Annotated in this window: 43 protein-coding genes and 7 pseudogenes (1 of these 50 running past the window's edge); 26 read left to right on the top strand and 24 right to left on the bottom strand. The window is 69.8% G+C overall.

Translation table 11 applies throughout. The features are described from left to right. From ACWIGU_RS23775 to ACWIGU_RS23760, 4 genes are all read right to left on the bottom strand, one after another. Positions 1–17: the 5' end (the start) of an APC family permease gene (locus ACWIGU_RS23775; protein ID WP_454404010.1), read on the bottom strand. The gene continues 1222 nt to the left of window position 1, outside the view; only the first 17 of its 1239 coding nucleotides appear in the window; its start codon is at positions 15–17; the stop codon falls past the left edge of the window. 482 nt (positions 18–499) lie between these two features. Continuing rightward, a complete protein-coding gene (locus ACWIGU_RS23770) occupies positions 500–1201 on the bottom strand; it encodes a GntR family transcriptional regulator (protein WP_454403709.1) in 702 nt (233 codons plus the stop codon). Positions 1202–1238: 37 nt separating this feature from the next. After that, entirely contained in the window at positions 1239–2009 is a 771-nt protein-coding gene (locus ACWIGU_RS23765; protein ID WP_454403708.1) for a maleate cis-trans isomerase family protein, read from the bottom strand. 146 nt (positions 2010–2155) lie between these two features. Next, positions 2156–3043, bottom strand: coding sequence for a maleate cis-trans isomerase family protein (locus tag ACWIGU_RS23760; protein ID WP_454403707.1), 888 nt, complete (start codon positions 3041–3043; stop codon positions 2156–2158). Positions 3044–3580: 537 nt separating this feature from the next. Here ACWIGU_RS23760 and ACWIGU_RS23755 point away from each other — a divergent pair. Next, positions 3581–4531 carry a D-2-hydroxyacid dehydrogenase gene (locus tag ACWIGU_RS23755; RefSeq protein WP_454404009.1) on the top strand — a complete coding sequence of 317 codons (951 nt, stop codon included), beginning with the start codon at positions 3581–3583 and terminating at the stop codon, positions 4529–4531. Further along, entirely contained in the window at positions 4528–5973 is a 1446-nt protein-coding gene (locus ACWIGU_RS23750; RefSeq protein WP_454403706.1) for an amidase, read from the top strand. Before ACWIGU_RS23755 ends, ACWIGU_RS23750 begins: the two co-directional genes overlap by 4 nt. 123 nt (positions 5974–6096) lie before the next feature. Here the strand turns inward: ACWIGU_RS23750 and ACWIGU_RS23745 are convergent, their stop codons facing one another. Both ACWIGU_RS23745 and ACWIGU_RS23740 read right to left on the bottom strand, forming a co-directional pair. Beyond that, the gene (locus ACWIGU_RS23745; protein ID WP_454403705.1) at positions 6097–6615 is read right to left on the bottom strand and encodes a DUF3830 family protein; all 519 of its coding nucleotides are present in this window, start codon (positions 6613–6615) and stop codon (positions 6097–6099) included. A 63-nt stretch (positions 6616–6678) separates the two neighbouring features. Beyond that, a complete protein-coding gene (locus ACWIGU_RS23740; RefSeq protein WP_454403704.1) occupies positions 6679–8163 on the bottom strand; it encodes an NAD-dependent succinate-semialdehyde dehydrogenase in 1485 nt (494 codons plus the stop codon). 220 nt (positions 8164–8383) lie between these two features. Here ACWIGU_RS23740 and ACWIGU_RS23735 point away from each other — a divergent pair, with 220 nt between their 5' ends. Together ACWIGU_RS23735 and ACWIGU_RS23730 are read left to right on the top strand one after the other, a co-directional pair. Continuing rightward, positions 8384–9655 carry an aspartate aminotransferase family protein gene (locus ACWIGU_RS23735; protein WP_454403703.1) on the top strand — a complete coding sequence of 424 codons (1272 nt, stop codon included), beginning with the start codon at positions 8384–8386 and terminating at the stop codon, positions 9653–9655. Positions 9656–9857: 202 nt separating this feature from the next. Continuing rightward, positions 9858–12809 (top strand): FAD-binding and (Fe-S)-binding domain-containing protein, encoded by a 2952-nt coding sequence (locus tag ACWIGU_RS23730; protein WP_454403702.1) that lies wholly within the window; start codon positions 9858–9860, stop codon positions 12807–12809. A gap of 125 nt (positions 12810–12934) precedes the next feature. Here the strand turns inward: ACWIGU_RS23730 and ACWIGU_RS23725 are convergent, their stop codons facing one another. Then, on the bottom strand, positions 12935–13939 hold the full coding sequence (locus tag ACWIGU_RS23725) for an NADP-dependent oxidoreductase (protein WP_454403701.1): 1005 nt from the start codon (positions 13937–13939) through the stop codon (positions 12935–12937). 101 nt (positions 13940–14040) lie between these two features. Here ACWIGU_RS23725 and ACWIGU_RS23720 point away from each other — a divergent pair, with 101 nt between their 5' ends. Next, positions 14041–14955 (top strand): LysR family transcriptional regulator, encoded by a 915-nt coding sequence (locus ACWIGU_RS23720; RefSeq protein ID WP_454403700.1) that lies wholly within the window; start codon positions 14041–14043, stop codon positions 14953–14955. Here the strand turns inward: ACWIGU_RS23720 and ACWIGU_RS23715 are convergent. Then, positions 14936–15697, bottom strand: coding sequence for a class I SAM-dependent DNA methyltransferase (locus ACWIGU_RS23715; RefSeq protein ID WP_454403699.1), 762 nt, complete (start codon positions 15695–15697; stop codon positions 14936–14938). The two genes, ACWIGU_RS23720 and ACWIGU_RS23715, sit on opposite strands and share 20 nt — an antisense overlap. Before the next feature lie 168 nt (positions 15698–15865). Between ACWIGU_RS23715 and ACWIGU_RS23710 the strand changes: the two are divergent. Beyond that, a pseudogene (locus tag ACWIGU_RS23710) lies at positions 15866–16087 on the top strand (GntR family transcriptional regulator); the annotation flags it as partial. Between the two features lie 133 nt (positions 16088–16220). Here the strand turns inward: ACWIGU_RS23710 and ACWIGU_RS23705 are convergent. Continuing rightward, on the bottom strand, positions 16221–16781 hold the full coding sequence (locus ACWIGU_RS23705; protein WP_454403698.1) for an ATP-binding protein: 561 nt from the start codon (positions 16779–16781) through the stop codon (positions 16221–16223). Between the two features lie 191 nt (positions 16782–16972). On the opposite strand from ACWIGU_RS23705, the gene ACWIGU_RS23700 reads away from it, so the two are divergent. Next, positions 16973–17572, top strand: coding sequence for a TetR/AcrR family transcriptional regulator (locus ACWIGU_RS23700; RefSeq protein ID WP_454403697.1), 600 nt, complete (start codon positions 16973–16975; stop codon positions 17570–17572). A 165-nt stretch (positions 17573–17737) separates the two neighbouring features. Here the strand turns inward: ACWIGU_RS23700 and ACWIGU_RS23695 are convergent. Beyond that, positions 17738–18010 (bottom strand): annotated as a pseudogene (locus ACWIGU_RS23695) (transposase family protein); the annotation flags it as partial. Positions 18011–18336: 326 nt separating this feature from the next. Beyond that, positions 18337–19746: an alpha/beta hydrolase family protein gene (locus tag ACWIGU_RS23690; protein ID WP_454403696.1), complete on the bottom strand. Its 1410-nt coding sequence runs from the start codon at positions 19744–19746 to the stop codon at positions 18337–18339. Positions 19747–20318: 572 nt separating this feature from the next. Here ACWIGU_RS23690 and snpA point away from each other — a divergent pair. Then, positions 20319–21002, top strand: a complete 684-nt coding sequence (gene snpA / locus ACWIGU_RS23685) for a snapalysin (RefSeq protein WP_454403695.1) — start codon at positions 20319–20321, stop codon at positions 21000–21002. A 434-nt stretch (positions 21003–21436) separates the two neighbouring features. Here snpA and ACWIGU_RS23680 read toward each other — a convergent pair whose 3' ends face one another. Next, on the bottom strand, positions 21437–22945 hold the full coding sequence (locus tag ACWIGU_RS23680; RefSeq protein ID WP_454404008.1) for a sulfatase-like hydrolase/transferase: 1509 nt from the start codon (positions 22943–22945) through the stop codon (positions 21437–21439). 428 nt (positions 22946–23373) lie between these two features. Here ACWIGU_RS23680 and ACWIGU_RS23675 point away from each other — a divergent pair, with 428 nt between their 5' ends. The 6 genes from ACWIGU_RS23675 (at position 23374) to ACWIGU_RS23650 (ending at position 30641) form a co-directional block, all read left to right on the top strand. Next, complete coding sequence (locus tag ACWIGU_RS23675) at positions 23374–24615, top strand: ROK family protein (RefSeq protein ID WP_454403694.1); 1242 nt, start codon at positions 23374–23376, stop codon at positions 24613–24615. A gap of 19 nt (positions 24616–24634) precedes the next feature. Beyond that, positions 24635–25447, top strand: coding sequence for an ABC transporter permease (locus ACWIGU_RS23670; RefSeq protein ID WP_454403693.1), 813 nt, complete (start codon positions 24635–24637; stop codon positions 25445–25447). Next, positions 25444–26223: an ABC transporter ATP-binding protein gene (locus ACWIGU_RS23665; RefSeq protein WP_454403692.1), complete on the top strand. Its 780-nt coding sequence runs from the start codon at positions 25444–25446 to the stop codon at positions 26221–26223. Before ACWIGU_RS23670 ends, ACWIGU_RS23665 begins: the two co-directional genes overlap by 4 nt. Positions 26224–26297: 74 nt before the next feature. Continuing rightward, positions 26298–27281, top strand: coding sequence for an aliphatic sulfonate ABC transporter substrate-binding protein (locus tag ACWIGU_RS23660; protein ID WP_454403691.1), 984 nt, complete (start codon positions 26298–26300; stop codon positions 27279–27281). A gap of 263 nt (positions 27282–27544) precedes the next feature. Then, complete coding sequence (locus tag ACWIGU_RS23655; RefSeq protein WP_454403690.1) at positions 27545–29911, top strand: family 43 glycosylhydrolase; 2367 nt, start codon at positions 27545–27547, stop codon at positions 29909–29911. 409 nt (positions 29912–30320) lie between these two features. Continuing rightward, positions 30321–30641: a hypothetical protein gene (locus ACWIGU_RS23650; RefSeq protein WP_454403689.1), complete on the top strand. Its 321-nt coding sequence runs from the start codon at positions 30321–30323 to the stop codon at positions 30639–30641. A 143-nt stretch (positions 30642–30784) separates the two neighbouring features. Here the strand turns inward: ACWIGU_RS23650 and ACWIGU_RS23645 are convergent, their stop codons facing one another. Next, complete coding sequence (locus tag ACWIGU_RS23645; RefSeq protein WP_454403688.1) at positions 30785–32758, bottom strand: hypothetical protein; 1974 nt, start codon at positions 32756–32758, stop codon at positions 30785–30787. A 319-nt stretch (positions 32759–33077) separates the two neighbouring features. Here ACWIGU_RS23645 and ACWIGU_RS23640 point away from each other — a divergent pair. Then, positions 33078–33222, top strand: a pseudogene (locus ACWIGU_RS23640) (IS3 family transposase); the annotation flags it as partial. Positions 33223–33556: 334 nt separating this feature from the next. Continuing rightward, positions 33557–34354 (top strand): hypothetical protein, encoded by a 798-nt coding sequence (locus ACWIGU_RS23635; protein ID WP_454403687.1) that lies wholly within the window; start codon positions 33557–33559, stop codon positions 34352–34354. A 121-nt stretch (positions 34355–34475) separates the two neighbouring features. On the opposite strand, the gene ACWIGU_RS23630 is transcribed toward ACWIGU_RS23635, so the two are convergent. Further along, a complete protein-coding gene (locus ACWIGU_RS23630; protein ID WP_454403686.1) occupies positions 34476–35561 on the bottom strand; it encodes a barstar family protein in 1086 nt (361 codons plus the stop codon). A gap of 327 nt (positions 35562–35888) precedes the next feature. Beyond that, positions 35889–36872, bottom strand: coding sequence for a phosphotransferase family protein (locus ACWIGU_RS23625; protein ID WP_454403685.1), 984 nt, complete (start codon positions 36870–36872; stop codon positions 35889–35891). Between the two features lie 720 nt (positions 36873–37592). Here ACWIGU_RS23625 and ACWIGU_RS23620 point away from each other — a divergent pair. Beyond that, complete coding sequence (locus tag ACWIGU_RS23620) at positions 37593–38156, top strand: GNAT family N-acetyltransferase (RefSeq protein WP_454403684.1); 564 nt, start codon at positions 37593–37595, stop codon at positions 38154–38156. 88 nt (positions 38157–38244) lie between these two features. Here the strand turns inward: ACWIGU_RS23620 and ACWIGU_RS23615 are convergent. Next, a pseudogene (locus ACWIGU_RS23615) lies at positions 38245–38468 on the bottom strand (hypothetical protein); the annotation flags it as partial. Between the two features lie 124 nt (positions 38469–38592). On the opposite strand from ACWIGU_RS23615, the gene ACWIGU_RS23610 reads away from it, so the two are divergent. From ACWIGU_RS23610 to ACWIGU_RS23600, 3 genes and pseudogenes are all read left to right on the top strand, one after another. After that, positions 38593–38817, top strand: coding sequence for a hypothetical protein (locus ACWIGU_RS23610; protein WP_329580114.1), 225 nt, complete (start codon positions 38593–38595; stop codon positions 38815–38817). Between the two features lie 374 nt (positions 38818–39191). Continuing rightward, positions 39192–39305 (top strand): annotated as a pseudogene (locus ACWIGU_RS23605) (ABC transporter ATP-binding protein); the annotation flags it as partial. Positions 39306–39447: 142 nt separating this feature from the next. Continuing rightward, positions 39448–40284, top strand: a complete 837-nt coding sequence (locus ACWIGU_RS23600; RefSeq protein ID WP_454403683.1) for a M55 family metallopeptidase — start codon at positions 39448–39450, stop codon at positions 40282–40284. A 192-nt stretch (positions 40285–40476) separates the two neighbouring features. On the opposite strand, the gene ACWIGU_RS23595 is transcribed toward ACWIGU_RS23600, so the two are convergent. After that, positions 40477–41592, bottom strand: coding sequence for a PP2C family protein-serine/threonine phosphatase (locus tag ACWIGU_RS23595; RefSeq protein WP_454403682.1), 1116 nt, complete (start codon positions 41590–41592; stop codon positions 40477–40479). 146 nt (positions 41593–41738) lie between these two features. Between ACWIGU_RS23595 and ACWIGU_RS23590 the strand changes: the two genes are divergently transcribed. From ACWIGU_RS23590 to ACWIGU_RS23570, 5 genes are all read left to right on the top strand, one after another. After that, positions 41739–42380 (top strand): hypothetical protein, encoded by a 642-nt coding sequence (locus ACWIGU_RS23590; protein ID WP_454403681.1) that lies wholly within the window; start codon positions 41739–41741, stop codon positions 42378–42380. Positions 42381–42848: 468 nt separating this feature from the next. After that, the gene (locus tag ACWIGU_RS23585) at positions 42849–43037 is read left to right on the top strand and encodes a DUF6381 family protein (RefSeq protein ID WP_454403680.1); all 189 of its coding nucleotides are present in this window, start codon (positions 42849–42851) and stop codon (positions 43035–43037) included. Between the two features lie 391 nt (positions 43038–43428). Next, positions 43429–44187, top strand: a complete 759-nt coding sequence (locus ACWIGU_RS23580; RefSeq protein WP_454403679.1) for an IclR family transcriptional regulator — start codon at positions 43429–43431, stop codon at positions 44185–44187. Between the two features lie 131 nt (positions 44188–44318). Next, entirely contained in the window at positions 44319–44663 is a 345-nt protein-coding gene (locus ACWIGU_RS23575) for an STAS domain-containing protein (RefSeq protein ID WP_454403678.1), read from the top strand. Positions 44664–44809: 146 nt separating this feature from the next. Continuing rightward, on the top strand, positions 44810–45142 hold the full coding sequence (locus ACWIGU_RS23570) for a hypothetical protein (protein WP_454403677.1): 333 nt from the start codon (positions 44810–44812) through the stop codon (positions 45140–45142). Between the two features lie 433 nt (positions 45143–45575). Here ACWIGU_RS23570 and ACWIGU_RS23565 read toward each other — a convergent pair whose 3' ends face one another. The 5 genes and pseudogenes from ACWIGU_RS23565 to ACWIGU_RS23545 form a co-directional block, all read right to left on the bottom strand. Beyond that, positions 45576–45728, bottom strand: coding sequence for a hypothetical protein (locus tag ACWIGU_RS23565; RefSeq protein ID WP_454403676.1), 153 nt, complete (start codon positions 45726–45728; stop codon positions 45576–45578). A 546-nt stretch (positions 45729–46274) separates the two neighbouring features. Further along, a complete protein-coding gene (locus ACWIGU_RS23560) occupies positions 46275–46484 on the bottom strand; it encodes a hypothetical protein (RefSeq protein WP_454403675.1) in 210 nt (69 codons plus the stop codon). Positions 46485–46876: 392 nt separating this feature from the next. After that, positions 46877–47181 (bottom strand): annotated as a pseudogene (locus ACWIGU_RS23555) (DNA polymerase III subunit alpha); the annotation flags it as partial. A gap of 84 nt (positions 47182–47265) precedes the next feature. After that, positions 47266–48240 (bottom strand): hypothetical protein, encoded by a 975-nt coding sequence (locus tag ACWIGU_RS23550; protein WP_356284179.1) that lies wholly within the window; start codon positions 48238–48240, stop codon positions 47266–47268. Positions 48241–48382: 142 nt separating this feature from the next. Further along, positions 48383–48568, bottom strand: a pseudogene (locus ACWIGU_RS23545) (hypothetical protein); the annotation flags it as partial. A gap of 574 nt (positions 48569–49142) precedes the next feature. Here ACWIGU_RS23545 and ACWIGU_RS23540 point away from each other — a divergent pair. Continuing rightward, the gene (locus tag ACWIGU_RS23540; protein WP_454403674.1) at positions 49143–50357 is read left to right on the top strand and encodes a cytochrome P450; all 1215 of its coding nucleotides are present in this window, start codon (positions 49143–49145) and stop codon (positions 50355–50357) included. Positions 50358–50426: 69 nt separating this feature from the next. Here the strand turns inward: ACWIGU_RS23540 and ACWIGU_RS23535 are convergent, their stop codons facing one another. Together ACWIGU_RS23535 and ACWIGU_RS23530 are read right to left on the bottom strand one after the other, a co-directional pair. Continuing rightward, positions 50427–53534, bottom strand: coding sequence for a type I polyketide synthase (locus ACWIGU_RS23535; RefSeq protein ID WP_454403673.1), 3108 nt, complete (start codon positions 53532–53534; stop codon positions 50427–50429). A gap of 33 nt (positions 53535–53567) precedes the next feature. Further along, on the bottom strand, positions 53568–57671 hold a 4104-nt coding region (locus tag ACWIGU_RS23530), incomplete at its 5' end, for an SDR family NAD(P)-dependent oxidoreductase (RefSeq protein ID WP_454403672.1).

Here is a 57671-nt window from a genome sequence, read left to right as displayed (position 1 = left end):
TGGAGTTCGTCCGGCATCCCGGCTGCTTGTGGAGGCGTGCCGCTCAACGTTGTCTCTCCTTGCCGGACGGTACCCGCGGACTGTTCCGCGGTCCGCGCGCACGATAAGGCAGCAACCTGAACACCGCGTGGCTCGCCCCGAGCGATCCCCGCGCTGCCCTGCGGGCCAGCTGTCCCGCTCAGGACGCGCGCACCGACCTCCCGCGGATGCAGGACGACTGGCCCGGCGTACGGCGCCCCCCCGCCGTCCAGGGAAGGACGGCGGGCCTCACGAGTGGCCGCCCCCCTCGTGCCGCCGTGCACAGTGCGCCACTGCCGGTTCCGAGGAAGCATCCGGCCGGCACTCGCGGCCGGAGCCCACCGGATTCGGCGGGCCCGCCTGAGCGGCGGCGAGCGTCGACACCAGGAAGCGCCGACTCAGTACATGCCCGATCTGCCCATCCGGGAACTCTGTGAGGAAGCCGCCTGGGATGGGGGACCCATGAGTGACTCTTCGTGTGTCAGCCTGCCGCCGCGGCCGAGGTGGCGGACTCCGGCGCCAGGTCCGGGCCCGTCAGTCGATGGACCGCGTCCTGCATGTGGTCGTCGAGCAGGGCGAGGAGCCGGGACTCATCCCCGTCGCGGAGTGCCTCGATGAGGCCCGCGTGCTCCTCGACCAAGGCGTCGGGGTCCGGGTGGTCCTCGGTGAGGGCCGACAGACACATCCGGGTCTCCACGAAGAGTGTCTGCGCGATCCGCTGCAGGCGCGGGCTGCCGGACTCCTCGACGAGGGCCTGGTGGAAGTCCATGTCGGCCGTGCTCAGGGCCGCGTAGTTGCGGCGGCGGGCCGCCGTCTCCATGGTGCGGTGCACCCTGGCGAGGCGGTCCGCCGTGCGCTGCGGATCCCCCTGCAGCACGAGGCGGCAGGCGGCGGACTCCATGACGGTGCGGGCGAGGTAGATGTCGCGGACATCGTGCTCGTCCAGCCGTGTCACGAAGACGCCGCGGTGCGGGGCGCTGACGGCGATGCCCTGCTGCACGAGGCGTTGCAGTGCCTCGCGCAGCGGCCCCCGGCTCACGCCGAGCTGGCCCGCCAGTTCGGCCTCGCCCAGCTGGGTGCCCGGGGCGAGGCTGCCGTCCATGATCGCTTCGGTGAGCTGGGTGGCGATGACGGTCGCCGCAGGCTCCCGCTTGACCGGTCGCAGGGGTTTCGCAGTGGCCATATTCAGTTCGTTTCCTCGGATCGGGGCGGCCGTCGGATCACACGGTCGCGGGGGTGGGTGAATCAGGCTGCCGGGTCAGGCGGAAGAGCGATCCGAGTCCCTCGCGCGGCTCCGTGTCGCCCGCGAGACGCAGCCCTTCCCAGGCGGTGACCTGGTTGGCCGTCAGGACGGGCTTGCCGACGGCCTCTTCGAGTTCGTCGAGCCAGGCGGCGCTGTGCAGCGCGGTGTCGGGGAGCAGGATCGCCTCGGCGTCCGGGTGGTCGTTGCTCCTGGCCAGCTCCAATACCTGTTCGCGGCCCAGCGTCCCGACCTCGGCGGCGGTGATGATGCCGCGTCCGGAGACCTGTACGACCTCGGCGCCGTGGTGCTCCAGGAACCGCACGAAGTAGCCGGCCACGTCGTCCGGGTAGGTCGCGGCGACGGCCAGGCGGCGCACGCCGAGCGCCTGCACGGCGTGGGCGAAGGCGAACGAGGTGGAGGAGGTGCGCTCCACGGGCAGACCTGCGGCCTCGGCGAGTTCGGCGACCTGCTTGCGGGCGCCCTCGGGGCCGAAGACGAAGCTGGCGCTGGTGCACGCCCAGATGACCACGTCCTGTGGCTGCGCGAGGAGCTCGCCGAGGGATGCCTTGAGGCGGTGCGTGGCACCCATCTCCAGGAGGTCGTCCACCCGGTGGGCGTCCGTGCCGATGTCCGTGTGGACGAGGGTCAGCCGGACGGCGCCGCCGATCAGCTGCTCCAGGCGCGGGTAGTCGTCCTCGGCGGAGTGGCCGGGGTAGAGGAACCCGACACGCGCCGTCTTCTCGCTCATGCTTCAGTCGTCCTTTCGTGGCGGCAGTCTACTGCGGAAACCGGCCGGCTGTAGATTGTTGACAGTCGGTCATCGGCTGTCCGTTACGTGCGAAGAGTGTGCGTACCGGCGGCCTCGTGCGTGGAAGCCGCCGGTGTGGTCGCTCGTCAGGCGAGATCAAGGCCCGTGGCCGGCTCGTCCACCGGCGTCGGCGCCGCGGGCTCGGTGGTGGCGGCGAGCGGCCCCCGCTCGACGGCGGCCGTAGCCGCGGGAGAAGGCCTCATGCCCTGCCTGCGGTACGGGGCCAGGGCGGCGCGGGCCGCGGGGTCGATCAGTGACTGGTAGTCGCCCGTCGGCTGCGCGCCCGCGTGGCGCAGAGCCGACCACATGGTGACCTGGTTGGCGGAGATCACCGGGATCCGCAGTTCGGCCTCCAGCTGCGGGAGCACGTCGTACGTGGCCAGGTTGGTGCAGCTGATGAAGAGGCAGTCGGCGTCCGTGAGGTCCGCGGACCTGGCCAGCTCCACGACGTCCCGGTAGCCGACCTGCCAGATCTCTCCGGTCAGGCCCATGTACTCACGGCCGACGACATCGATGTCCGCCTGGGCCAGGTAGTCCGCCAGGGCGTCGGTCAGCGACTGCGTGTACGGGGTGATCACGCTGACCCGGCGCGCACCCAGCTCCTGCAGTGCCTCGAGCAGGGCACCCGAGGTGGTGACGGAGGGCATGCCGCGGCCGGAGCCGCTCATGGAGGCACACATGGCCCGCTCGTAGGCGATTCCGCCGACGAAACTGCCGGAGGTGCAGGCGTACGCGAACGAGACCGGACGTACGGCGTCGAGCGCGGTGACGGCGTGCTGGAGCGTCTCGTGCTCGCTGATCAGGCGCGCCATGTCCACGCTGACCTCGACCGGCACGTACGGGGTGCGGGTCAGGTGGAGGGAGATCTCCTCGGGGGTCCAGCGCCACAGTTCGCGGTCGAGCGCGAAGTCGAACGGGGCGACCACGCCGATGCCGCGCTGCGGTACCGGTCCGCCGAAGGTCGTGATGTCCAATGCAGAGCCCCTTCATGGCTGCACGCGTACGGGATGCGGGCCGTACGCCTGAGGTGGACGTGGTGACAAGGTCGTGCCGAAGGGCGGTACGGGGTGGCCGCCCGGCCCGCGGACGGTGCGGGTTTCGGTCGGTCGGCCTCCGGGTAACCGAAGTGCGCTGTAGATTGTTGACAACGTAAAGACGCGCTGCTTAGCGTGTCAATCCCCGTAGGGGAAAGGCTCGTTTTCTGAGGTGAGCGAGCGGGTGGACGGCGGTGGGGAAAAGGGCTCCGGCATCTTCGGACACCCGTCTCATTCCATGGTGCTTCTTCGTCCGTCGTCGTGCATGCCGTGTCCGTGATCTGCTGCCGATCACACGGGGACACACCGTCGTTCACCCGCATCCCGCCCGCCATCCGTCCCCGTACGACCCGCCGTCCGCACCCTGTCCCACCGACCGTCGCCGCAGTGCCGAGCGACCGAAGGACCGCCGTGACGAAGACCGAGAATTCCCCAGCCCCCCGTGTCCTGGTGCTTGCCGACCAGCGGCCGCCCGGCATGGACGACGTGGCCGCCCACGCCGACCTCGTCTGCGTCCCCGAGGAGCGGCTCGCCGCAGAGCTGCCGCATGCCGACGCGCTGCTGGTCTGGGAGTTCGGCACCCAGGCCCTGCCCGCCGCCTGGCCGGCGCAGGGCGGCCCGCGCTGGGTGCACACCGCCAGCGCCGGAGTGGACCGGCTGATGTTCCCCGCCCTGCGCGACTCCGACGTCCTGCTGACCAACTCGCGGGGCGTCTTCGAGCAGCCCATCGCGGAGTACGTGGCCGGCCAGATCGTCGCCCTCGCCAAGGATTTCGTGGGGACGTACGACCGGCAGCGCGAGCGCGTCTGGCAGCACAGGGTCACCCAGCGGGTCTCGGGAACGCGCGCGGTCGTGGTGGGCGGCGGGCCCATCGGGCGGGCCGTCGTGCGCACCCTGCGGGCGCTCGGACTGCGGGTGGACCTGGTGGGGCGCACCCGCAGGGACGACGACCCCGAGGTCGGCACGGTGCACGCCTTCGACGAGCTCGACGCGCTGCTCGCGGTCGCCGACTGGGTGGTCTGCGCGGCGCCGCTGACGGACCGGACCGAGGACATGTTCGACGCGGCGGCGTTCGCGCGGATGAAGCGCGGCGCCCGTTTCCTGAACGTGGGGCGCGGACCGCTCGTCGTCGAGAAGGACCTGCTGGCCGCCTTGGAGGAAGGGCAGCTGGGCGGCGCCGCCCTGGACGTGTTCCGGCAGGAGCCGCTGCCCGCCGACAGCCCGCTGTGGGACGCGCCCAACCTGCTGGTGTCACCGCACATGTCGGCCGACACCGACACCTGGCTGGAGGACCTCGCCGAGGTCTTCGCCGACAACTTCGCGCGCTGGCGGTCCGGCCGCCCGCTGCGCAACGTCGTGGACAAGAAACTGGGCTACGTACCGGTCCCGGCCGGCGCCCGGACCGCATCCCAGGAGGGCCCCCGATGACCAGCACGAGCACCTCGTCTCCCCAGGAGCCGTACGCGCTGACCGCCACCGAACTGCTCACCGCGTACGAGACCGGCGAGCTGTCCCCGGTGGAGGCCGCCGTCTCCGTGCTCGACCGCATCGCTGCGGTCGACGGCAAGCTGAATGCCTTCTGCCTGGTCGACCGGGACGAGGCACTCGCCCGGGCGCGCGCGAGCGAGGAGCGGCGCGGCCGCGGCGAGCCGCTCGGACTGCTCGACGGCGTGCCGACGTCCATCAAGGACCTGCTGTACACCAAGGGCCGCCCCACGCTGCGCGGTTCGCTGAGCATCTCGGCCGACCGCGCGTGGGACGAGGACGCGCCGTGCGTGGCGCGGATGCGTGAGCAGGGCGCGGTGTTCGTCGGCAAGACGACGACCCCGGAGTTCGGCTGGAAGGGCGTCACCGACAACCCGCTGACCGGTGTGACCCGCAACCCGTGGGACCCGTCGACCACGTCGGGCGGCTCGTCGGGCGGCAGCGCCGCCGCGGTCGCCGCGGGCATGGCGCCGCTCTCGGTGGGCACGGACGGCGGCGGCTCGGTACGCATCCCGGCCGCGTTCTGCGGCATCTTCGGCATGAAGCCGACGTACGGGCGGATTCCGCTGTACCCGGCGAGCCCGTTCGGCACCCTCGCACACGCCGGGCCGATGACCCGCACCGTTGAGGACGCGGCGCTCCTGATGGACGTCGTCACCGGCTTCGACAGCCGCGACTGGTCGGCCCTCGAGGCGCCGCGCGGCAGCTACCGCGCCGCCGTCGCCGAGGCGCTCGCCCAGGGTTCCCTGAGCGGGCTGCGGATCGCGTACGCGCCGACGCTCGCGGGCGCCCCCGTGGACCCGCAGGTGGCCGAGCGCGTCGCCGCTGTGGCCCGGCTCCTTGCCGAGCTCGGCGCCGACGTGGAGGAGGCCGACCCGGGCTTCGACGACCCGGTCGAGGCCTACCACACGCTGTGGTTCTCGGGCGCGGCCAAGGTCGTCGAGAACCTGCGCCCGGAGCAGTTCGCCCAACTCGACGCGGGCCTCCAGGAGGTGTGCCGCGAGGGCGCCGCGAAGAGCGCGCTCGACTACCTGGGCGCGGTCGACACCCGGATGGCGCTCGGCGTGCAGATGGGCCGCTTCCACGAGACGTACGACCTGCTGCTGACGCCGGCCGTCCCCATCCCCGCGTTCGCGGCGGGCGTCGAGGTGCCGCCGGGCGGCGAGCACAAGCGCTGGACGGGCTGGACGCCGTTCACGTACCCGTTCAACCTGACGCAGCAGCCGGCCGCCTCGGTGCCCTGCGGTGTGACGGACGCGGGCCTGCCGGTGGGCGCCCAGCTGGTGGCGGCCCGGCACGGAGACGAGCTGGTGCTGCGCGCCTCGGCGGTCCTGCACGCCGCGCTGCGGGAGGCGGGCGCGGTGGACATCGTGCCGGTCGGCTGACACGAGGCCGCACAAAGGGGGCGGGCCCGCGATCTCATCCCGGGCCCGCCCCCATTGCGTGCTGTCCGGCCGCGCCCGGCGCTGCGCCGTCGAAGCGCCGGGCACAGCACGTGTGGTGCTGCGTCAGACGCGCTTGAACTGCAGCGACTCGCCCAGCGCGCCCGCCCGCCACAGGTCCTGCGAGGCCTCGGCGAGGCGGTCCAGGCCCTCGACGACCGTGCCCCAGACGATGCCGGGGACCCAGCCCTGGTCGCCATTGATCAGCAGGTTGTTGCGCTCGTAGAACAGGGCCAGGTCCACGACGATGTCGCGCTCGGCGTGCGCGGCCTTGGTGTCCTGCTGGCCGGCGGCGGCCTCGTAGCCGTACGAAGCCGTGCTCATCTGGGTGCTGGAGAAGGTGAAGTAGCACAGGTCGCCCGGGATGGGGGTGATCGTGGGGTTCTCCAGCGGGGGCTCCTGCGGGGCGAAGGCCGGGACGAGGGTGTAGATCTCGTTGCGCGCGTACTTCGCGTGGTAGACGTCGCTGCCCAGCGGCAGGGCGTTCCAGATCGCCTCGCAGGTGATCGGGGCGCGGTCGTCGAGCAGCTTCGCGGTGGCGGTGACGCCGCGCTTGGGCAGGGAAACCTCGATGAAGCGGTCCATGGGTGTCGCAGCTCCGGTTCGGTGGTCCGTCGATACGTGGGCGTGGGCAGGTGGCGCGTGGCGTCAGCCGAGCGGCATGGCCAGGTAGCGGGTCTCCAGGAACTCGTCGAGGCCGATGCGGCCGCCCTCGCGGCCGAGGCCGGAGGCCTTGACGCCGCCGAAGGGCGCGGCCGGGTTGGACACGACGCCCTTGTTGAGGCCGATCATGCCGGTGTCGAGCCTCTCGGAGATCCGGAAGGCGCGCTCCAGGTTCTCGGTGAACAGATAGGAGACCAGGCCGTACTCGGTGTCGTTGGCCGCGGCGATCACCTCGTCCTCGTCGGTGAAGGTGAGGATCGGGGCCACGGGGCCGAAGATCTCCTGGCTCATCAGGGCCGACTCGGGGGAGACGCCGGTGAGCACCGTGGGGGCGTAGAAGTAGCCCTCGCCCTCGGCGTGCCCGCCGCCGGTGACGACCTTCGCACCGCGCTTGACGGCGTCCGCGACCAGCTCGTCGACCTTCCCGCGGCCCGCCTCGTCGATCAGCGGGCCGACGTCGGTGCCGGTCTCGGTGCCGCGGCCCACGGTGAGCGAGCCCATGCGGGCGGCGAGCCGCTCGGCGAACTCGTCGGCGACGGACTCGTGCACGTACATGCGGTTGGCGGCGGTGCACGCCTCGCCGATGTTGCGCATCTTGGCGGCCATGGCGCCCTCGACGGCCTTGTCGAGGTCGGCGTCGGCGCACACGATGAACGGCGCGTTGCCGCCCAGCTCCAGGGAGACGCGCAGCACGTGCTGGGCGCTCTGCTCCAGGAGGAGGCGGCCGACCTGCGTGGATCCGGTGAACGACAGCTTGCGGATGACGCCGCCGCGCAGCAGCGGTTCGACGACCTCGCCGGGGCGGGAGGTGGTCAGCACGTTCAGGACGCCCTCGGGCACGCCGGCCTCGACCATGATCTCGGCGAGCTTCAGCATCGTCAGCGGCGTCTGCTCGGCGGGCTTCACGATCATCGTGCAGCCCGCCGCGATCGCCGGGCCGATCTTGCGGGTGCCCATGGCCAGCGGGAAGTTCCACGGCGTGATGAGCAGGACCGGGCCGACCGGGCGCTTCATGACGACGAAGCGGTCCTTGCCGTCGGGGGAGGTCTGGTAGCCGCCCTCGACACGGACGGCCTCCTCGGCGAACCAGCGGAAGAACTCGGCGGCGTACGCCACTTCGCCACGCGCCTCGGCCAGCGGCTTGCCCATTTCCAGAGTCATCAGGAGGGCGAGCTCCTCCTGGTGCTGCATCAGGAGCTCGAAGCCGCGGCGGAGGATCTCGCTGCGCTCGCGCGGGGCAGTGGCCGCCCACTTCTCCTGGACGGCGGCGGCCGCCTCGGCGGCGGCTCGCGCGTCCTCGGCGCCGGCGTCCGCGACGGTGCGCAGCTCACGGGCGCGCGAGGGGTCCTCGACGCCGAACGTCGCGCCGGAGGCCGCCGGGCGCCAGCTGCCGCCGATGAACAGCCCGTCGGGCACGGACGCGACGACGAACTCCTCCTGCTGTGTCTGCTGCTCGGTACCTGCGCTCACTTCGACTCCCGGCTCGATGGTTGTGCTCCCGGCCCGACTCACTCGTGGACAGCCGTGGAATTGCATGCTTGCATGAGTGTAGGTTGTTGACAATCCTACGAAGTAGCCTGATGTTGATCTCCGTAGATCCGCAGGTCCGCGACGCGGTCCGCGGCGACCCGCGAGGGGTCTTCCCTGTCCGCCATGCAGTCCCCGTAGGTCATCGAGCGAGGAGCCGTCCATGAGTGCCTTGTCCCCCGTCCTCAAGCAGGCCACGCCCGTCCTGGCCGAACGCGGCGAGGGCGTCTACCTCTACGACGCGTCGGGGCGGGCCCATCTGGACTTCACCGCGGGCATCGGCGTGACATCGACCGGCCACTGCCACCCCAAGGTCACCGCGGCCGCCCAGGAGCAGGTCGGCAAGCTGGTCCACGGCCAGTACACGACGGTGCTGCACCGGCCGCTGCTCACCCTCACCGAGCGCCTCGGCGAGGTGCTGCCCGAGGGCCTGGACTCGCTGTTCTTCGCCAACTCCGGCAGTGAGGGCGTCGAGGCGGCGATGCGCCTGGCCAAGCAGGCCACCGGCCGCCCCAACATCGTGGTCTTCCAGGGCTCGTTCCACGGCCGCACCCTCGGCGCCGCCTCCCTGACCACCTCCGCCTCCAAGGTCCGCTCCGGCTTCGGCCCGCTGATGCCGGGTGTGGCCGTCGCGCCCTTCCCGAACGCCTACTACTACGGCTGGGACGAGGCGACCGCCACCAAGTTCGCGCTGCGCGAGCTGGACCAGGTGCTGGCCACCATCAGCGCGCCCGCGGACACGGCCGCGTTCATCATCGAGCCGGTGCTCGGCGACGGCGGCTTCGTACCGGCCAACGCCGCGTTCCTGCAAGGTCTGCGCGAGCGCGCCGACCGCCATGGCATCCAGCTCATCCTGGACGAGGTGCAGGCCGGTTTCGGCCGCACCGGCAAGTTCTGGGGCCACGACCACTTCGGCGTCCGCCCCGACATCCTGGTCACCGCGAAGGGCCTGGCCAGCGGGTTCCCGCTGTCGGCGATCGCGGCCTCCGAGGCGCTCATGGCGAAGGCCTGGCCGGGCTCGCAGGGCGGCACCTACGGCGGCAACGCGGTGTCCTGCGCCGCCGCCATCGCCACCCTCGACGTCATCAAGGAGGAGAAGCTCGTCGAGAACTGCGCGGAGCGCGGCGACCAGCTGATCGCCGGACTGCGCGAGGTCGCCGCCGCCCACCCGGCGAGCGACGGCGTCGGCGGCATCGGCGACGTCCGGGGCCTCGGCCTGATGCTCGCCTCCGAGATCGTCGACGGCGAGGGCAACCCCGACGGCGCCACCGCGGGCAAGCTGCTCACGGCGGCAGCCGAGCGCGGCCTGCTGCTGCTTCCCTGCGGCGCCCACGGCAACGTGGTCCGGATGCTGCCGCCGCTCGTCGTCAACGAGAACCAGATCGACGAGGCCCTGCGCCTGTGGGGCGAGACTGTCAAGGCGGTCCTCGGCTGACCTCCCGGTAGGCCGCGGGGCGGTGCCCCTGGGATGTCCGTGACACCTGCGATACCGCCATGCCGCCCCGCCCCGTCCGCGCGCCCCGGCCGGCCCTGCCGAGCCGGGGCGCTGCCACGTCCGGGACATACGCCCCGGCCCCGGTCCGGTTTCGCACCACCGGCGTTCCGCACATCGTGAAGACCCGCCTCAAGGAGCCGCCATGTCCGCCCCCGCATCCGCCGCGCCGCGCCCCGATGTGCCCGACGAGGCGACGCTGCAGAAGCTGGAGCGTGCGCTGAGGGAGGCCGTGCCGAGCGGGGAGGTCGCCTTCGGGCGGCTCCGCCGTGCCGAGTACGCGCAGGACGCCTCCGTCTACCGGCAGGTGCCGGCCGCTGTCGTACTGCCCGCCGACACCGACGAACTGGCCGCCGCCCTGGCCGCCTGCCACGCACTGAACGTCGCGGTCACACTGCGCGGCGCCGGTACCTCGATCGCCGGGCAGGCGGTCGGTGACGGCGTCGTCATCGACACCTCGCGGCACCTGAACCGCGTCCTGGAGATCGACCCCGAGGCGCGCACCGCCACGGTCGAGCCGGGGCTGGTCCAGGCCGCGCTGCAGAAGGCGTGCAAGCCGTACGGCCTGCGTTTCGGCCCCGACCCCTCCACGCACGCCCGCTGCACCATCGGCGGCATGATCGGCAACAACGCCTGCGGCACCCACTCGGTGGCCTGGGGCCGTACCGCCGACAACATCGTCGAGCTGGAGGTTCTCACGTACGACGGCGTCCGCATGACGCTGCGCCCGCTGAGCACCGAAGAGCTGCAGCGGGTCATCGACGAGGGCGGCCGCCGCGGCGAGATCCACGAGCAGCTGCGGAACCTGCGCGACAACCATCTGGCCATGCTGCGCACCGAGTTCGGCCGCTTCCGCCGCCAGGTCTCCGGGTACAGCCTGGAGCACCTGCTGCCGGAGAACGGCTTCGACCTGCCCGCCGCCATGGTCGGCACCGAGGGCACCTGCGCCGTGGTCGTCTCCGCGACCGTGAAGCTGGTGGAGATTCCCGAGCGCCGCACCCTCATCGCGCTCGGCTTCACCGACCTGCCGTCGGCCGGTGACGCCGCCCAGCACGTCCTCAAGCACCAGCCCATCGCCTGCGAGGGCCTCGGCGGCGACCAGGTCGCCGCCCTGCGCCGCAACGTCCCCGACGCCCGCCCCGAGGAAATGCTCCCCGAGGGCGCCGGCTGGATGCTCTGCGAGTTCGGCCACTCCTCCGAGGAGTCTGACACCCCGGACCCCGAGGCCGAGCAGGCCCGCGCGCAGGCGCTCAAGGCGGACACCGGCGCGATCGACGTCCGCCTCGTCAAGGACCCGGCCGAGCAGGCCGCGCTGTGGCGCATCCGCGAGGACAGCTCCGGCCTGGCCACCCGCGCGCCCGACGGCTCGGAGGCGTGGCCCGGCTGGGAGGACTCAGCCGTGCCCGTCGAGAAGCTCGGCGACTACCTGCGCGACCTGGAGAAGCTGCTCCAGCTGCACGGCCTGCAGGGCACCCCGTACGGCCACTTCGGCGAGGGCTGCGTCCACATCCGGATCGACTTCGACCACGAGACGCCCGAAGGCGTCCAGATCTTCCGGCAGTTCATGTCGGACGCCGCCGACCTGGTCGCGAGCCACGGCGGCACGCTGTCCGGCGAGCACGGCGACGGCCAGGCCCGTGCCGAGTTCCTGCCGCAGGTCTTCAGCGAGGAGGCCATGGACGCCTTCTGCGACTTCAAGACGATCTGGGATCCGGGCAACCGCCTCAACCCCGGCATCCTCGTCCACCCCCGCCCGGCCGACGAGCGCCTGCGCATCAAGCCCGGCCACCGGCCCACCCTGCCGATGACCACCACCCTCGCGCTCGCCGAGGACGACGGCGACCTGTCCAAGGCGCTGCGCCGCTGCGTCGGCATCGCCAAGTGCCGTACGTCGTCGGGCGGCGTGATGTGCCCCAGCTACCGGGCCACCGGCGACGAGACACACTCCACGCGCGGCCGCGCCCGCGTCCTGTACGAGATGGTGCAGGGCGACGTCATCACTGACGGCTGGCAGTCCGAAGAGGTCGCCGACGCCCTCGACCTGTGCCTGTCCTGCAAGGGCTGCAAGAGCGACTGCCCGGTCGGCGTCGACATGGCTACCTACAAGGCCGAGTTCCTGCATCACCACCACAAGGGCAGGATCCGCCCGATCACGCACTACTCGCTCGGCTGGCTGCCGCTCTGGTCCCGGCTCGCCTCGTACGCACCGGGCGTGGTCAACGCGATCGGCGGCAACAAGGCCACCGCCGCGCTCCTGAAGAAGGCCGGCGGCATCGCGCCCGAGCGCCCCATCCCGCCCTTCGCGAAGCGCCGCTTCCGCACGTGGTTCCGCCGCAGCCACAAGCCCGCCGTTCCCGGGAGCCGCGGCAAGGTCCTGCTCTGGCCCGACACGTTCACCGAGTTCATGTCGCCGCAGGTCGGACAGGCCGCGGTGGAGGTACTGGAGTACGCCGGCTTCGAGGTCGTGCTGCCGCCGGACCGCCTGTGCTGCGGCCTGACCTGGCACACCACGGGCCAGCTCGACACGGCGAAGAAGGTCCTGAGCCGCACCCTCGACGCCGTCGACCCGTACCTCAAACAGGGCATGCCGCTCATCGGCTTGGAGCCCAGCTGTACCTCGCTGTTCCGCACGGACGCCACCGAGCTGTTCCCGCGCGACGAGCGTGCCGTGCGGCTCGCGAAGCAGACCATGACGCTGGCCGAACTACTCGACCAGAGGGCCCCGGACGTCGACTTCGGGCGGCTCGGCGACAAAACGGTGACCGCGATGACCCAGACCCACTGCCACCAGCACGCCACCCTCGGCAGCAAGGCCGACGACCGGGTCCTGGCCCGCGCGGGTGTGGACTCCGGCCGCCTGGACTCCGGTTGCTGCGGCCTCGCCGGCAACTTCGGTTTCGAGAAGGGCCATTACGACGTCTCGGTGGCGGTCGGCGAACAGGTCCTGCTGCCCGCACTCCGGGAGGCCCTTGAGGACACGGTGGTCCTGGCGGACGGCTACAGCTGCCGCACCCAGATCGCCCAGCTCTCGGACCGCACCCCGCGCCACCTGGCAGAGCTGCTGCGTGACGCGTTGAGGTCCCGCCGCTCCGACTGAGGATGTGCTCGGCGACCTGCTTGACGCAACGGACTGGGTGCCGCAGGGCGCCGGTGCTCTGTTCTGCACGATGACGTGCAGCCCGGCGGCGGTGCTTTGCGTGGCGGCGGGCAGGCCCCGGTCCGTCAGACGTCCGCACCTGCCGCCCGCACGATGATCTTGCCCTGGTTCTCGCCCCGCAGCATTCCCAGGAACCCGTCCACGATGCCGCCGAAGCCGTCGACCACGGTCTCATCGAGCGTGACGCCCCCACTCTGCAGGTGCGGCACGACGAACTCGTACAGCTCCTCCTGCACGTCACGATAGTTGCGGACCAGGAAGCCCTCCATGCGCAGGCTCTTCTCGACAACGTCAGGAAGGTTGCGCAGGGCGTAGGGCGTGCCGGTGCTGTTGTACTGGGCGATCGTCCCGATCCGCACGATCCGTCCGTACTCACGCAGCGAAGAGATCGCCGCTTCGAGGTGCTCGCCGCCGACGTTGTCCATGTAGAGGTCGATCCCGTCGGGCGCCGCCTTGGCGAGCAGTTCGGCCACCGGGCCCGAGTGGTAGTCGAAGACCTCGTCGTAGCCGACGTGTTCGGTCAGGTAGGCGGCCTTCGCCGCCGTGCCCGCGCTGCCGACCAGCCGTCCCGCGCCCATCAGCCGGGCGAGCCGCCCGGTGGCCGTGCCCACACCGCCGGCCGCCGCCGAGACGAACACGTCCTGCCCTTCGCGGAGTTCTGCTATGCGGGTGAGACCGACGTAGGCGGTCAGGCCGGTGCCACCGAGGATGCTCAGGTGCGCGGAGAGCGGTACGCCGTCGAAGCGGGGGACGGCACGCGCCTCTTCGGGGGTGACGACGGTGTGGGTGCGCCAGCCCTGCCGGTGGAAGACGATCTCGCCCTCGCGGAGCGCAGGATCGCGGGAGTCCACGACCCGGCCGATCGTGCGGCCCTCCAGGGGGGCGTTCAGCGCGAAGTCCCCGTCCATCATTTCGCGGTGGTAGGGGTCCACCGACCAGTACAGGTTCTCCACCAGCGCTGTTCCCGGGCCGGGTTCCGGCAGCGCGGACTCGACGAAGGCGAAGTGGTCGGAGGTGGGGAAGCCATGGGGGCGGACGGTCTGGTGCACGGTGAGCGCGGTCTCGGTCATGACGGTGACCGTACGGAGGAATGCGGAGGCTGAGGAGAGGGTTACGCTCATGGAACTGCCCGGTCCATGAAGGGCCTTCATAGAAGCAGGTGGGAGCCCCTATGACAGCCGCAGCCACCATGGCCCCCGCACGCACTGCGGCTGCCGCCACCGACCTCGCCCCGCACGAGCTCCGCATCCTCGTGGCCGTCGACCGCGAGCGCGGGTTCTCGGCGGCCGCCAAGGTCCTCGGACTGACCCAGTCCGCGGTCTCGCACTCCATACGCGGGACGGAACGCAAGGTCGGAGCGGTCCTCTTCGAGCGGGGCCGCAAGGGTGCGACGCCCACCGCGGCCGGTGCCGCCGCTGCCGCCCACGCCCGCCGGGTCCTGCGGCTCCTGGACACGCTGGTGGCAGAGGCGCGCGGCGCCGAGCGGGGCACGATCGCCGGCCCGCTGCGCATCGCCGCCTTCCGTAGTGCCGCCCTCTACTTGCTGCCGCCCGTCCTGGCGCGCCTCACCGCCCTCCACCCCGGCATCGAACCGGAGGTGAACGTCGTCCGCGAACTGGGTGCGGGCACCGCCGGCGAGGTCGCCGAGGGGCGCGCGGACGTGGGCATCGCAACGATCAGCGCCGCCTCGCCCGTGCCCGCTGGGCTCATCGGCGACGTACTCGTCGAGGAGCCCTACTCGCTGGTCCACCCGGCCGGCCACCCCGCCCCGCGCTCCCTGCCGCTGGTGGACTGGCACGAGAACTGCGGCTCCTACACTCGCCAGTGGTGGGCCGGGCAGGACTGGATTCCGAAGGCGACGGTCCTGACCGAGGACGACGGAGCGGTGCTCTCCATGGTGAGCAGGGGTCTCGGCATGGCGATCATGCCCGCGCTCTCGCTGAACGAAGCACCGGAGGGCATCGCGATCACCGATCTGGGACCTGAGCGCCCGACCCGTTCCGTGGGCTACGTCACCACCCCGGAGCTGGCCTCCAGTGTCTCCGTCCGCGCCCTGATCCGCGAGCTCAGAGCTGCCCGCCAGTGAAGCCGGGGTCGGGTTTCTCCCAGACCGAGACATGTTGACGGCTCTCGCTTGTGAAGGCTTCCCGTGTCCATCCGTCCCACCGCTCGCGCAGTCGCAACCCGGCGAGCTGAGCCATGAGGTCAAGTTCTGACGGCCACACATACCGGAAGGGAATTGATCTGTACTCGCCGCGCCCGTCGACGACCTCGATGTAGTTCGAACTCGTCGCCTGGGTAGCGACGTCGTAGATGTCGAAGGCCCATCGCGTCGGGCTCACGTGGTAGGGCACGACGTTCTGCCCAGCCGGGAGCCTTCGCAGTTCGGGGATCAGGACCTCGATGACGAAGCAGCCACCGGGTTCCAGGTGAGCCGCCGCGTTACGGAAACAGGCCACCTGCTCCGCCTGCGTCGTCAGATTCATGATCGTGTTGTAGAGCAGATATGCGACGGCGAACGTTCCGTCCACTCTCGTCGTCGCGAAGTCACCGATGGTGACGCCGATCGCGTCACCACCCGGCTTGGCGCGCAGCCGGGCGACCATCGCTCGCGACAAGTCGATGCCGTGGACCTGGACTCCGCGCTGTGCCAGCGGCAACGCGACGCGCCCCGTCCCGATGCCCAGCTCAAGAGCCCGGCCACCGTCGGCCAGGCCCGCCAGAAAGCCGACCGTCCCGTCGATGACGCCGGGCTCGAACATGTCCCCTGACGACTCGTCGTAGGCCGCCGCAACACGCTCTCCGAAGTAACCGTCCTGATCGTCCATCGCCAGACCGTACTGGCCCGGCTCGTCACGGCGCGCGTGAATTTCGCCGGCTGCCCGCTCCCGCAACGGCCGCCGGGTTGGGGAAGCACCGCCCGGGGGAGCCCGCGTGCGTAGGGCACGCGGGTTTCCCCGGGCGCCGTCAGGCCGACGGCACCATGTCCTCGAAGGTCCCGGGAGCAGATGCTGACGGTGCCGCAGGCGGCCGGCGCCTGGTCGAGCAGGCGGCTGGAGTTCACCACGATCCAGGCGGGCGCCCGCGTCGGCCGCAAGCTGCGCCTCTCACCCGCCGCGCAGGTCGTGTACGTGGCCCGCCTCCTCCACCCGCGGGGACGTCCAGCAGGCGCCGTGACACACCCCGGAGCGGCCTGCGCGGCGGGCGGCTCTGGCGATTGGCGGGCGAGGGGCGCAGTTCCGGCGGGACCGCCTCGGCGGGATGCGCCGCGTGCCCAGGCAGGCGGGCGGTCCGCCGTACCCTCCGGCGGCCCGGGACGGCGACCGCAAAGGCCCCTTCAGGCTGCCGTCATCACACTCCTCGCCCCTCTCGCAGTCCGTTGTGGTCCTCGGCCTGCAATTCGAACCAGATGGTCTTGCCGGTGGCCGTCCGAATGCTGCCCCAGGCATCCGCGAGCAGGTCGAGGAGTTCGGTGCCGCGCCCGCCTTCCGCGTCCTGGTCGACGACGTTGCGCACTGGGCCGGCGGACTCGGTGTCCTCGACCTCGCACAGCAGGCGGGAGTGGCGCACCCGCAGGTTGAGCCTGAGCGGGCCCTGCGTGTGACGCAAGGCGTTGGTGACCAGTTCGCTGACCAGGAGCTCGGCGGTGTCGACCAGCTCGTCCAGGGCCCAGTCGCCCAGTTGTGCGGTCACCAGATGCCGGGCTCGGCTCGCCGAGGTCAGTTCCCGATGCAGGGGCCAGGAGGCGTCCCAGGCGGTGGCGCGGCCACGGGGTGAGTTCAGCGGCTGCAGTGGTGCCAGCATGCGGGACCACAGAGCCCACTGCCTTGCAGCCCACGAGGGTGCGGCGGCGCGAGAGCACCGGTCTCGTCGGCGATAGGCGGCAGAGCGGCCGATGGCCTGGATGGCCATGGGGATCAGTCCCTTCTGGAACCTGCGGCGGACGGTCCGCTGGTGTACGCCGGGCGGGGTGCCAGGCCCGGTACGTGTAGCAGGTGCTACACGCAAATATACACGTAATGCCTGCTACGGTAAAGTTCTATACAAAAGACCTGAAACGGACAGCCTGAGTGTCGTCGCCCCTAACGCATCCGGGAGCCTGCATGCCTCGCCCGCCCGATCCGGCCAAGCGACGTGACCTTCTCCACCAGGTCCGTGAGTACGTGATGCGCAACGGGCTCGCGAACCTCTCCCTGCGCCCGCTGGCCAGGGCCCTTGGTACCAGCGACCGCATGCTCCTGTACTACTTCGGCACCAAGGAGCGGATGGTCGCCGAGGCGCTTTCCGTCTATGAGAGCCGGCCCCTCCTGCGCACCCGCGAGCTCCTGGAGGCCGTCGGCTCGCCCACGGACCCGGCGGGCCTGCGCCGCTTCATGGAGGAGGTGTGGCGACAGTTCAGCGCCCCCGACGTACGCGCATCACTCCCGCTCTACCTCGAGATCATGAGTGCCGGCGTGCTGCACCCGGACCGCTACGGGCCCGTCATGCGTGACATTGTCACCGCATGGACGGACCTGCTCACCTCCGTCTTCCTGAACCTTGGCATGTCCCAGGACCGGGCCCGGACGCAGGCCGCTCTCCTGACCGACGCCTGCTTCGGCCTCCTGTTCGCCCCTCTGGCGGACGGCGCCTGGGAACGGGCCGACAGCGCCTTCCGCGCCCTCCTCGACAGCCTGGAACCCGGATGGCATGTGACGGCCTGACTCTGTTCGACGTGCTGCGCCAGGATCGTGGCGTCCTCAGGCGGCGAGCATGCTGATGCCGTGTCCGGCCAGTCTGAGTCCGAATGCGATCACTCCCGGTGAGGCGATGACGACAAAGTTCTCGTAGTCGGCGGTCGAGGGCATCGATCAGGCCGTGGGCGCGGCGCTGGTGGTGTCGTGCTCGCGCGCGGGCAGACCGCCAAGCCTCAGAACGGCCAGCCGTCCGGTGCCGTGATGACCTGCACGTTGCCGCCATGGTGCTTGTGTTTCCCGGACCACCGCAGGTCGGCTCTGTCAGGGCCGGCGGCGGCCACGCGGTCGCCGCGGATCGCGGTTCCGTCCAGGTTGAGGTGGGTGTATCCGGCCGCCGCCGGCGTTCCACCGCGGTGGACAGGTAGGGCGCGTGGCGGTGAGCACGGTCAGGCCCTCGTGGAGGTAGCCGGTAGGCGGTCGGGCCGCGATACCGTCTTCACGCCAGGCAAGAGGCCATGACTAGCACGAGCACGAGCACGAGCACGAGATCACTCACCCACGCCGGCCCGGGTGACCTGTGGGTGCAAAGTCGGCGGATCTTCATCGGTGACATCCCCCCAACTTCCCCGACGCCCTCAACTCCGCTTGTGCGGCGGCGCGTTGTTGCAGCCCACTTCCCGCTGTGCGGTAGGGGGTTTGCTGGGCTGCGACGGTGACGTCTGCGTCCACACATCCGCTCCACGGCGTGAGCGTCTCGAACGCGGTGCCGAGCAGCCGCTGGAACCTGGCCGTCAGCGTCCCGGCAGCGTCTCCTGCAGCCAGTCGAAGACGACGTCGCAGTGCTGCTGCGGGGCCATCGGGGAACAGTGCAGTTGCGCGCCGGTGGCCGCGGTGAGTTTCACGTAGTCCTTGGGGGACGTCAGTTTGTCGAACATCGTCCGCGGCTGACCGGGATAGAACTGCTCGTCCTCGTAGTCAAGGACCAGGGTGGGCGCCTTGATGCGGCCCACCAGGCTCGTGGTGGTCAGTGACTCGATGCTTTTGGCGGGGGTGTAGAAGTCCGTGAAGACCTTGCCCTTGCGGGCAGCGAGCATCGCCGGGACGGAGAAGGGCTCGAAGCGTTTCTTCATCGTCGCGGCAGCGTCGGCAGGCAGCTCGGGGACGACCTCTTTGTTCCAGATGTTGTTGGTCTGCGCCTTGTTCGGGGTGAGGATCTTCCGAATCTCCGGCGGGAAGCCCAGCCACGGTTCCAGGCAGCCGGGCATCGCCACCAGGGCGGCGATGCGCTTCTCGAAGGCCGCGGCCCGGGGGGCCAGGTTGCCCGCCATGCTCAGCCCAGTCAGGGCGATCCGGTCGGCGTCCACGTCGGAACGGGCGACCAGCCAGTCGACGAGCGGCGTGACCACCGTCTCCCAACGCGGTGTGAAAACCACCCGGTCCACAAAGAGCAATTGCCCCTGGCCCGGCCCGTCGTACACGAGGGCGTTCCAGTCACGCTCCAGGGCGGCCGAAGCGCCGTAGACCCACATGTCGACGTTCTGTCCATCGCTGCCGTTCGTGAGGATCACGGTGGGGCGCTGTTTGCCGGAGTCGTCAGGCCGGAAGAACCACACCGGCAGCGGGGTCTTCCCGTACGGGATGTCCGCCATCACCGGCGCTGGGTCGCACAGATCACAGAACTTGTCCCAGGCGCCGCGCCCGGCCCTGTACAGCTGCTCCTCGCTCCCGGGGGTGTCGGAGCCGAGGACGAAGAACAGGGCCTGGGCGTAGTACTGCGCCGCCCGCAGAGCGCGCAGGCGCCTGGTCTGCCGGTCGGGCTTGCTGCCCTCGGGCGCCCCCATCAGCTGGTCGCCGAGCTTCTTGAAGGTCTCGACGTACGTCTGCGCGGAGAGGCCGGCCTTGTTGATCGTGTTCACGGCGGTGAGCACCTCGCCCACCTCGCTGCCGCCGAACCCGGCCCCGCCGAGGGCCCAGAGGCCACTGAAGTTGAACGCCGGGTCCCGGAAGAGCGTCATCACCCCGGGCGTGGCACCCGCCGACGAGTCGGTGGCCGACGCCGTGGGCCTCGGTGCGACCCCTTGTGCCGAGGTTCTGTCCGAGGAGGTGCAACCGGCGGCCAGCGCGACTCCGGCCCCACCGGCGAGCCCGGCGAGCGCGGTGCGCCGGCTCAGGTGGGATGCGTCCTGCGGTTCGTGCGTCATGCCAGCCGACCGTATGGCCCGCGCCGTCTGCACCTCCCGGCACGACACAGCTCGTTCCCCCGACTGGAACATCCCGTCGGCGACCCCGTGCCGCGACCCGGGCAGCGGGTGACTCCCTGGGGGGCGACCGGGGGCCGGTGGGGTGCGAAAAGGACAGAAGTCAATGGTTCATGACATCAGTCACAGCGCTCTGCCAATCAACCGCCATGCTTAGTAGATGCGACTTAGTGGATATCGGATTATTTGTCCGAATTGACCCTAATTGGCATCCTGTCGCGCGTCCCGTGATTCCGCCCGGCCGGTCCGCACGCCCGTTGCCCCGTGATGTAACGCTTCTGACGCCGCGACAGCTTTCGCTCCCGCCCGCCATGTGCGGACCGAACGCCCACGCACAGCCCTGGCGAGGCCCCGGGACCTACGAGGCGACGTAGTGGTGGGACCCCTTGTGGTCCCTGTCGAGCCGTTCTAAGAATGACCACTCACAAGACGTCGCCGCAGTTCGGAACCGGTGTTCACGCAGAGCCGACCACGCACCGGGCGCTCGGCGTCACCGAGCGAGTAGGAGCCCCCGTATGAAGTCGTCTCGAACAGCCGCGAGGCTCGTCGCCCTCGCCCTCGGCCTGGGTGTGGCCTCCAGCGCGCTGGGCGCGGCGGTGCCGGCGAGTGCCCAGACGGCCGCCACCCCGTCCGCTGCCGCCGGTACCTCCGTGGCGCGGTACGCCGGGTCGGTCAAGGAGGCTGCGAACAACAAGGCGTTCTTCGAGGCTGTGCGCAAATCGGTCGCCGAGAGGCGCGCCGCCCAGCCGAACGCGCAGGCGGTGACCCTCTACTACAACGCCTCCCAGGCGCCGAGCTTCCGTTCGCAGATATCGAGCGCGGCAGCGATCTGGAACAGCTCCCAGGCCAACGTCAAGCTCCAGGCGACGTCGAGTGGTGCCGACTTCTCCTACCGCGAGGGCAACGACCCGAGCGGGTCCTACGCCGACACCAACGGCCACGGCAAGGGCTACATCTTCCTCGACTACACCCAGATCCGGCAGAACGACTCGGTCCGCGTCGCCACCCACGAGACCGGGCACGTGCTGGGCCTGGAGGACGACTACAGCGGGCCGTGCAGTGAGCTGATGTCGGGCGGCGGCCCCGGCCCGTCCTGCACCAGCCGCTACCCGAACGCCACCGAGCGCTCGCGTGTCGACCAGCTGTGGGCCACCGGACCCGCGCAGGCCCCGGACTCGGGCAGGACCTGGGCACGGTGAACCACGCCCGCTGACCACTGAGCGCTGCGCCGCCGGTACGGACCGTGGCGCCGGGCCGCGGGTCCGTACGTGTGCTCGCCGGGCCGTGCGCTGCGCTCATCAGTGCCGCCCTCGCACAGCCCGCAGGTCACGGCGGTGCTGGAAGCCATCCGGGCTCCTTCCTTGTCTCGGGGCTGGCCAGCCCCGTGCCCGTCCGTTCCGGGTGCGCGGTGACAAGGCGTATACGTCGCGCGCGAATCGCGCGTATCTGTGTCGGCGTGGGATCCGCTGGGCGGTTGTCCTCCGGCTTTCGGCCGCGAGGACTGCAAGGCCCGGCATGCGGTCGAGTGCGGCATCAACCGGTTGCCGAATGGCTGTGACCTGCTGGAGTGTCGGCCCCGCATGTCACTCTGGCTGCGATCAGTCCGTGGTGTGAGGGGGCCGTCACTGCCTGCTCACCGTCGGCCCGATTTGGCGGGCTCTGTGGGCTCGGCGGGCTGCGCGGTCTCGAAAGCGGAGAGCGTGGTGTCGTAGTCGGTCTCCACGTCGTACATCGGGGTCATCCAGTGGTAGAAGTTGTCTCCGCGCTCGCGCAGCAGGTCGTACAGGCGGCGGGTCAACTCCTTGCGCACGCCCCTCAGTTCGGGGTGGTCGTAGCGGTTGTCCAGCTCGTCGGGGTCGGCCACCAGGTCGTACAGCTCGTTCTGGGACTCGGGGTTGACCACCAACTTGTGGTTGCGCGTGCGTAGCATCCGCTGTGGGTAGGGGAAGTGGTGGCCGTGGAATTCGGCCAGGTGGTGCTCGTCCCACTCGGGCCGCTCCCCACGGGCCAGCGGTACCAGACTGCGGCTGTCCACGGCCGGCTCCGTTTTGCTGCCGGCGAGGTCGAGGACGGTGGCGGTGAAGTCGGTGAGGGAGGCGAATTCCTTGCGCACCTGACCCTGGGGAGCGCCGGGAACCCGCAGGAGACCGGGGATGCGGTAGATGTCCTCGTACATGGCCGGGCCCTTGTCGTGCAGTCGGTGGGCGCCGGTGAACTCGCCGTGGTCGGCGGTGAAGCAGACCGCCGTGCGGTCCTCCAGTCCCAGTTCGCGCATCGCGTCGAGGATGCGGCCGATCTGTTCGTCGATGAGCGTGACGTAACCCCAGTAGACGGCGATCAGCTTGCGGGACTCCTCGATCGGCATGGTGTCGAAGGCCCACAGCTTGCTGTAGTTGCTCTGCACCGGGGGTTTGGCGGCGAAGGTCTCGCTCACGGAGGCCGGCATCTCGACCAGGTCCGGGTCGTACATGTCGTAGTACGCGTCCGGGAGTATGTAGGGAAGGTGCGGGCCGAAGAAGTGGGTGGCCAGGAAGAATGGCGCGCCCTCTCCGCTGCGCTCCTCCTGGGCGTAGCGGCGCATCATTTCGATGGTGCGTGTCGCCAGGTAGTACTCGAAGGTGGCCTCGGCAGGCTGGTGCAGTCTGGCGGCGAGGAGGTTGCCGGGGCTGCCGTTGGGCGTGGTGCCCCGTACCGGATCGGTGATGCGGTACTGCGGGAGGTGGTGCTCCTCCAGGTAGGCGAGGTAGTCGGGGTGGTCGACGGGGTTGTGCCAGCCGGCCAGGTCCGGGCCCTCGAATCCGTAGTCCGCGGCGGTGCGCCGGACGCCACCGTGCCACTTGCCCATCAGCCCCAGGTTGTAGCCCTCACTGCGCAGTTGCTCGGAGAAGGTGAACTGGTCGTCGGAGAGATCCTCGAGATAGCCCACGTTGCGCTCGTAGTTGGCCAGCAGTTTGTGCCGGAAAGGGGCCGCGCCGGTGAGCAGGCTGGCGCGGGCCGGGGTGCAGATCGCGGTGGGAGTGTAGAAACTGTCGAACCTCGTCCCCTCGGCTGCGAGCCGGTCGAGGTGAGGGGTGCGGACATGCGGGTTGCCGTACGTGCCCAGGGTGTCCACCCGGTGCTGGTCGGTCATCAGGAAGAGCATGTTGTGGCGCACGGAGGGCCTTTCGAATCGGTCCGGCTCGCGGGTCGGCAAGGTCAGCGGGCGCTGCCAGGGATGTCGTGACCCATGACTGTGCGTGGTGGCCCGTCGGAGGAGAGGATCATGGGAGACGCCTTCATGCGAGGGGCCTCGGGATGGCTGATGCGGCTCCGACGTGATCTCGACGTGTGTCCTGCGAGGCATGGTCTGTCCCGCCCGAGATTTATGTCAAGAGCACGGTCATAAATAGCGAGAGCGCGTACGCATGCCGTGCCGCGAGCGCCGCCGTGGCCGCCTTGGCTGCGCTCGAGCGATGCTGAAGAGTCTCCAACCAAGGGCAGCAGGGGCGGAGTTCACCCCGGAGCCGCCGCGTGTCATCCACGTACGGCTTTTTCGTTCCGAGTCATTGACGAAAATACGTCGGCGCTCACATGCTGTCCGGCATGCAGTCACACGACGGTCCGCTGACGCGGCTGCGGCAGGGACACGAGCAGTCCGTACTTGACCTTCTGCGCAAGCACGGGCCGCTCAGCCGCGCCGAGTTGGGGGCGCACAGCGGGCTCTCACGCACGACGTTGTACGACATCGTCGCCGCCCTGGTGGAGAGCGGAGCGGTCATCACGTCCACGCCTCAGCTCGAGGCACGCAAACGCGGTCGGCCAGTGGAGAAGCTCAGCCTCAACCCGGACGCCGGTGAGGCGATCGGCATCGACTTCGCCCGCCGAGCGGTACACGTCGCCGCAGTGAACCTGGCCCATGAAGTGATCGGTTCGGCGAGCAAGGCGCACGCGCCGGACCTGACGTGGACGGAGCGGGCCGATATCGCCGAGCGCCTGCTCGCCTCGCTCATCGACGCCCCCTCGGCCGACCGGGCAGGCGACAGTCCAGAGGGGAAGCGTGCGTTGCAGCTCGGTGCGCTCACCGCGATCGGTGTCGGTGTGGTCGGGCCGATCGCCGACCCCGGCAGCCAGGACGCGCATGCGCGCGGCACCGAAGGCCTGTCCGGCCTGCTGCGCGAGCGGTTCGGTGTGCCGGTTCTGCTGGACAACAACACCCGGCTCGCGGCCCTCGCCGAGGCGGTGTGGGGCGCGGCCTCCGACGCCGCGGACGTGCTGTACCTGCGGCTGTCGCACGGTGTCGGCGGTGGGCTCGTGGTCGGAGGGGCGCTGCACCGCGGGACGTATGGCATGTCCGGCGAGTTCGGGCACATCACGGTCGACGCCGGCGGCGAGCCGTGCGACTGCGGTGGCACCGGTTGTCTGGAGACGGTCGCGTCGCTGGACGCCGTGCTGCGCGGGTATCGGGCGGCCGGCGGCCGGGCCGATGACATCGCCGGGTTCCTGTCCGCCGCGGCATCGGGCGATCAGGCCGCGCTGGCGGTGCTGGAGCGCATCGGCACGGACATCGGTGCTGTGCTCGCAGCCGTCTGCAACGCGGTCGGCCCCGGAGTCATCGTCATCGGCGGCGAGCTGGTGGGGGCGGGCGCCGCTCTGCTCGAACCGGTCGAACAGGCTCTGCGTGCCCATGTGATGCCGATGGCGTGGCCCCGCGTGAACGTGCGGCGCGCCACGCTCGGCGAGGCCGGAAGCGCCCTGGGCGGCATCGCCCTCGTCCTCCACGAATCCCCTCTGCTCTCCCGCTACCCCCACCCCATCCCGCAGGAGCACGCGTGAAGTCACCGGCGAGGCATCCATGGCAGTGATCACCCCTCCCGAAAGGACCGCCGTCAAGACGGAGCGGCAGCGCGCCGTCCGCCGCTCCCGCCGTCCCCTGGTCCTCAACGTCCTCGCGCTGGCGGCCGGAGTCGTTGTCTGGGCCGTCGTGGCCGCGCTGGGTCTGGTCGAGAATCTGCCCACCCCACCGGCTGTGGTGCACAAGGCCGGCGACATGATTGCCGACGGCACCCTGGCGACCGACACCCTGGCCAGCCTGCGCCGGGTCTTCCTCGGATACGCGCTGGGCGTCGTCGTGGCTGTCCCCGTGGGCTTCCTCATGGGCTGGTACCCGACCGTGCGTGCGCTGGTCGAGCCCTACATCCAGTTCTTCCGTACCATTCCGCCGCTCGCCCTCATCCCGCTGGCGGTCGTGATGATGGGGATCGGGGAGGTGCCCAAGATCGCGGTGATCTGGCTGGCCTCCTTCATGGCCTGTGTCGTCTCCGCCTTCCAAGGTGTCGTCGACGCCGACAAGACCCTCATCAACGCCGCCCGGGTCCTGGGCGCATCGGACCGCACCATCTTCGCCAAGGTCGTGGTCCCCGCCTCCACGCCGTTCATTCTCGTCGGCATGCGGATCGGCCTGGGTGCGTCCTGGGCCACTGTTGTCGCCGCCGAACTCATCGGCGCCCAGGAAGGGTTGGGCTATCGGATGCAGAAGGCATCAACCTGGTTCGAGATGGACACGATCATGGTGTCCGTGATCACTATCGGCGTACTCGGAATGCTCATGGACCGGCTGCTGCTGCTGGCCGAGCGACGCCTCACCGGCTGGCAGGAGCGACGTTGAACAGCAAGATCAGTTTCCGGGACGTCGTCAAGACCTTCCCGCTGAAGGACACGGACTTCACCGCTCTGGGCGGTGTGTCCCTGGACATCGCCGACCGGGAGTTCGTCACCGTCGTCGGCCCCTCCGGTTGCGGCAAGAGCACGCTGATGAGCATGGCGGCGGGTCTTGAGGAGCCCACCTCAGGCAGCATTCTGGTGGACGGCAAGCCGGTGACAGGACCCGGCCCCGAACGGGGTGTGATCTTCCAGCAGTACGCACTCTTCCCCTGGCTGACCGTGCGGCAGAACGTGGAGTTCGGCCTCAAGATCGCCTCCATCCCGGCGGATGAGCGCCGACGGCGCACCGAGCAGGCCATCGACCTCGTCGGCCTGGGCGAGTTCGCCGACGCCTTGCCCAAGATGCTGTCCGGGGGAATGAAGCAGCGCTGCGCCATCGCACGCGCCTACGCGGTGAACCCGCAAGTGCTGCTGATGGACGAGCCGTTCGGTGCCCTCGACGCCCTCACCCGGGTGCAGTTGCAGGATCAGCTGCTCCAGACCTGGAGCCAGGACAAACGCACCGTCCTGTTCATCACCCACGACGTCGACGAGGCCGTCTACCTCGCCAGCCGGGTCATCGTCATGGCCGCGGGGCCCGGTCGTATCCATCGAGTCATCGACGTGGAACTGCCCTATCCCCGAACGGAAGAGATCCGCCTCTCCCCGGAGTTCCGCCGAATCCGCAACGACGTGTGGACCTCCGTCCACCACCAGGATCAACCCACCGCGGCCGCCTGATCCACCGGCACACTGCTCGCCGCACCCCACCCCTCAGACTCTTCGTGTGCGCGTCCCGAGAGGACCAACTCACCATGTCCACAAGCACGATCCGCCGCGCCCTCACGGCGATATTCTCCGTGACAGTCATGTCGCTCTCGGTGAGCGCCTGTTCCGGGGGAACGTCCGCAGACGACACGACGGTCAAGTTCGGCTATATCGGCGACTACAACGGGGCGAGCCTGCTGGCCATCGCCAAGCAGCAGGGGCTGTGGAAGAAGCAGGGTCTCACCGCGAAGACGTCGGTTTTCAACAATGGCCCCATCCAGATCCAGGCGCTCAACGCCGGCAACCTCGATTACGGCTACATCGGCCCGGGCGCCATGTGGCTGCCCGCCTCCGGCAAGGCCAAAGTCATCGCCGTCGACACGCTCACGTACGCGGACCGTGTCATCGGTCAGCCCGGCATGAAGACCATGAAGGACCTCAAGGGCAAGCGGATCGGCGTACCCGAGGGCACCTCCGGCGACATGATCCTCAACATCGCGCTGGAGAAGGCCGGAATGACCACCAAGGACATCCAGAAGATCAACATGGACCCGTCCACCGTCGTCTCCGCGTTCGCCGCAGGCAAGATCGACGGCGCCGGGATCTTCTACCCGGCCATCGCGACCATCAAGGCGAAGGTGCCGGGTCTGGAGGAGGTGGCCAGCACCGTCGACACCGGCGATTCCTTCCCCACCGCGTTCGTCGCCGGCACCAAGGTGTCGGAGAAGAAGAACGCCAAGGTGATCAAGGTGCTGCAACAGGCCAACGACTGGCGCCAGAAGCACCCCGCGGAAACGATCGCGCTCACCGCCAGGATGCTCCAGGTCACCGAGGCCCAGGCCAAGGCAGACGCCTCCCACGTAAGGACTCTGTCCACCGACGATCTGGCGGCCAAAACCAAGAGCGGTGAGGTGGACGGGTGGCTGAAGAAGCTGGGCGACTTCTTCGTCCGCAACAAGCAGTTGGACAGCAACCCCGACCCCTCCGACTACTACGACGGCGACCTCTACCAGAAGACCCACGCCGAGTAGCACGCGCCACCGGTCGGTCGGTGATTCCGTCGCCCCGGCACGCCACCGCGAGGCATGGCCGGTAGGCGTGCCGGAATCCAGGACCCCGGCCCACACGATCCGCACCGGGATGTTCCGGTGGCCATGCACCTCAGGCCCACTCACAGCGCGTTGCGCGGCGCTGGAACTCGTCGGCTCCCAGGCCACCCCGACAGCCAGACCCTGCCCGTGACAGTCTCGCACCCCATGAAGGTCCTGCACCGTGTGCAGAGGACGGAGTCCCCATGCCAGATCCGACGCCAACACGCGTAAGACCCCGGACCCGGGCCGCCGGCACCCTCGGTCTCGTGCTCCTGGCCCTGACAGCTGCTTTCCTCCCGCCGGCAGCCCCGTCGGCCTCCGCCCAGGAGCCCGCGCCTGCGGGGACGTACACCAATCCGGTCACGCAGGGTGTGGTCGACACCTTTCCGGACCCGTCGATCATCCGGGGGAAGGACGGTTCCTGGTACGCCTTCGGCACGCAGAACCCGGTGTTCCAGAGCAAGGGCGAGGACGGGGAGCGGATGCTGCCGATCCTGCGCTCGACCGACATGGTGCACTGGACGTACGCGGGTCAGGTCTTCACCCCCGACACCCAGCCGGCCTGGCACAAGGGCTCGCGGCTGTGGGCGCCGGACATCCGCTACTCGGCCGGCGCGTACCAGCTGACCTATTCCGTGCCGGACCGCAACACCGTCGGCCTCGCCACCGCTCCCACACCCACCGGCCCTTGGACGGACAAGGGGGCGGTGCTGCCGGACCCGAGCGGCTGCGCGACGGGCAATATCGACCAGGTGCAGTTCACGGACCAGGACGGCACGCCGTATCTGTACTGGGGCAGTTACGACACCATCTGCGCGGCGAAACTGAACAGCGACCGGACTCGCATCCAGGGCGCGGTCACCGAGGTCGCCAAGGGCCGCCGGACGGAAGGCGGTTACGTCGTGCGCCACGGCGGCTATTACTACCTCCTCTACTCCGACGCCGGCTGCTGCGACGGCGCGTTCAGCGGCTACCAGGTCAAGGCCGGCCGCGCGACCAGCCCGCTCGGCCCCTTCAAGGACGACGAGGGCGTCGAGCTGACCGCGCCGACCAGCAAGGGCGCGATCGTGGCAGGCGCGAACGGCAACCGCTGGATCGGCCCCGGGCACAACGCCGTCCAGACCGATCTGGCCGGACAGGACTGGCTCGTCTACCACGGCATCCCTTCCGACGACCCGGACCTCGACCGCTTCACCGGCCTCGACCGGCAGCTGTCCCGACGGCCGATGCTCATCGACCGGCTGGACTGGATCGACGGCTGGCCGGTGCTGCGGGCGGGCACGGGCCCGTCGGACGGGCCGCAGCCGGCACCGGCCGCGCAGCCGGACGCGGGAGGCACCTTCAACAACGGCTCCCTGGACGGCTGGAAAGCCGAGGGCGCGGCGACCAACGGCTGGCAGGTGGCCGACGACCGTGACGCCCAAGGCTACGCGGTCCACTCCGGAGCCGGCAGCGCGTACCTGCTGGCGCAAGGACCGGTGCCCGCGGCCGTCCGCGCGGAGGCGGACCTGAAGGTCACGTCGTCCTCAGGCGCCGCCGCCCTCACCGTCGGCTACCAGGGGCCCGGCGACTACGTCGCGGCCTGGCTGGACCGGGACCGAGGTGCACTGGTGACGGAGGCGATGGTGGCCGGGCGCAGCCGCGGCGCCCAAGTCACGGTACTGCCCGCCGGCTTCGACTGGAGTTCCTGGCACACCGTCATCGTGGAGATCCGGGGCACCGAGCTGACCGCCGAGGTCAGCGAGGACCGGCTGGGGGACGCGGTGGCCACGCAGCGACGCGACCTGCCCCCCGCGGCCGTCCGCGCCGGCAAGGTCGGCACAGCGGCCCGCGGCGGCGCCACGGCGGCCGACAATGTCAGCGCGGTGAAGCTCTACAAGCCGGTGACGAAGCGGCTGCCCGACCCCCGGCCGGGAAAGCTGCTCCCGGGCTACAGCGACGAGTTCGCCACCACCGAAGTCCCCGGAACCAGCACCGGATCACACTGGTCCTGGGTCCGCGGGCCGGCCGCCGGGACCACCATGACCGGCGGTGCCCTGTCCTGGCCGACCCAGAACGCCGAGCTGAGCGGGGGGACGAACACCGCCTCGGTGCTCACCCGGGACGCTCCCCAAGGTGACTTCATGGTGGAGACGAAGCTGCACTTCGCCCCGGACCAGCCGGCCCAGCAGGCCGGACTCGTCCTCTACGGCAACGACGACCGCTTCTTCAAGAACGTCCACTCGGTACTGCCGCTCAACAACGGCGGCGGCGCTGTGCTGAACGTCAGCGAGTTCGGGAAGGAGGGCCCGCGCCCGACCACCAGCCCGCCGACGCCGGTGGCCGCTGCCCCCATGTTCGGCGGTCCGACGGCGGACACGATGTGGCTCAGGCTCTCGTACCGCCGCGACACCGCACACAACGAGCACGAGGCCCGCGCGGCAACCAGCCGGGACGGCAAGCACTGGGTGTGGAACGGCGTATGGACGCTACCTGCCGATGGCGACCTGAAGATCGGCCTGGTGTCGATGAACAGGTCCGGGGCCCAGGCACAGTTCGACTACGTGCGCACCTACGGCCACACAAAATGATCACGCGGAATCCCGGGCCGGCTGCCGGGTCGGGATACGCACGGGTCCGCACCTGAAGGCAGGTGTCACGGGCGCCCTGCACATCGCCCACCCGGCCGAGGGGTTCCCTCTGCGTGCCGAGCCGCACGCAGAGGGGCTGCCTCGGCGACACTCTTCCGGCGCACCGTGGCGGCCCACCGGGCGACTCTGCTGCTCCTTCGGCCGGACGAGTTGTACGCCGCTGACGTGGGACCGCACCGGACGGCGTTGGGTGCGGTGCACAACCACTCGGCGACCTCGGCACTGGTCCAGCCGGAGGCCACGACTCGGTCGTGGCGGGGCGCCGTCGGCCTCACGCCGGAGCGCCGTCGCTGACCTCAGCTTCAAGGTGACCTTTCGTAAGGGACCTGAGGTCGGGCACCACGGTCCGATGATCGAGTACGCCATCCACCGAAAAGAGGAAGACGACTCGGAACCGCCGGACGTCGTGAGCTGCGGCGCCACGAAAATTGTGACCTGCACGGATCTCGGCCACGGTCTGCGCCAAGTGGTCACGCACGACACCGACAACCGCGACCCGGCACTCGCCCTGTACCAGGATGCGGGAAGCCGCCTGATCACCGTAGGCGGCTACGACGGTCCTGTGGACGTGAGCCTTCTCCGCGACGTCCTCGCCCACACTCACCGCCCGACGGACGACGAACTTCCAGGTCTCTCGCGCCCTCCCGGCTACCAGACCGATGGGCGCTGACCCGGGCGCGACGCGACGCCCAGTCCGCACCCGAGCGAACTTCGCGGTACGACAACGGCTTCTCGGGCCAGAATGTTGAGTTCTCGGCCTGAGTCCTTACCAGTGCTGCCGCGCGGATGCCCGGGATGCACGATGCCACCGGGTCAGTGCCCCTGGAGATCCGTCTCTGGTGTTGTGATCAGGAGAGTCGCCGGTCCTAGCGGTGGGGGAGGGGCGTTCAGGCTGTCGCCTACGTAGACCGTCAGGTGAGGGGAGAGGCGGATTCCGTCCGCTGCCCGACGGGTGCGCTTGCGGTCGCGGCGAGTGCCCGTGCCTGGCTTCGTGGGGCGCAGCGCTCGGCGCACGGGTTGCCAGTCTGTGGGCTTCACCGCGAGCGCGGCGGTCGCAAGTTGGCGCCAGTCCTCCGGTCGGCTCTGTTGGACGAGGTCCAGGGCGTCCAGCACTTCGGACGGGATGCCTGATGTCGGACGGCTCGGAGAGGGTGAGCCAGGGGCATCAAGGTGCGTGTAGAACGCGTTGACCGTCTCACTACTGGTGTCCAGGTACACGAGCTCGCCGGCGGGAGGCTCGACAGCCTGCACGCGGTGCTCCAGCCAGACCGCCAGGGCATCTGCCTCGACGAAAACAGTGGGCCCCTGGGCCTTGGCCATGGCAGCGCGGGTGTGGGCATAGGCATAGAACTCTGCTGGGTGACGCAGGACGTCTGCCACCATCATCAGATCCGCGAGCGTGACCAGCCAGGTCCCCTCGTCCGGCGCGGCGCCGCGTTTGCCGCCATCGGGAAGGTGGGTGGCGAACGGATCCACGCGGTCGAGCGTGACGATCACCGACACCGCGGTAGGCAGATGGTCTGGCAGGGGAAGACGGCGCTTGTACCGATCCCGGAAGTCCCTTCCACCGCCGTCGAGGTAGGCAATGGTGCGCGCGTTCTGCGTGAGGGCCTTGTCGACGAACTCACGTGCCTTCTTCTTCACCCGGTCCGGCGCCGCCCTGCGGGCCGGGTCGGTGAACCGTCCCCCCTTGGCTTCGACCGCAATCACGGCGCCAGGCATGGCCACGAGGACGTCGACGTCCGGGTTCCCGGCCTCCGGATAGATGACGCCTGCGTGGGTGTTCTCGTCCCCGAAAACTGAAGCCAGGGTGCGCTGGGCCTGCTCTTCGCAGAAGGCCTGGCGTCGTTTGTCGAACTGCCTGAGAAGCTCCGGATGAGCGAGGCAGGCGTCTGCGGCCCAGTCGAGCACCTCGTGCAGAAAGTCGCCTGGGCGAGCCCACAGGCCGCGTGTGTCTCCCAGGCCGATGATCGGGCGACGACGCAGTGTGTTGGTGTCGCTCAGTTCACGAAGGTCCGGTTGGCTGCCCAGCTGCGTCGTCAGCGACGCGACCAGGCGGGTCATTTCGTCACGAGGGGCGTTGAGGCGTTCGGCGAGCAGGCCGGGCAGGTCGTCTTCGACAGGGGCTGCCCCGAACGTCGCCACCCCAGCGGAATGCACGAGCGCCATGTGCGAGCGGTGCGCCTTGTCCGTGGAGGCCTTGAGGGCGGCGAGAACGTCCTGGAGCGCGTCCAGCGCCTGGTCCATGTGCGTGGTCCTCAAGGAGTGATACACGTCAGCCGCATCCACCGCATGGTGAAGTGCGAAACCGAGAACCTTTCGTGCCTGGCCGGCCAGTGGGGCGGTGATGCCTTGGACAATGGGTCGCAGGTGTGCTGGGTACCCCTGCATCCGGTCGAATCGCCGCTCTAGTTGCAGCATGTGCAGGACGTTCGTCTGCCGATCGGTGGTGCCGTCGCGCAGCATCCTGGCCTGGTACGCCAGAGATTCGGCCCTTCCGTACTCGCGCAGCAGCGAATCCACGTCGAACAAGGCCTGCGGGTGATAGTCGGTCCCCAGCCGGGCGAGAACGTCGTCCAGCGGCATTGCCGTAACCAGGCCTCCATAGAACTCCGTCAGCGCATCACTGCCGAACACCAGCCTGCTCGGCAGCACCGCCCGGCTCATTGCGTTGAGAACGTGCATGCTGCTGTAGATCATGAGCGGATCGGCAGTGAGGGAAGCTTTGGAGATATCTGCCAGCAACTGCGGCAGTTGCTGCTCTGCCGCCGCCATCTGCCGCCGCATCTGCTGTGCTCGATGCAGACCGGCCTTGGACGAGCCATCCGGTCGACGGTGTCGCCGAACACCGTTGCCAACAGCTGGAGCTGTCAAGGATGTTCGGGCCCCCAAGTAGGGCTCAAGCTCATGTACTGCGGCCGCGTAGTCGTTGGGCCGAGGACCTGACGTTGCCAACAGGCTTCCTTTCCACCCGCCCGGACTGCGGTCACGCCCGATGGCGCTGGCCGCAGCATAGAGCGCCAAGGGCGCAGCGATGAGCCTCGGTTCAGCGCAGTCAAGCTTGCTGCAGCGAGCGGACTGCTTGCCCGTTGGTCGCGGCCGCTCGTGGGCCACCTGTCAGGAACTCCGGACGGCGATCGTGACTTGGATCGAAAGGACCTACCACCGACGCCGACGACAGGCCTCGCTAGGCCGGTTGCCCCGCCGAATACGAAACCGTCATGACCACACCAGCCCTCCAGGCCGCGTGACCGAACCTGACCTGCCACCCAAACCTGCATCAGACCCCTTCCCTTGGGTTCTACTGGGACGCCCCACTGCCACGGCGGGTGACCAACGCCTGCAGGCTCGCGAAACGCCTCCACCCTGACGAGCATGACCAACAGCCCCGCCGGGGACCAGAGCGTGTTCTGGAGGTCGTTCCACCACGACTGCGGTGTCCTGGCGGAAAATCAAACTCCCGCTGTGACCCCCAACGCGATAGCGTCACCGCCGTGAAGTGATCTCCCCGGCCGCGCTTTCTGACGCGGCAGACGCGGACTTACTGGCAGCCGCAGTGTCGGGCTGCGGACCATCCCGCATGGAGTGATCACCACCGTGAACCACATTCCCATCGGCTTTCCCACACCTGGTGTCACGCCCGAGGCCACGCTGGCGGCTTTCGTCGCCCGGGCGAAGGCCGACCCCGACGTGGTCGGACTGGTTCTGAGCGGCTCGCAGGTGCATGTAGGCATGCCGACGTCCTGCTCAGACTTCGACGTCCATGTCGTAGTCCGGGATACGGCTTTGTCACCGATCCGGGACCTGGAAGGCTTCCGTTCCGCCCATCTCGACCTTGTCGTCATGACGCTCGGTGACTTCCGTCGGCGCGGCTTGCGCGGCGATCCACTGAGCTGGATGCGCTACGCCTACGTGCACGCCCAAGTTCTCTTCGACGGACTGGACGGCGCCATCGGCGACATCCTCGACACGAAGCGGGTCCTGAGCTCTGCCGAAGCGGATGCCGCCGTCGCCCGCTACCTGGATGCCTACGTCAACCAGACCTACCGCTCGCTCAAGAACCATCGCGACGGCAGGCCCGAGCTTGCGCACCTGGACGCTGCAGAGAGCCTTCCCTTTGCTCTCGAGGTCGTTTTCGCCCTCCACCAACGAGTGCGTCCCTACAACAAGTTCCTCCACTGGGAACTGGAGCGGCACCCCCTGAACAACGCCGAGTGGAGCGCAGGACAGCTCCTGCCCGCCATCCACGGCATCCTGGCCGACGGCACCCCTGCCTTGCAGCGATCTCTGTTCCTTCGCATCGAACGATCCGCCCGCCTGTCCGGCCACGATGAGACCCTGGACGACTGGGGTGAGGAGGCCCTGATACTGCTACGCCACTGACCCGGGCTTCCAGAGGGTGCACCAGCATCCTTCTGGGGCATCCACCCGCACCCGTTGTCGGACATTGCGGGCGCTCTAGCTGGCGGGGAGAGGCGCCGCTTCATGGGGCCCACGCGCTGGTTCAGGTGAGAGTGACGTGCATGCCGCCCCCGGCGAGGACTTCGAGGACTTCGGCGAACAGGTCGTAGCGCTGGCCGTCTGAGGTCAGGAGCTGGGACAGGTGTGCACGTGCGGTCGCGGAGCTGTGCCAGAGCAGGGCGGCTGGGGTGGTGCAGCCGAAGGTGCCGCCGAGGCAGTCGTCGAGAGCGGCCGGGCAGCCTCCGAAGTAGCCGCCCGGCCCGTTCACGGCTTCACCGAGCGCAAGGTAGAGACCTGGTTCGTCGGTGACATGGCGACCGTCGAGTTCGTAGACGTGTCCGGTGGGCCGGTCGCGGTGGGTACGCCGACAGGCTCGCTCGCGGACTAGCTCGAGCCATGCCTCGCGTTGCCGTGTGCCGAGGCCGGCCCAGGCACCAGGGGCCCTCGGCGGGCCGGTAATCCATCGCTCCCAGATGGGCCGGGCGTGTTCCGGTACCGGGGTGAACCGGCTCGCGTCGAGCTCCACGTCAATCAGATCAGTCCCGTGGGAAGAGGGGCTCCAGGCGTTGACTTTGGTCCACAGCAACCGGTCGGTGAGATGCTGGCCCTGTTCGTCCTGGATTTCCAGGGCCGCCTCCTCAAGGTCCAATGCCCGCCGGGTTCCCTGCGCCAGCACAGCCCGCAGTCGACGTGTTGTGGCGAGTCCTCGCAGGACGAGCGCGGGCGGTACCTGCTCGGGCGGCATGACCCGGGTGAACTCCCGGCAGGAGCCCAGCCACTGGTAGCCGTCGTGCACGCGGGCGACACCCCGGTACCCCTCGGGCGGGCCTTCGTAGTCGTCCAGGCCGGTGAGCACGAGGCTGTCTGTCCCGGCGTGCTGTCCCTGGCTCTCCGCGTCGGCCAGCAGCCAGGAGCCGAGTGCCTTGTCTGCAGGCACGAGCCGTACCCGGTTGCCGACCCAGCCGCGGACCTCCCGTTTCTCCGGGACCCAGCCGAAGAGTTCGTATATCCCGCGCTGGGGTTCCCCGAAAAGTCCGTCCACTGCGGCGCACGCGCCCCAGGGACGGCCGTGTTCCGTCTCCGTCAGCGCGTACCGGCTCTGTCCGCGATGACGCTCACCCTCATGCACGGTTCGAATGATGCCCGGCACCGGCTGCCACGGCGAAGCCCTTTTGCGTCTGTACGCAGCCGAGGCGCCGCAGAACTGGGCGTTGCAGGTGGTGAGAGCCGCCAACAACAGCGCTCAGCTACAGCGAGAGTTTGCGAGTGGTGCGCTTGAGTCGGCGCCTGAGCAGCTCAGTTGGCATCTGGAGCCCGTTGTCTGAACCAGCCCGGGAAACGCTCTCGTGGGGTGCTGTGCGAGCCGGCAGAGCCACCTCGTGGAGCGCCCCAAAGAACTCGCAGCGTGAGAGGTCCGCTGGTCCGGGTCTCCTGCCCGCAGGTTGTCGATCCGGATTCATGCGTAGCGGTCGAAAAGGGCTTGGAGGTATCCCTCCAGCCGCTCGGTCAGCAGGATAGGGGTCAGATCGGCACGGCCCAATTCACGCCAGGGGAGGGCGACCTTCTCGGCGTCCGGAGCGAAGGCCAACGCGTCCAGCAGCCGCCAGTAGAGATGGGCGGCGCGATCTTCGGACAGGATCCCTCCCGCCGCAACGTAGCGGTCGGCGAAGTGCATGCCCGTGGGAACCCCGTGCAGCAGAGCCAGGGCCGTCGAGCAGTGGGCCACGTCCAGGTCGGCCGGCCCCCACGAGGTCTCCACCCAGTCGACGACGCCGCTGATCTGCAGACCGTCATCGTTGCCGGTGAAGAGGACATTGCCGGGATGGAAGTCACGGTGCAGGAAGCAGGCCCGGTAATCAGGTGGATCGCGGCGGATAACGTCCACGGCCCGTTGCCACAGCTCAGGTCGCTCGGTGTCTTCGGGCGGGCTTACCCGCTCGGGAGAGGTCCACGCCTGATAGGTGCGAGGCCGGGCCCTTGCGGTCACCGGCAGCCGGTGAATACACAGTAATTGACGGGCCAACAGTTCGGCACGCTGGTCAGCCCCTTCATCACCCAGGCGCACGGTCCCGGGCAGCAGGGACATCAGCAGGGAGGGGTGGTCGCAGTACTGCGCCGTCGCGTCCACTGCCACAAGCATGGCCGCGGGCACGTCCGTGTCGCCGAGCAGGCGCAGAACCGTCGCCTCGCGGGTCAGCAGGCCCTCCGCATGTCGTACGAAGAAGGGCTTGACGAAGGACCGCAGGACCAGCGCCCGTCGCCCGCCCGGCCCGGAGATGCCCAGACGGCGCATCTCCGACGTCCAACCGCCACGCAGCCGCGCGACTTCCTCGATGCTCTCTGCTTCGGACAGCCCCTTCTCCACCCAGGCGCGCGTCGCACCCCGGCCCTGGCCCTCAAGATCGGAACCGATGCGCTCGGCCCCCTCGCCCGTAACCATGGAGGCAGGCTATCCACCTCACCTACGGACGTATCCTTGGCCACCCCACCCACAACTCTTGACAATTACTCCGAGTCTCTCCGTAAGCCGTCGGCCGCCCATCAGGCGCGAACCCGCGCGAGACTCTCGGCTCAACCACCGCACCCCACGTGGGTTCGAGGCCCTAGGCGTCAAGGAATCCGCGAACCTTGAGCGCTTCCGCGTGGGATGTCCCCGCGCACCTCGAGGCCGACGACGTCCGCGGCAGCCCGTACACCGAGCGGCGCGCCCTCCTCTCGACCTGCTCCACGACCTGCCGCCCCCGATCCAAGCAGTGCCCGCCACCGACGACCCGGAGGCGACGGAGGACTGGTACGACACGCTCCAAGCGTGTTTCCTAACCCTTCAGCCGATGCAGAGCGATCAGGGTCTTCTCTCGGCGGACGGTATTGCGCACGTCGTAGTCGTAGTGGGGCGCTCGACGTCTGTTCGGGGCGCCAGGCGGGCGTCGAGGGCCGGGTCGGTGAGGTTTGGGTGCCTGGCGGGGCAGGGCATGCGCCGGCGGAGGTTCCGAAACGTCCGCCGGATCGGCGCGGGTGTGAGTCGGTGCGGCCGACTTGCTAGCAGGTCACAGGCACGGCGGGTCCCGACGGTCTTCGGTTGCCGGGGCCAGCTCCACTGCGACCGGTTGCGCCACCAGCCACCGCTCGCGTCCACGAGCGGGCTACATAGGATCCCGGAATGGCAACCAGCAGTTACCTCTTGCAAGGGCCGCGAGTGGCCATACGTCGCGTCGCCCGCGAGGACCACGCAGAGCTCAGCGTGCTGCAACGCGAGAGCGCGGAGATGCTCCGACGCTGGTTGGGCGCTCGCGAGATGACGGTCGAGGCATTCGAAGGCTCCCTTGAGCGGTTCGAGCAGCCCACCCACAAGGGCTTCGTGATCTGCCTGCGTGACACCGGCGCGATCGTCGGCGGGGTCAACATCAACAACATCGTCCGGGGCTCCCTCCAGTGCGGGACCCTGGGTTATACGTCCTATGCCTCCACGACCGGCCGCGGCTACATGACCGAAGGGCTGGGGCTCGTGCTCCAGTTCGCCTTCGGCCAGCTGGAACTGCACCGACTGGAGGCGAACATCCAGCCGGACAACACCGCCTCGCTGAATCTCGTCAAGCGCCTGGGCTTCCAACGGGAGGGGTACTCGGCCGCCTTCCAGTTGATCAACGACGAGTGGCGGGACCACGAGCGCTGGGCCATCACCGCTGAAGCGGTTCGGAAAACGAACCACCAAATCGAGCGCTAGCACCGCAGGTGCCGTGATGCAGAGACTCAGCCATCAAGTCGCTGAGCTGCATCAACGTGAGACTGACTCCACGGCAACAGCTTCGACCCCCCAGAGAATCGAGGTCCTCCTTGTCGGCCTGCAGCATCGGGTCGTCGCCGCCCGGGGCGGGCTGTACGAGCAGCCGGTCCAGCAGTGCGGCGTTGGAAAGGGTCACGCCGCAGGGGTGCATGGGGTAGCCGCGTAGGGGACGTCCAGGCTCTCGGCGAGCTCGAACATCGGACCGTACTCCTTTGCGCGGGCGGCGAGTTCGCGTAGCTCGGCAAGCGCGGAGCGAGTCGTTCGCTGAGGGCTGCGCAGGCGTACCGGCCGTGGGCTTCGACTTCGGCCGTCCCAGCCCGGCAGCAGTCGACGGCTGCGGGCCTGGCCTCGTCGCGCCGTCTCCTACACTCACGGGATGAACAGCTACACATGCACCCAGTGCAGCACCGTCGGTCTGGTGGAGGGTTTCGTCGAGGACGCCGGCGAGCACTCGCGCGGGTATGCGCGCTGGATCGAGGGCGCGTTGGAGCGGGGGATTCTCGGTGGTGCCAAGCGGATGGGCCGGCTCCGGCGACAGATAGAGGCGTTCCGATGCCCCAAGTGCGGGCACCTCGAGCTGTTCGCCACGGGCGAGGTGTAGTTGGCCCTCGCTGTCCCGGGCTCCGCTACAGGAGGTCGGGCGCCGCCGTCATCCGAGCTTCGGAGCCGGCTGACCGCCGAGGCCCTCGGGCAGGTGGCCGACGTCGTCGCGGCCGAGCTGACCGGGCGGTGAGCGTCCTGGAGTCGCAGTGTCCTTTGCGTCGGACTCGGCTCCGCTCCCATCGGTCTGCGATCCGCGGAACCCTTGTTCATCGAGCGGGAGTTGGGCCGACCGGGGTGTCCGCCGCCGATGTGGGAGATCGGCCAGGCGGTCGGGCACGTTCACCATCGGAGACTTCACCCGGCACGGCCGCGTCTCGGCCCGCATGCTGCGTCACTACGACGCGGCCGGACCGCTGCGCCCGGCTCCCCCGGATGACTGCGGACGGCATGAACGGAGAGATCGCACTCGCCGGGAGACCGCCCAGCCCATACGACATCCCGTCCGGCTGCCGGTTCCACCCGAGGTGCACAATCGCGACGGGCGATTGCCGCAGCACCGACCCCGAGCTCACCACCGTGACAGCCGGCCACGCCTGCGCGTGCCTGCGCGTGCGGCTGAACTCGACGTCCTGTCACCCTCGTACGCGACAAGGCCCGAAGCACGGGCCGATCAGGAGAAGCGACCACAATGAAGATCTGGATCTCCTTCGACATGGAGGGCGTGGCCGGCATCGTCGACTGGGAGCAGTGCCGGCCCACCGGCGGACCGGCCTACGCCCTGGGCTGCGAACTGCTGCAGGACGAGGTGAACGCGGCGATCGAAGGAGCGCTCGCGGGCGGTGCGACCGAGATCGTGCTCAACGACTCGCACGGCCGGATGGCCAACCTCGACCCGCGTCGAGTGGCGGGTAATGCCGCGTACATCGGCGGCCGGCACAAGCCGATGTACATGATGCAGGGCCTGGACGGCAGCTTCGATGCGGTCTTCTTCGTCGGCTACCACGGATCCATCTCCGGCCGTCCCTCCTCCCTGTCGCACACCTACAACCCGGAGGTCTTCTCGGCCGCCCGGGTCAACGGCGAGGAGGTCGGCGAGAGCGGGATCAACGCCCTGGTCGCCGAGCACTACGGGGTGCCGATCGCGTTCGTCTCCGGTGATGCGGCCACCCGGGAGGAGACCGCGCCGTTCGCCAAGGGGGCGGTGAACGTCACCACCAAGGAGTCGATCACCCGGTTCAGCGCGGCCAGTCTGCACCCCGCTCAGTCCTGCCGGCTGATCCGGGAGGGCGCCGAGGAGGCCGTCCGCAATGTCGCCGCCGGCTCCGTGCCGACCCCGGGGATCGCCCGGCCTGCCGTCCTCGAACTCGACGTGCAGACCTCGGACATGGCCGAGGTGGCCACCTGGGCGCGCGGCGTCGAGCGGTGCGGCGAGCGGACCGTGCGGATCGCGGGCGAGGACCTGCTCGGGGTGTTTACTTCGTTCGTCGCGGTCAACTACATCACCCGCCAGGCAGGGGGTCGCTGACGAGCTCGTGCAGGGTGGCGTGCTCTCGCGAGGAACGGGGTGGGTTCACCCCCGGTAGGAATCGCACGCGTTGCCGCGGTGATGCGGAGCATCACCGCGGCAACGGGCACGGAGTGCCCGCAAAAACCGGGCCGCAGTGCCCGGTGAGGAATGTGCGTTGTTCGAGGGCCGGTTCGCCGGGCGGCCGGGGGATCAGGCCCGGGGCGTGGCGGGGCGTTGTATGGCGATCATGGCGGCGTCGTCGTTCAGGTGTCCGCCGACGTGGTGCAGCAGGTCGCGCCGGAAGCGGCCGAGGAAGGCGTCGGGGTCGTTCTCGGTCCAGCCTGTGATGCGCTCGGCGAGCGGGTAGAAGGTGCCGGTGGAGTCGCGGGCCTCGGTGACGCCGTCCGTGTACAGCAGCAGAAGGTCTCCCGGCTCGAGCTGGAAACTGTCGACGTGGTATCGCGGAGGCGCCAGTTCGCCCAGGCCCAGCGGAGGTGCGGGATGAACGGCTTCCACCGTCGTCGGCCGGCCGTTGCGCAGAACGACCGGCGGCGGATGACCGCAGGCCACCATCTCGACCTGGCCGCCCCGGTCGAGGATGTCCAGGATGTTGGCGGTGATGAACGTTTCTCCGTAGCAGCCCGTCTCGCCCGGCTCCATCAGGTCCCAGCACACGCTTCGGTCGAGGTAGGCCACCAGCTCGCCCAGGCTCGCCTGGCGGTGGGCCGCGACGCGGAACGCTCCGAGCAGCAAAGCGGCGTCATTGACCGCGGTCATCCCCTTGCCCCGCACATCGCCGACCATCAGCCGGGTGCCGGAGGTGGTGCGCGCCGCCGCGTACAGATCCCCGCCGATCTGGGCCTCGGCCTCTGCGGCGAGATAGAGGGAGGCGGCGCGCAGCGGTCCGAGCTTCTTGGGCAGTGGCGGCAGGACCACACGCTGGGCGGCTTCGGACACGTACCGTACTTGCGCCAGCTCTTTTGCGCGGCGCTCCCGCAGTACACAGAAGATCACGAGGCTCGTGCCGACCAGTACCAGGGCGATGATCTGTGCTTGGTGGTTGGCCGAGAGCAACTCGTCAGGATCGCGCAGCACCCCGATGGTCGTCTGCGCGATCACCGCCAGTGCAGCGACCAGGCCTACCGTCCGGGGCCCGCCGAACAACGGCGTGATCGCCGGTGCCGCGACGAGCAGCGGACCCAGATGAATGTAGGGCGGAGAAAGAACGTCGATCACGGACACCGCAAGAATCCACGCGATCGGGATGGCGATCAACGCCCGACCCGCTCGCACCGGCCGTCGAAGTCCTTCGAGGCGCTGCGGCATGACTCCTGTCTACACCGCCCTAGCTCGGCTCGCACCGGCGGAGACGGGCAGTGCGGTCGCCTGCCGCCGGCCCTGATGGCCCTGAGGGCCAGGAACTCTTGCCGCTCAGACTTGAATGGCATGAGTGATTCAGTAGGGTCGCCGGCATGCAGGGTGCGCAGGTGGTGTTGATCGGGGGAACGTCGAATGTCGGTAAGTCGATGATTGCCCAAGCGGTGCCGGACAGGCTCGGGTTCGAATGTCTGTCGACAGATGGGCTGGCGCGGCATCCAGGGCGGCCCTGGCGAACTCCGGAGCGGGAGGTGCCGGCGCATGTTGCCGAGCACTACGGGTCGCTCACGATTGACGAACTGATCACGTCCGTTCTCGACCACTACGAACGGCTATGGCCCCGCGTAGAAGAGCTGATCACGACATACGCTGCAGAGGGCACCACCAGGGCGGGCCTCGTCCTGGAAGGATCGGCGCTCTGGCCTGTCAGTATCGCGAAACTGACGGTCCCGCACACAGCCGCCGTGTGGCTTACCGCGGACGATGCTGTCCTGCGCGCCCGCGTGTATACGGCTGGCCGCTACGAAGAAGCGACGGAGCAGGAACGCCACCTGATGGACATGTTCCTGGCCCGCTCCAGGCGTTACCAGACGCTCATGCTGGATGCCGTCATCAGGCTGGGCCTGGACCGAATCGATGGCGGCGGTGGCCGGTCGGTCGCGGAGCTGGTCGACGCAGTGCTCGCTGCCGTCGATGCGCAGGATTCGGTGGGGCGGTCGTCCGCCGGTTCATTCTGAAACGATCAGTTGGTGACCATCACAGCCGGACTACAGGACGGGCCGCCTCTCCCAGCCTCAGCTGCCGTCGAAACTGCTGAACAACAAGCTGAGCAGTGCTCAAGACCTGTGGATCGACATCGGGTTGGACGCGAGGTCGCGACCCGGGGTGCGGCACCTTCCGGTGGCTGAAGAAGCGGCCTGACCTGTAGCAGGGGAACGCGCCTCAGACAGAACGAAGGTTGCGTGTCGCCGTCGGGCCCATGACACAAATTCCGCGATCCTGCCGACGTCGGCGGCCTTTGTTGCAGGCCGCAGGGGCCACGCACGGCACTTTCAGGTGGCTGGTTGGCATTCCCGGGCTGTGCTGTCGTTCTGCGGGGGCTTTGAGCTGGGTTGATAGCGGTGGGTGACTGTTCGGGATGCAGGGGGTGGCGGGTCCTGTTTCGCTGATGTGGCCCGCTCTTCCTCATCACCCAAGGAGTGATCATGAGCGCTGCAGGTGAGTCCGGTCGTGTCCAGCAGATGCGTGCGAAGGTTCAGGACCTGGAACAGGCCGCGGAACGTGCCACTGACCCGCAGGAGCGTCAGCGTCTGAAGGACAAGGCCCGCCAGCTCAAGGAGCAGAGCGAGCACATCGGCGGTACGGGCAAGCAGGACATCGACCCGACGATGTAGTTCCGGTAGTTCCGAGCACAGACACCGGCCGGTGGCCGGCCTCCGTGGCTTTTCTGGCACGCGAGAGGCCCCCGGCCGGTCCTGCTGTCTCCGCTCGGTCGCCCCTGCGAATGGCTCGGCCTGCCGGACCGATTCGGCGGTCAGGCGCACCGTCGCAGTGGCGGGTGCCGACCGCACCACTCGGCACCCGTGCCAGGGCACGGCAGTGGGGTGCGGGCACGCGGCGACCGTGTCGCTGGCCTCACACACTGCGGGTGCCACCGGATGGTCTCGGCCGCTCGGCGCCCGTAACCGCGCTCCGCGCCGCCGCCCCCTGCCGCTTTCGCGCTGAGCGCGCGGGAAGCGGCCTCCTGACTTGCCCTGATTTGTCTGCATGGAGCACTGTGGAGGCATGGGTGGCAAGGAGGGCCCCACGCTCATTGCGTCGGTGCAGCGAGCCTTCCGGTTGATGGAGGCTGTGGGTGCGCACGAAGGTGGCGTGCCGGCCAAGCAGCTCGCGCGCGAGACTGGTCTGGCTTTGGCCACGACGTACCACTTGCTGCGCACGATGGTGCACGAGGGCTACGTGCGCAAACTCGACGACAGCACGTTCGTCCTGGGGGAGAGGCTGGGTGCGCTGCATGAAGGAGGCCGCGATCAGGTAGCGCTCAGCAGGGTCCGTCCGACGCTCACCGAGCTGCGGGACGGCCTGTCGGCCGCGGCCTATCTGACCTTCTACGAGGACGGCGAGATCCGGGTCGCGGAGATCGTGGACGGGCCGAAGGCGCCCCGTGTCGATCTGTGGGTCGGCTTCGAAGACGCAGGGCACGCCACGGCGCTCGGCAAGTGCGTTCTGCGCGAGCTGGACGGCGATGCCCGCGCCGACTACCTGTCCCGCCACACGCTGAATGATCTCACCCCTCGCACCATCACTCACCGTGCCGAACTGATACGGCGTCTCGACGCCGAGCCCCATGGGCCTGCCGTCACCGACATCGAGGAGTACGCCCTGGGCACCGCATGCGTCGCAGTGCCCATCCGTCAGGGCGAAACCCTTGGCGCGCTTGGCATCTCCCTGCGCGCCAACCGCACCGACCGTCTCGAAGGTGCGGTGTCGACGCTGCTCGCCACAGCGGAGCGGGTGTCGTGCAGACTCTCGCTCACCATCTGAAAACTGAGTCCTTGCGAATCCACAGTCATGGCCCGTCTCATGGAAAGTGGGACAAACCGGTCAAGGGTGCAAGGAGCAGGGACGTGTGTGATCAGGGCGTCGCAGGACCGAATGAGTCAGTCGATTGCCACGTGACGAACGGCTGGACGGTCGTCGAAGCCGACGAAGAGATCGACATCGTCTTCGCTCCCCTCGTGCTGGCCGCAGTGATCCGGAGGCTCGCCGAGGGCCATCGTCACTTTGTTCTCGATCTGTGCAGGACCCCCTTCCTGGACTCCATGGGGCTCGGCATGATTGTCGCCGCCACCAAACGCATCAAGGCGCGTCACGGGTCGCTGCGGATTGCCTGCTCCGATGAGTGGCTCCTGCATGTCTTCCTTCTCGGCGGTCTGCGTCACATTTACTCGTTCCACGACTCCGTCGAGCAGGCCATTGCGCAGCCCCCCGGTGCGGAGGGGCTTGCCACTCTTCGATGAAACGCACGGCTGGGACGCCGCGCCGGTCACCGGGCAGGCCCCGATAGCGGCCCGAGTAAAAACACTCGACGCGCAGGTCCACCCCCGCCACTCTCGCGTCCTTTACACTTTCGCCGTCACATAGCGTGAGGATTGATGTGAGAAGCGTGATCGAAGTGCTGCGTAGTCCGCGGCGCCCCCTCGTGCTCGGCGCGGTGCTGACCGTCGCGCTCGCCGCACAGTCAGCTCTGCTCGTCGCCCAGCAAATGCAGATCGACGACCTGCGGATGCAGCCCGTCGATGTCAAGGCGAACGTTGAGCCTGGCCCTTCAGGGCCGTCCGGTCCCCCCGGTCCCACGGGTCCCGGTGGCCCTATCGGCCCGGCAGGCGTTGACGGCACGGACGGTAAGGACGGCAAGGACGGTACAAACGGGAAGGACGGCGCGAGCGGGAAGGACGGGAAGGATGCTGTCGTTCCGCCGGCGCCGGCTCCAAGCTAGCCCCTCGGCCGCACTGCCCAGCTCCTCCGGCGTGCACTGGAGGGTATTCCGCCCTTGCGTTGGGCCGGATAGTGCAGTCGGAGTTGTAGGCAGCGCCCGGCCGGTGTGCAGCGCTGCCGAGAGTGCCGGAGGCACCGGTGGCACGGCACGGGATCGTCAGCCGGCCGTCGGGGGCTGTTCCCGGTCCGTCGCATTCATAGCGGTTGTGGCCTGAAAGCAGACGCCGCAGCCCGTGACACATCTTGGGCTTTCCGTGCGCCGAAGGTGCGCACGAAGCAGGTGAACATGGGTCCGCACACCGGCCTGCGCTGCGCCTGTGGCGAGCTTCAGCCCCTCCCTGCAGTGATCCGCAGAAGTGGAGTGTCCGGTCGCCCCGGGAAGGACGCTCGACGTAGAGGTCCGCCTTTGCCGGGCCCTTGTCTTTTGCTCCTTGTCATCGCATAACGTGAGGAATGATGTGGGAAGTATGAAAGAGGCGTGGCGTAGCCCGCAACGCCGCCTTGTACTCGGCGCAGCGCTGACCGTCATGCTCGTCGCGCAAGCAGTTGTGCTCGTCGCCCACCAGCAGCAGCTCGACGAACTCCAAGCACGGCGCATCGCCCTCCAGGGGAACAGCATCCGGCAGGGTCTGCCCGGCCCGCCTGGCCCCTCCGGCCCCTCCGGCCCCCCTGGCCCTACCGGGCCGACAGGTCTGCCGGGGCGGCATGGGCACGACGGCCGTCACGGCGAACCGGGGCACGACGGAAGGAGAGGGAGGCATGGCAGGAACGGGGTGGTTATCTACCTCAGGCCGTGCCACCGTGCGGCCGCCTGTACCCGCTGCTCTTCAGAGCTGTCAGCGGTCAATACGCGTCCCTTCCATCAGCCGCCTAGGTCAGCCCGAGGTCCGCGAGCTGCTGGACTTTGTCGTCGGTGAGTTTGTCTCGCCGGCTCTTGGTATTCGACGGGGGTCAGCCGGCCGAGCGAGGTTTGTCGGCTGCAGCGGCGTCGTCGTCGGTGGTAGGTCCGTTCGATCCAGGTCTCGATCGCGATCCGCCGTTCCTGGCGGGTGGCCCCAGGAACGGCGGTCGAGGACGTTCTTCCGCAGCAGGCTGATGAAGGACTCCATGGTCGCCTGCCACCCCAACCCTCCCTATGGATCCGGCGATCCGGTGGCGGTCGAGCGCCCGGACATCCGCGACCGGAACTGCGATGCGCGATCGCTGTGCAGAATGCACCCGGCAACGTCCTCGTGCCGGGCAACAGCATTGTTCAGGGCCGTGACGGCCGGGCTGGACCGCATCCGCGCGTCGATGGAGTAGCCGACGATCCACTTACTGAAGACTTCCTTGACCGCGCACAAGTACAACTTCCCTTAGTCCATGACGTGTTCGGTGATGTCGGCGAGCCACAGCCGGTCGGGGCCGGCAGCGGTGAAGTCGGGGCGGACCAGGTCGTCGTGCACCGGCGAGCCGGCCTTCTTGATCCTGCCGCGCTTCTTGCCTCACACGCTCCACCTGCGGTTGTCCCGGCAGATCCGCCACGCGGTCCGGTCGGCCATGACAGCCCCCGCGTACCGAGCTTCATCGGCCAGGAAGCGGTAGCCGAACTCAGGCCATCACGGTGGGCATCGAACAACGCGTTGGCGCGAGAGGCCTCCTCAAGCACGGCGTCGGTCCCTGACTGGTTGAGCCAGCGGTTGCAGGGTGCTGCGGGTCCCGACGGCGCGACGCCGTTAGAGATGATCACTCAGCGCGGGTGCATGGCATAGCTGCGCACGAGCGCGTCCAGACCCTCGGCCAGCTCCCACAACGGCCGAACTCATCCACGCGTGCGGCGAGTTGACAATGCTCGGGCAGCTCGCCGAGCGCGGGGCGGATGTCACAGGCCCAGATGTGCGGAAGGCTTTTGGCGATCATGTCGACGGTCTACGGGGCGGTATCAAGGGCGAGCCCGGTATCGCGCAGGGCATGCAAGGCCCGGTAGGTCTCGGGCATGCCGGTGACCGCGACCCGCTCGATGATTTTGTCGTAGACCTCCAGGCGACGGGCGGAGAGGACACCCCGCGGAACATCGGCGAACCCTCACGCCCCCTTCACCGAAGGTCCGCGCTTCACCTGGAAGTGGGGCCCGCCGAAGCCGGATCAGGCGCGCAAAGTGACGCCGAAACGGGTCCTCATCCGCCGCAGTTCCCACAGCGAGACAGCGGTCACCGACAGCGGCCCGCCCAGCATGGAGCAGAACTGGACGATGGGCGGGCCCCCTGGCATGCCGTCGGTCAGGCTCAAGGCCGCGAACACCCACACCAGCGTCATGGTGAGCACGGGCGGCAGCATCGGGTGGACCTGGGCGGTGTTGAAGGCGCTGCGAGCCGAGTACAGCGACGCCATGAAGAAGAACGGAAAGCCCCACACGATCACGATCAGCGAGGCGACGGCCAGTACGTACTCCCACCAGTCCTTCCCGTCGTCGGCGTTGGCGATCAGGGCCGTCGGGACGAGGATTCCGCCGATCACGACCAACGTCAGCACGTACCAGCCGACCGCCTTGAGCGGAGCGCGCAGCCGGGAGCGCAGATGCGGCCGCAGGTGCGGGGGCGCGTAGTAGATGAATCCGATGATGACCAGGGGCGCGGCGACGATCAGCACGAACGGGGCGAGGATGAGTTGGGCGGCACCGCCGTACGCCGCGTCCTCCCAGCGGTTCGGATCCACGTTGTAGGCGAGGATCAGAGCGATGGTGGCGGCGGCACCGAGCACCGTGCGGGCCAGCTGGACGCGGTCCACGGTACGGTCCTGGATCCGGCCGTCGCCCTGCGCGAAGAGCCTGGTGGCGACGCGGTGCGCGGAGCGCAGTATCGCGCCGACGAGCCCGAAGGGAGAGCCGAACGACAGGCAGCCGCGGCGGCGCCGGGCGGCGGGCCTCGTGGGCTGGGGGCCGTAGGGGAACGGGTTCGGGTACGGAGGCTGGTTCGGGTACGGGCCCGGATTCGGTGGTGGCGGACCGTACGGGCCGCCCTGCGGTGGTCCGTAGGGAGCGCCCCAGCCGCCCTGGCCTCCCGGTCCGTTGCCGCCAGGCTGACCCGGGCCGTTTCCCGGCCCCCAACCCCCCGTAGCCATGCTGCTCCCCGTTCGCTTTCGGCCAGTTGCTGTGTACGTCCTGTGGTGCCACGGCGCAGTGTAGTGGCACATCGGGTGACACAGACCGCGCTCGTTGCCGGTCGCGCCGTCTTGCCCGTCGCGCCACATACGTGCATACCCGTCAGCGCTCCGGCGAAGCGCCGAGGCCAGTCAGGGCGCCGACCGGATCGAGGTCGGGGGTGCCGCGGGGCCACCAGTCGTCGCGGCCCGGCTCCGACACGTACGCGGACCACAACCCGTCCCGGCTCATGGGGAGTTGAGCATGGCCGAGGGGGTGGGTGAGGTGGTTGCGCCAAGGGCGGAAGGCCGCAGGTCGGCGGCGGAGGAGGCGGTATCGATGTTCTTCTTGGACGTGTTTCCTCGCCGCTGCCGCTGCCGCTGCCGCTGCCGCTGCCGCTGTCCTTGCCCTGTCGGCCTTGGAGGTGAACTGCTGGGAGTCCCAGGTGAATTGCTGGTTTCGGGGTGGGGCTTCCGCTGTAGTGGTGTGACCCGGCGTGCACCTTGTCGCCGCTCGCAACTACTTCATCCACCGTAAAATGGCCGTCCTCATGGTGCCTGCACGGGGAACCTCCACCGACCTCCGCAACGCCGTACGCCGCGGCGCGGAACATGGTCCGTATGACGGTCCCCGGCACCGAGGCCACCGTCACCGAACGCCACCTGATACGCGGGGTCGGCCGCCGACCGGCGCAGGCTGCAGAGGGTCTCCGAAGGGCTCGGCTCGCGCCGCGCGGTGTGCCGACGCGGACGGCGTACGGCCCGGACTCCGCGAGGGCCGGTGGCGCATGCCTGGCAGGCGGGTTTAGAACTCCTTAACCGGCCTTTCGGACAATGCCGGTTCACGCCGGAGTGCCGGCTGTGACCGAGTGCCTGGGGGCCGCATGAGCAGTGACACCGCTACGACCGAGACCGTACGACTGCCGGAATTCCCGATGACGCGCGGCTGCCCCTACCACCCGCCGGCCGGGTACGAGGAGCTGCGGAAGGAGGGGCCGCTCGCGCGCGTCCGCCTGTACGACGGCCGGGTGGCCTGGGTGGTCACCGGCTACGCGGAGACCCGTCAGTTGCTCGTCGACCCCCGGCTCTCCTCCGACCGGACCCGCCCCGACTTCCCGGTGCTCGTCCCGCGCATGGCGGCCGCCAAGCTGACCGCGCTGGTGGGGATGGACCCGCCGGAGCACGACATCCAGCGCCGCATGCTGATTCCCAGCTTCACGGTGAAGCGCGTCAACTCGCTGCGGCCCGCCATCCGGCGCATCGTCGGGGAGAAGATCGACGCCCTGCTCGCCGACGGGAGAACCACCGCTGACCTCGTTCCCGAATTCGCGCTGCCGGTACCCTCCACCGTCATCTGTGAGCTCCTCGGCGTTCCCTACTCCGACCACGACTTCTTCGAGCAGCAGACGAGCCGGATGGTGCAGGCGACCAGCACGGCGCAGGAGGCGTCCGACGCCAGCGCGGCCCTGGTCGGCTACTTCGGTGAACTCATCGCGGCCAAGGAGGCGAAGCCGGGTGTGGGGCTGCTCGACGAACTGATCGTCGACCGGCTCGCCACCGGTGAGCTGGAGCGGCTCGAACTGGCCTCCATCGCGATGTTCCTGCTGGTCGCCGGCCATGAGACGACGGCCAACATGATTGGGCTCAGTGTGCTCACGCTGCTCGAACACCCGGAGCAGCTCGCCGAGTTGCGTGCCGATCCGGGTGCCGCGCCCGGGGCGGTCGAGGAGCTGCTGAGGTTCCTCTCGGTCGCCGACGAGCTGCAGCGGGTGGCGGCCGCCGACATCGAGATAGGCGGAGTCGTGGTGAATGAGGGCGACGGCGTCTATCTGCCGAACGCGGCGGCCAACCGCTCACCGCAGGTCTTCACCGACCCCGACACCCTCGACGTCCGGCGCGGCACCCGGCACCACCTCGCCTTCGGCTACGGCGTTCACCAGTGCATCGGCCAGAACCTCGCCCGGGCCGAACTGGAGATCGCCCTTCATGAACTCGCCACCCGGATACCGACGTTGAGGCTGAGCGAGCCTCTCGACGCCCTGGGCGTCAAGCCGGGCGGCTCCGTCCAGGGGGTGTTCCGGCTGCCGGTCACCTGGTGACATGCGCCGTACGACGACAAGAGCCGGAGCCCTGTCCGCAGGGCCCCGGCTCTTGTCGTCGCGCGCTGTCTACGCGGCGGCCAGTTCGTCCCGGATGAATCCGGCAACGGCCGATGGCGTCGGGTGGTCGAAGAGCAGCACGGGCGGCAGCAGCAGACCGGTCGCCTCACAGAGCCGGTTGCGGACCTCCAGCGCGGTGAACGACGAGAACCCTATGTCCAGGAAGTTGTCCTCCGCCGCGATCGACTCCGGGGAGTCGTGACCGAGGACGTCTGCCGCATGGAGGCGTACGAGGTCCAGCAGCGAACCACCGTCCCCCGGGGGCCGAGGAGTCGCCGCTTCGGCCGGATCCGGCGCGGGCGGAGCCTCCGGCTCGGTGCCTGCCGGGGCCGGCCACCAGTGGTGAGTGTGCTCGAACGGATAGGTGGGCAACTCGGCCGGCGGCGCCGCCTGTTCCGCGTACCAGCTCTCCCAGCGCACCTCGCCGCCCGCGGCGTGGAGTGTGGAGAGCGCAACCGCGAACGTCTCCTCGCCCCGGCGGTCGCGCACCTGCGAAGGGACGACGAGGGGTGCTGTCCCGGTCAGGCAGGCCGTCACCAGGGGGGTGAGCACCGCATCGGGGCCCACCTCCACGAACGCGGTCGCCCCGGCCTCGGCCAGCGTGACCACCGCGTCGCCGAATCGCACCGGTACACGCAGCTGGTGCGCCCAGTAGTCGGGCTGCCGCAGTTCGTCGAGCCCGGTACGGCGCCCGGTCAGATCGGAGACGACGGGGATCAGCGGCTCGTGGAAGCGCAGCCGCGCCACCACCGCACGCACCTCGTCCAGCGCACCGTCCATGTGGTGGGAGTGGAAGGCGTGGCTCACCCGGAGCCGGCGAGTCCTGCGGCCCCGCTCCCGGAACACGTCGGCGACCTCCGCCACAGCGTCCGCGTCACCCGAGACGACCGTCGACAGCGGGCTGTTGACCGCGGCCACACCCACCCGTCCCTCGTACCCGGCAAGAGCCCCGCGCAGCTCCTCCTCCGAGGCCTCGCACGCCACCATCGCGCCCCCGCCGGGCATGGCCTGCATCAGCCGGCCCCGCGCGGCGACCAGGGTGCAGGCGTCCTCCAGCGACAGCGCGCCCGCCGCGTGAACGGCGGCGAGTCCGCCGATCGAGTGCCCGGCGACCTGGCCCGGCGCCGGAAGCGACTGCTGCAGCAGGCGGAACAGCGCGGTCTCGATGGCGAACAGCGCGGGCTGGGCGTACTCCGTGCGCTCGAGCAGCGCCGCCTCCGGACTCCCCTCCGCGGCGAACAGCAGGCTCTTCAGCGGTCGCGCCAGGACCGGTTCGAATGCCTCGCACACCTCGTCGAGCGCCTTGGCGAAGACCGGTCGGAACTCGTACAGCTCGGCTCCCATACGCGGCCGTTGGCTGCCCTGCCCGGTGAAGAGGTACGCGGTGGAAGGGGGCGCGGCCGCACCGCCGTACACCGCCCTGGCCGGCTTGCCGCCCGACGCCAGCGCGGCCAGGGCCGCCAGCTGCTCGCCGCGGTCGCCCGGCAGGACCACCGCACGATGACGGAACGCCGTACGTCCCAGGGCCAGCGTCCGGCCCACGTCGTGCGCCCGCAGACCGGGCATCGTGACCAGGTGGGCGTGCAGGCGGCCGGCCTGGGCGCGCAGCGCCGATTCCGTACGGGCCGACAGCGGCCAGGGAGCCGGGGGCTCCGGCAGGAGGGCGGCCCGCGGCCCGTCCGCCAGGTCTCCGTCCCCCGTCGCGGGGCCCTCGTCCTCCGGGCCGTCCCCGGCGTCGGCCTGTTCCAGGATGACGTGCGCGTTGGTGCCGCTGATCCCGAAGGACGACACTCCGGCCCGGCGCGGCCGGCCCCGATCGGGCCACTCGACGGCCTCGGTGAGCAGTTCCACGGAGCCGGAGGCCCAGTCGACGTGCGGGGTCGGCTCCGTCACGTGCAGGGTGCGCGGCAGCACCCCATGGCGCATCGCCTGCACCATCTTGATGACCCCGGCCACCCCGGCAGCGGCCTGGGTGTGACCGATGTTCGACTTGAGGGACCCCAGCAGCAGCGGCTCACCCTCCGGGCGCCCCTGGCCGTAGGCGGCGAGCAGTGCCTGCGCCTCGATCGGGTCGCCGAGCCGGGTACCAGTGCCGTGCGCCTCCACCGCGTCCACCTGCTGCGGGGCGAGCCGGGCGGAGGCCAGCGCCTGCTGGATGACCCGGACCTGCGTCGGGCCGTTGGGGGCGGTGAGGCCATTGCTCGCACCGTCCTGGTTGACCGCCGAACCGCGCAGCACCGCGAGGATCCGGCGGCCGTTGCGGCGCGCGTCGGACAGCCGCTCCAGAAGGACGAGGCCGACACCCTCCGCGAACCCGGTGCCGTCGGCCCCCGCGTCGAAGGCCTTGCAGCGGGCGTCGGGGGCCAGCCCGCGCTGCCGGCTGAACTCCACCAGGAGCAGCGGGGTGGCCATCACGGTGACACCGCCCGCCAACGCCAGATCGCTCTCACCGTGCCGCAGCGACTGGGCCGCCAGATGCATCGCCACGAGCGAGGACGAGCACGCGGTGTCGAGCGTGACGGCCGGGCCCTCCAGGCCGAGGTGGTAGGCGATCCGGCCCGAGGCGACACTCGTCGCGTTGCCCGTCATCAGATGCCCCTCGAACCCGTCGGGCACCTGGTCCGGCGGCGGCACGTACGCCTGCGACACCACCCCGGCGAAGACCCCCGTACGGCTGCCGCGCAGGGAACCCGGGGCGATCCCGGCCCGCTCCAGGGTCTCCCAGGCGACCTCTAGAAGCTGCCGGTGCTGAGGGTCGGTCGCGACGGCCTCCCTCGGACCCATTCCGAAGAAGGGCGCGTCGAACTCTCCCGCACCCTCCAGGAACCCGCCCTCGCGGGTGTACGTGGTGCCGCTGCGGTCCGGATCGGGGTCGTACAGCCGCTCCGGATCCCAGCCCCGGTCCTCGGGGAAGCCGGACACCGCGTCCGTCTCCTCGGCCACCAGCCGCCACAGTGCCTCCGGCGAATCGGCGCCGCCCGGGAACCGGCAGCCCATCGCCACGATCGCGATCGGCTCGTGCTCCTTGTCCTCCAGCTCCTTGATCCTGCGCCGGGCCTGCCGGAGGTCGGCCGTGGTCCGTTTCAGGTAGTCGCGGAGCTTGTCCTCGTTACTCATCGCCATCGCCCTCTCGTACGCTGAAATGGCCTGTCACGACGCACCCAGTTCCTCGTCGAGCGCGCGGAACAGTTCCTCGTCCGTCGCTGTGTCCAGATCGCCGTCCGGTGTCTGTCCGGCCCCGGCGGCGGGATCGGCGGCCTGTTCGTCCCACCGCCACAGCGCCGCCCGCAGCCGCTCCCTGAGCTCGTGGAACCCCTCGCTGTCCACCGTGACGGACTCCAGCAGCCGTTCCAGCTCGGCGGAGTCCGTCCGCTCGTCCGGCGCCAGGAGCACGGACAGCCGCTCCGCGAGCGCGGTGGGTGTCGGGAAGTCGAACACCGTGGTGGTGGGCAGCCGCAGCCCGGTGGCCGCCGAGATCCGGTTGCGCAGCTCGACCGCCGTCAGCGAGTCGAAGCCGATCTCCTTGAACGCCCGGTCGGCGGTGATGTCGTCGGCCGTCAGATGGCCCAGCACGGCCGCTACCTGCTCGCGCACCAGCGTGAGCAGCGCCTGCGTACGCTCGGGGCCGCGCAATGCTGAGAGCCGGTCGGCCGTCGACGAGTCGGGTGCGCGTACCCCGCTCGCCGCCCGGCGCACGGCGGGTGCCCGTACCAGCGACCGCAGTACGGCGGGCACCCCACCGGTCCCGGGACCGGATTCGGCGAGCGCCCGCAGCCCCGCGGCGTCGAGGGGCGCCGGTACGAGCAGCGGGCGGCCGTCGGCCAATGCGGCGTCGAACAACGCCATGCCCTCGGGCACCGACATCGGGACGAGCCCGCCCCGGGCGATCCGGGCCCGGTCGGCCCCGGCCAGATGCCCGGTCATGCCGCTGGCCGCCTCCCACATGCCCCAGGCCAGAGACACCGCGGGCAGGCCGTGCGCCCGCCGGTGGCCGGCCAGCGCGTCCAGGAACACATTGGCCGCCGCGTAGTTGCCCTGCCCCGCGCCACCGAGGAGCCCGGAGGCGGAGGAGAACAGCACGAAGAGGGACAGGTCCAGGTCGCGGCTCAGCTCGTGCAGATTCCAGGCCGCGTCCGCCTTGGGCCTCAGCACCGCACGGACCTTCTCCGGGGTCAGCGAGGCGAGCACCCCGTCGTCCAGCACCCCTGCCGCGTGCACCACACCCGTGAGCGGATGCCCGGCCGGTACGGAGGCTAGCAGCCCGGCGAGTGCGTCCCGGTCGGCGGCATCGCAGGCGGCGATCCGTACCGTGGCGCCCAGCTCCGCCAGTTCGGCGCGGAGTTCGGCCGCCCCCGGGGCATCGGGGCCTCGGCGGCCGGTGAGCAGCAGGTGGCGCACGCCGTGTTCGGTCACCAGATGCCGCGCCAGGGCGGACCCCAGCGTGCCGGTGCCGCCGGTGATCAGGACCGTCCCCTCCGGCGCGGTGCGCGGGGGCAGCGTCAGCACGACCTTGCCCACCTGACGGGCCTGCCCGAAGTGCCGGAAGGCGTCCGGCGCCCTGCTCACGTCCCAGGTGGTGACCGGCAGCGGAGACAGCTCACCCTGCTCGAACAGGGCGAGGACGCGCGCCAGTACGTCCGCGACCCGGTCCGGATCCATGTCCAGCAGCTCGAACGGCTGGTACGCGACACCGGGCCGGACCGCCGCGATCTCCTCCGGGTCCCGCAGGTCCGCGATCCCCATCTCGACGAACCGCCCGCCGGCGGACAGCAGCCGCAGCGAGGCGTCGATGAACTCCCCGGTCAGCGAGTTGAGGACCACATCGACCCCCGGCGCGGGCGTGGTGCCCGTACGGCCGGTCACGTCCAGCACCTGCTGCTCGAACCCGGTCGTACGGGACGAAGCGATGTGCTCCGCGTCGAGACCGAGCGCACGCAGCGCGCCCCACTTCGCCGGGCTCGCCGTGGCGAAGACCTCGGCCCCGATGTGGCGGGCCACCTGAAACGCCGCCATGCCGACGCCGCCTGCCCCGGAGTGGATCAGTACCCGCTCGCCCCGGCGCAGCCCGGCCAGCTCGACCAGTCCGTAGTAGGCGGTGGTGAACACGGCGGGCACGCCCGCCGCCTCCGCGTACGACCAGCCCTGCGGGATACGGGCGATCAGCCGCCGGTCGGCGACGGCCAGCGGCCCCACCGCGCCCGGCACCAGGCCGAACACCCGGTCGCCGACTTCGAGGCCGTCGACCCCGGGCCCGGTCTCGACCACCGTGCCCGCCGCCTCGGTACCGAGCGGAGCGCCGACCGGCACCATGCCGAGAGCGGTCAGCACATCGCGGAAGTTGAGCCCGGCGGCGCGCACCTCGATCCGCACCTGGCCCTCGGACAGCGGTGCCTCGGCGGCGGGATGGACGGCGGCACGCAGATCGTCGGGTGATCCGCCGGAGGTCTCCAGGCGCCAGCCGGCCGCCCCCTCGGGCGGTACGACGGTCACGGTTCCGGCTTCCGTCCGGCGCAGCCTGGGCACCAGAATCCGGCCGTCGCGCAGCGCGAACTGCGGCTCGTCGGTGGCGACGGCCACCGCCAGCATGTCCTGGGAGGACTGCTCGCCGTCGAGGTCCACCAGGGTGATGCGGCCGGGATTCTCCGTGGCGGCCGATCGCACCAGTCCCCACAGCGGGGCGGCCGCCAGATCGACCGGATCACCGGGCCGGGCCGCCACGGCCCGGCGGGTGAGCACGACGAGACGTGCCTCCGGTTGTTCCTCGTCGGCCACATGGTCCCGCAGCCGGCCGAGCAGCCACTCCACGGCCGCACCGGCCGCGACCGGCGCCGCACCCTCGAACGGAGCGGTGGCGTCCAGCACTTCGAATGTGGCCGTGGCTTCCGTGGACGGCGCCGGCTCGCCGAGCTCCGTCCACTCCAGGGCGTAGAGCGAGTCGGCGGCGGAGGAACCGGGCGCGGTGGGCAGCTGACCGGGGGCGACCGGCCGCAGGGTGAGCGTTTCCACGGTCACCACAGGTGCGCCCGTGGGATCGGCGACCGAGACCCGGACCGTGTCCCGGCCCCCGTCCCCGGGGGAGACCGTCACCCGCAGGGCCGTGGCTCCCGTGGCCCGCAGTGTGGCCCCCGACCAGGAGAACGGCAGCCGGATGCCCTCGCCGAGGAAGTCACCCAGCCCCAGGGTGTGGAGGGCCGAGTCGAGGAGTGCCGGATGCAGCACGAACCGGGCCGCCTCCGCATGCAGTTCGGGTGCGAGCGACACCTCGCCGTACACGGTGTCGCCCGACCGCCAGGCGGCGGTCAGATTGCGGAAGGCGGGGCCGTACTCGTACCCCAGCGCGGCGAGTTCTCCATACAGCCCGTCGGTGTCGAGTGGGGTGGCCCCGTCCGGCGGCCAGACCTCTCCGCCGTCCTCTCCGGCTGTGGGGGGAGTGGCGTCCGCCGGGGCGAGGACGCCGGTGGCATGACGGGTCCAGCCTGGTGCGTCGCCCAGCACATCGTCCGCCGGCACGTCGGGCCGCGCGTGTACGGCCAGCTGTCGCCGTCCTTCGTCGTCCGGCGCCTCGACCGATACCTGGATCCGCACACCACCGCGCTCCGGCACGAACAGCGGTGCTTCCAGCGTCAGTTCGTCCACCGCGCCGGCGCCGACGTGCCTTCCCGCCTGGAGCGCCAGCTCCAGTTGGGCGGTGGCCGGGAGCAGCGGAGTACCGCTCACGGCGTGGTCGGCGAGCCAGGGGTGGGTGCGCAGCGAGATGCGGCCCGTGAGCAGCAGCGTCTCGCCCTGGGCGAGCGTGGTCGACGCGGCCAGGAACGGATGGTCGGCGGGGTCCACCCCGAGGCTTCCCGCGTCGCTGTGGGCGGCGGGCCCCTCCAGCCAGTAGCGCCGGTGCTGGAACGGGTAGGTCGGCAGCTCGGTGGCCCGCGGGGCCGTGGTGGGCAGGGCCGGTGTCCAGTCGACGGGGATGCCGTGGGTGTGGAGGTGGGCGAGGGAGAGGTGGAAGCGGTGGAGGGTGCCTTGGTTGCGGCGGAGGGTGCCGGTGATGAGGGCGTTGGTGTGGGTGGTGTCGGCGGTGTCCTGGAGTGCGGTGGTGAGGACGGGGTGGGGGCTGACCTCGACGAAGACTGAGTGCTCCGCATCGAGGAGGGCGCGGACGGCTGGTTCGAAGAGGACGGGGTTGCTGAGGTTGCGGTACCAGTAGTCGCCGTCCAACTCCGTTGTGTCGATGAAGGAGTTGGTGAGTGTTGAGTAGAA

It is taken from the genome of Streptomyces sp. NPDC055400 (assembly GCF_053644375.1).
The sequence above is the reverse complement of the archived record's forward strand: the minus strand, read 5'-3'. Positions and strand labels throughout refer to the sequence as shown.

Coding starts and splice junctions, on each gene's coding strand:
- ACWIGU_RS23610 (WP_329580114.1), top strand. CDS start 38,593: ATGAACAGCTACACATGCACCCAGTGCAGCACCGTCGGTCTGGTGGAG.
- ACWIGU_RS23620 (WP_454403684.1), top strand. CDS start 37,593: ATGGCAACCAGCAGTTACCTCTTGCAAGGGCCGCGAGTGGCCATACGT.
- ACWIGU_RS23670 (WP_454403693.1), top strand. CDS start 24,635: ATGGCAGTGATCACCCCTCCCGAAAGGACCGCCGTCAAGACGGAGCGG.
- ACWIGU_RS23550 (WP_356284179.1), bottom strand. CDS start 48,240: ATGGCTACGGGGGGTTGGGGGCCGGGAAACGGCCCGGGTCAGCCTGGC.
- ACWIGU_RS23715 (WP_454403699.1), bottom strand. CDS start 15,697: ATGGACGATCAGGACGGTTACTTCGGAGAGCGTGTTGCGGCGGCCTAC.
- ACWIGU_RS23720 (WP_454403700.1), top strand. CDS start 14,041: ATGACAGCCGCAGCCACCATGGCCCCCGCACGCACTGCGGCTGCCGCC.
- ACWIGU_RS23745 (WP_454403705.1), bottom strand. CDS start 6,615: ATGGACCGCTTCATCGAGGTTTCCCTGCCCAAGCGCGGCGTCACCGCC.
- ACWIGU_RS23590 (WP_454403681.1), top strand. CDS start 41,739: ATGCAGGGTGCGCAGGTGGTGTTGATCGGGGGAACGTCGAATGTCGGT.
- ACWIGU_RS23765 (WP_454403708.1), bottom strand. CDS start 2,009: ATGAGCGAGAAGACGGCGCGTGTCGGGTTCCTCTACCCCGGCCACTCC.
- ACWIGU_RS23735 (WP_454403703.1), top strand. CDS start 8,384: ATGAGTGCCTTGTCCCCCGTCCTCAAGCAGGCCACGCCCGTCCTGGCC.
- ACWIGU_RS23600 (WP_454403683.1), top strand. CDS start 39,448: ATGAAGATCTGGATCTCCTTCGACATGGAGGGCGTGGCCGGCATCGTC.
- ACWIGU_RS23750 (WP_454403706.1), top strand. CDS start 4,528: ATGACCAGCACGAGCACCTCGTCTCCCCAGGAGCCGTACGCGCTGACC.
- ACWIGU_RS23645 (WP_454403688.1), bottom strand. CDS start 32,758: ATGCGGCGGCAGATGGCGGCGGCAGAGCAGCAACTGCCGCAGTTGCTG.
- ACWIGU_RS23730 (WP_454403702.1), top strand. CDS start 9,858: ATGTCCGCCCCCGCATCCGCCGCGCCGCGCCCCGATGTGCCCGACGAG.
- ACWIGU_RS23755 (WP_454404009.1), top strand. CDS start 3,581: ATGGACGACGTGGCCGCCCACGCCGACCTCGTCTGCGTCCCCGAGGAG.
- snpA (WP_454403695.1), top strand. CDS start 20,319: ATGAAGTCGTCTCGAACAGCCGCGAGGCTCGTCGCCCTCGCCCTCGGC.
- ACWIGU_RS23625 (WP_454403685.1), bottom strand. CDS start 36,872: ATGGTTACGGGCGAGGGGGCCGAGCGCATCGGTTCCGATCTTGAGGGC.
- ACWIGU_RS23675 (WP_454403694.1), top strand. CDS start 23,374: ATGCTGTCCGGCATGCAGTCACACGACGGTCCGCTGACGCGGCTGCGG.
- ACWIGU_RS23655 (WP_454403690.1), top strand. CDS start 27,545: ATGCCAGATCCGACGCCAACACGCGTAAGACCCCGGACCCGGGCCGCC.
- ACWIGU_RS23690 (WP_454403696.1), bottom strand. CDS start 19,746: ATGACGCACGAACCGCAGGACGCATCCCACCTGAGCCGGCGCACCGCG.
- ACWIGU_RS23680 (WP_454404008.1), bottom strand. CDS start 22,945: ATGCTCTTCCTGATGACCGACCAGCACCGGGTGGACACCCTGGGCACG.
- ACWIGU_RS23700 (WP_454403697.1), top strand. CDS start 16,973: ATGCCTCGCCCGCCCGATCCGGCCAAGCGACGTGACCTTCTCCACCAG.
- ACWIGU_RS23580 (WP_454403679.1), top strand. CDS start 43,429: ATGGGTGGCAAGGAGGGCCCCACGCTCATTGCGTCGGTGCAGCGAGCC.
- ACWIGU_RS23540 (WP_454403674.1), top strand. CDS start 49,143: ATGAGCAGTGACACCGCTACGACCGAGACCGTACGACTGCCGGAATTC.
- ACWIGU_RS23650 (WP_454403689.1), top strand. CDS start 30,321: ATGATCGAGTACGCCATCCACCGAAAAGAGGAAGACGACTCGGAACCG.
- ACWIGU_RS23595 (WP_454403682.1), bottom strand. CDS start 41,592: ATGCCGCAGCGCCTCGAAGGACTTCGACGGCCGGTGCGAGCGGGTCGG.
- ACWIGU_RS23535 (WP_454403673.1), bottom strand. CDS start 53,534: ATGAGTAACGAGGACAAGCTCCGCGACTACCTGAAACGGACCACGGCC.
- ACWIGU_RS23660 (WP_454403691.1), top strand. CDS start 26,298: ATGTCCACAAGCACGATCCGCCGCGCCCTCACGGCGATATTCTCCGTG.
- ACWIGU_RS23705 (WP_454403698.1), bottom strand. CDS start 16,781: ATGGCCATCCAGGCCATCGGCCGCTCTGCCGCCTATCGCCGACGAGAC.
- ACWIGU_RS23770 (WP_454403709.1), bottom strand. CDS start 1,201: ATGGCCACTGCGAAACCCCTGCGACCGGTCAAGCGGGAGCCTGCGGCG.
- ACWIGU_RS23725 (WP_454403701.1), bottom strand. CDS start 13,939: ATGACCGAGACCGCGCTCACCGTGCACCAGACCGTCCGCCCCCATGGC.
- ACWIGU_RS23585 (WP_454403680.1), top strand. CDS start 42,849: ATGAGCGCTGCAGGTGAGTCCGGTCGTGTCCAGCAGATGCGTGCGAAG.